This is a genomic window from Sphingopyxis indica, from assembly GCF_032879645.1.
In the GTDB taxonomy this organism is placed as follows: domain Bacteria; phylum Pseudomonadota; class Alphaproteobacteria; order Sphingomonadales; family Sphingomonadaceae; genus Sphingopyxis; species Sphingopyxis indica.
On the sequence record NZ_CP076394.1, the window covers coordinates 1,167,112 to 1,224,782 of the forward strand.

Consider the following 57,671-nt stretch of genomic DNA (forward strand, 5'->3'; position numbering starts at 1 on the left):
TCGGGTCGCGCAGCTTTTCGAATCCGGCCTTGGCACCATCGGCAAAGACCCAGTTGGGAACGGTGATCTCCAGCCCGGTGCCGCCTGCGGTATAGGGATAAAGGTCGGCGGCGATGTCGACGCCGCGCGCGCGCGCCTCGGCGATGCGGTCGAGCGCCTTGGGCATCAACCGGCCCGCGAGCGGGCGATAGGCAGCCTTCAGGTGGAAGACTTCGACTTTCGCGCCGCTGCGTTCGCCGATCGAAATCGCCTCGTCGATCGCTTCCACCAGCTTCGCGCTCTCGTCGCGCATGTGGGTGGCATAGAAGCCGCCGCACTTGCCTGCCTCGGACGCGAGCGCGACGATCTCGTCGGTCGACTGGAAACTGTTCGGCGGATAGATGAGCGCCGACGACACGCCGAACGCGCCATTGCGCATCGCCACGGCGGTTTCGGCCTTCATCGCCTCGAGCTGCGCCGCGGTCGGCGTCCCCGCGCCGTCGCCCATGATCTTCACGCGCGGCTGCGCGACATTGTAATAGCTGCCGAAATTGATCGCGATGCCGGTCCTTTCGAGCCCGTCGAAATAGGCACCGATCGCGTCCGCTTCGACCGGCGTGCCGCCTTCGCCGCCGATCGCGGTGGTCACGCCCATGCGGACCTTGTTCTCGGCCGCGCCGCTGGTGCGCAGCACGTCGCCCGACTGGTCCATCATGTCGATGAAGCCGGGCGCGACATAGCGGCCCTTCGCGTCGATCTCTTCGCGCCCCTTGCCGGTGATCTCGCCGATGCGCACGATGCGTCCGTCGTCGATTGCCACATCGCCCGACACCCAGGGATTGCCGGCGCCGTCGAGTAGCCGGCCGTCGCGGATGACGAGGTCGTACGAAGGGGGTGGGGCGGCCGCGCCGAGTAACAGCATTGCGGTGAGGGGAATGAGGGTCTTCATGGCCGGATCTCCCGATCGACTGTTCGATTTTGCGGTCCGGACGCACCGCGCCCGGACCGCGGCCCACTACCAGTTGGCGCCGAGGCTGATCAGCTTGAAGGCCAGCGCCGTCCACAGCATGAAGAAGGCGGCGAGCACCAGCAGCACGCTCCACAGACGTGCGAACCAGCCGCGCTTGCCCTTGAACGCCAGATAGGCATTCCAGATGGTCAGGCCCAGGAAGCCGGGGAAGACCAATATGCCCAGGATCTGCGCGAACCAGATCAGCCCGACCGGCGTCACGAATTTCTCGATCAGCGTCACGCAGGCGACCCAGCATCCAAGGATCACGAAGACCAGCCAGGCAAACAGGCGGACGGCGCGATAGGTCGAACGGTCGCCGCCGGTCAGCGCGAGCTCCTGGCCGTAGCGGCGGCGGTTGATCGCTCCCACTGGCCAGGCAAGCGCGGTCAGCAGGATCACGGCGAGGCTCGCGATCACCACGGGTATCAGCCACGCCGTATCCTTATATGCCGGCACGGGGTCCCAAACCATGATCGGGGCATAGTCGCCATAGAAGATGCGCACGACCTTGCCGTTCTCGACTTTCGCGGCGAAGGTTGCCTTGTCATAGAGCGATTGCCAGATGAACGGCTTGACCTCGACCCATTTGCGGTCGCCGCCACCAATCGTCTTGAACGGGGTCACCAGATTGCCGTTCTCGTCGACCCCGATCTTTACCTGCGAGGCGAACCCCAGCATCGCGCCCCAATTATCGACCGGTGCGCGGCTCGTCGCATAGGTGCCGGCGACCATCGCGGCATGCTGTTTCGCGGTGGGAAGCGCCTTGGGCACCGATCGCGGCGCGGGGAAATAGCGGTCGGCGAACTCCTGGACCAGCGCTTCGCGGATCGGACCGACCGCGCCGTCCTTGCCGGCGCTGTTCATCGAGACATAGATGCCCGTGTTCTTCGACGGGAAGAGCACGAGGTCCGAGTGGAACCACATCGTGTCGCCGCCGTGCGCGATTGCGCCGAGGCCGTTGATCTTCTGCTCGTAGAAGCCGTGCATCATACGCGGCAGGCCGGGTAGCGGCTCGTTCGCCGGCGAATGCATCAGCGCCGCGGTTTCGGGCTTGAGCAGCGGGCCGCCGTCGTCGAGATGCGCGATCATGAATTTCGCCATATCGCCGCCGCTGATCGACGAGCTGCCGGCGGGCGCAATCGCCACATATTCGAACGGCTCTTCCTTGCCGGACCCAGCCTTGTAACCCTTGGCCATATAGGGTTGCAGCCTCTCGGGCAGCGGCTGGCGGAAGGTCGCATATTTCATGCCCAGGCGGTCGAAGATGTTGCGGTCGATATAGTCGTCATAGGACATGCCCGACACGCGCTGGACGACGTAGCCCGCGAGCGCCGTCGCATAGTTGGAATAGGCCGGGGTCGAACCGGGCGCATAGACGCGCGCGGGCACCCAGCGCTTGAGCGCGGTTTCGAGCGTCGGCGCCGGCCCCTTGTCCACGATCAGGTCGCGCCCGGCTTCCTCGAAACCCGGGGTGTGCGTCATGATGTTGGTCATCGTGATCGGCTTGCCCTCGAACGGGGGAATCCTGAAGTCGAGATATTGGTTGATGTCGGCGTCGAGGTCGATCTTGCCCGCCTCGACCTGCTGCATCACCGCGGTCCAGGTGAACAGCTTCGACACCGAGCCGGGGCGGAACAGGGTGGTGGCCGGATCGACCGGCTTGCGCTTGGCGACATCGGCATAGCCAAAGCCGCGCTGGGTCAGCACCTTGCCGTCCTTGACGATGACGACGACCGCGCCGGCGACGTCACCGCGCGCGAGGGCATAGGGCATGAAGCCATCGAGCCAGGTGTCGGCATCGGACCGGGTCAGGGCGCGGGCGCCCTCGGTCGTGGCCGCCGCGGGTGCGGCAACCGGCGCCGCGTCGGCGACGGGCGAAAGCGACGGCCCCGGCGCGGTCGCCTGCTGCGCCGCAGAGGCCCCGCCGACGAGGGTCAGCACCCCCACGGCGAGCGTTTTCCACCATTTCATATCTATCCCCCTTCTCTTGCTCGTTTGTTTCGCAAATGGAGATGCGGCCGGCTCAGTGCGGCAGATCGCTCCTGATGGCCTGACCCGGAAAACGGTGGGCGGTCACCTTGCCCGCGCGCGCCATGACCTGACCGCCGACGAGCACATAGGCGATGCCGGTCGATGCCTGCATAGGCTGGTCGAAGGTCGCGCGGTCGCGGATCGTGGCCGGGTCGAAGACGGTGATGTCGGCGTCGGCGCCCGCTTGGAGCCGCCCCTTGCGCGCCATCTGCGGCGACACCGCTTCGAGCCGCCGCGCCGGCATGATCGTCATCTTGGCGAGCGCGGCAGGAAGGTCGAGCAGTTGGCGCTCGCGCACATATTGGCCAAGGACGCGCGAAAAAGTGCCCGCGCCGCGCGGATGCTCGCCGGCGGTGATCCACGGCATACCATCGGACGCGATCGACACGATCGGATCGGTGATCGCCCGGTCGACGACCTCCTGCGGAATAATGTGGATGACCACGGCAGCGTCCGGCTGTTCCTTGCGGAAGCGGTCGAAGCTTTCCTTGGTCAACCGTTCGCCGGTGGCAGGCCACTGAACGTCGCCATAGGTCGCTCCGTTGCGTTCCTGCCAGCCATCGGCAAAGAAATTGGACCCGATCGCGGTGCTGCCCGCGGTGTAGGGATAGGCTTCGGTCGTGACGTCGACCCCGTGCGCTCGCGCGCCCTTGATCAGTTCGAGGATCGCCGGCGTGTCGCGCAGCCCGGTCGATGCGACGTGAACGATTTGCAGCGAGGCGCCGGTGGCCGCCGCATCGGCGAGCACCTCCTGCGCCACCGCGATCGGCACCCCACTCCCCTGGTCGGGCGGGCGCGAGCGAACGTGGACGAAAACCGGCGCTTTCGTCTTCGCCGCGGCCTCGAACACCCGGAATATTTCGCGGCGTCCGGCCCCCGGCACATATTCGAGCCCGATGCCATAGCCGAGCGCGCCAGATGCCACCTCGCGGTCGAGGATCGCCGTGATCTGCGCTTCCTGTTCGGGCGTCGCGCCCTTGACCAGCATAGCGGGATCGGCGGTCAGCCGGCCTTCGACATCCGGCCCGCAGCGCTTGTCGGACATGACCTCGAGCCGCGCACAGATGTGCGAGGCCGACGCGCCGAAGTTGATCAACGCCTTGCCCTCCATCCGGCGATAGAGCGCCGCAACCGGAGCGGTCCCGATTTCCATGTCGATCGCGGTGGTGACACCGTCGAGAAGCTGGAAACGTTCGGCAACCGGGTCCTGCCCGTGCGCGTGCAGGTCGATGAACCCCGGGGCAACGACGAGCCCCTTGACGTCGATCCGCCGCTTCCCCTCGAGCCGCGACGCCGAAATGGCGGCGATCGAACCGCCGTTGATTCCGATGTCGGCGATCTCGTCGCGGCCGCTCGCCGGATCAATGACCCGGCCGCCGGCGATGACGAGATCATAGCTGTTGCCGGCCGAGGCCGGACCGGGGACGAGCGCGAGTGCGATCGCCCCACAGGCCGTGGCGGCCCCCCATTTCAAGCGCCGCCGCATCGCTTAGAACTTCGCCTTGGCGCCGATCGAGAAATAACGCCCGATCTGGTCATAGTTGGGATTGTTATAGACGATCAGCGGCGGATCGCGGTCGAACAGATTGTTCACATTTGCAAAGAAGGTGAAGTCTTCGGTCGCTTTGAATTGCAGGCCAAGGTCGATGTATGTCCGGCTCGCAATGTCGTTGTTCTCGATCGGCTGGCCGTTCGGGCCGATCTGGGTGCTGTAGATGCCCCCGTCGACATAGCGGGCGCGAAGATCGACGCCGAAGTCCCCGGTCTGATAGCTGACGCTGCCTGTGACACGCCATTTCGGCGTTCCGAAGGCGGTTTCGCCGCCGACGATCCCGGCGCGGTCGGTCGTCTGCACCCCATCGTCGATCAGCAGTTCGAACACATGGGTCGCGAGCGCGCGCAGCGACAGCGTCCCGGGGCCGACCTGCTTGCGGTACGATGCCTCGATGTCGAGGCCGCGCGTCTTATATTCGGCAAGGTTGCGATAGGTGCGCGAGATCGACGCGATCGAACCATCGCCGGCGCGGACGATCAACCCGCCGCACGTCGGATCGCCGGGCGTCGCCGCATAGCAGGTGTTGAGCACATCCTGCGCGAGCAGCGTCACGATGACATTCGTGATCTCGATCTCATAATAGTCGACCGAAAGCTGCAGCCCCGGCGCAAAGCCCGGCGAATAAGAGCCGCCGAGCGTCAGCGTGTGCGAGACTTCGGGGGTCAGGTCGGGATTGCCGCCGACATAGCTGACGACATTGGCCTGCACCGCGTTGCCGCGATAGGGGTCGGCGACGTTGCCGATATTGGTGCCGCGCGACGTGAAATATTCGCTGATGCTGGGCGAACGGATGTCGCGCGAATAGACGGCGCGTAACAGCAGGTCGTCGACGAGGCGCAGCGTGCTGCCCGTCTTCCACGACCAGATGCCGCCGCTGGTGCTGTAATCCGAATAGCGCGCGGCGCCGTTGACCTCCAGCTTCGCCGCCCCTTCGATATCGAGCAGCGGCACGTTGATTTCGCCGAACACTTCCTTGACATCGAATTTGCCGTTGGTGGCCGAATAATTCAGCGTCGCGAGCGCGCCGGCCTCCGACAGCGGATCGACATAGTTGGTGGTATATTTCTCCCACCGGAAGTCGGTGCCGAAGGCGACGTCGACCGGACCCGCCCAGGTCGAGAAGGCTTGGCCCTGGATTGATGCGCCGGCCGCGTCGAGCTTCGAGGTGGTGATCGCCTGCCCCGCGCCGAAGGCATAGTCGATCGCTTCGGGCGAGATATTGCCGTTGCCGAACAGGTTGATCGCAACGCAGGCCGCGTCGTCGTTGGCGGGATCGGCGTCGGCGTTGATGCGGCATGTCGGCACGCCGCTGACGAGGACCGAATCCACCGCGGAGTTGAAGCGCGCCGGGATGCGCTGGTTATAGAGCGACTGGTTGTTCCTTAGCTCGCCATGGTCGTAATAGGCGTTGTAGCTCCAGCCGCCGCCGAGGTCGCCGTCGAGCCCGATCGCGCCTTCGAGATTGCGGCGGACATAGTGATAACCCAGGTAATGCGTCGGACCGACATCGTCGAGGATGCGGCCGAGGATGAAGGGATAGGTCACGCCGGCGTCGGCGAGCTGATCGCGGGCGGTCGGTGTCAGAAACGCATTGTCCTGCGAGATCACCACGATCGGCGTCTCGGGAAAGAAGCCGAAGTCCGACCACATGCGGTTGTAGCTGCCCTGCACCCACAGCGTCGCGGCGTCGCTGAATTCATAGCTTGCCCGTGCGAAAACATTGGCGCGCTTGTAGGGCGAGGTCACCGCGACATAGTCGTAGATGTTCTGACCGCCGCCGCCGACCGTGAACTGGCCCGCGGTTTCGCTGCCCAGCGGGAACGGGCCCACCGAACCGTCGGGATTGAAGACGAGATTATAAGGCGCGGCGGTGAGGGCGAGGATCGAGCCGCCATTGTTGATGATCGTGTAGTTGACGTCGCGGGTCAGGACGAGCTGACCGTCGGCGCGCGGGAAGATGCCGCCTTCCATATTGGGCCGGCTCTTGCGGTCGAACGCGCCCTTGTCCTGCAGAAAATCGGCGCCGATCATGAAATGGCCGCGACTGTCGGCGAAGTCGGTGCCCCACGCAAGATTGGCGCCATAGCGCTGCGCATCGCCGCGCGACGAGATGCCGCCGTCGATGCCGCCCTGCAGCCCGGTCAGATCATCCTTCAGGATGATGTTGACGACGCCAGCGACGGCGCCGGAACCCCATGCCGCCGATGCGCCGCCGGTGACGACGTCGACGCGCTCGATCAGCGCTTGCGGCACCGTATTGAGATCGGCGGCGCCGTTGAAGCGATGGCCGTTGAGCAGCGTCAGGGTGCGCGACGCACCGAGGCTGCGCAGATCCGCTTGCGCCGTCCCGCTGCTGGTGTTGCCGGTCGAAGTCGCGGGCGTCTGCGTGCCGCGAAACGAGGGCATGTCGTTGAGCACTTCGCCGATGCTCGGCCGGTTGCCCTGGCGCAGCTCGGCCTCGCCGATCACCGTCGTCGGCGTGGGCGCGTCGAAGCCCGAGCGTTGAATGCGCGAGCCCGACACGATGATTTCGTCATCGGCGCGTGTCGCGGGCTCGTCGGATGCCTGCGCGCCGGCTGGCGCGGCGGCCACGAACAGCGAGAGCGCGCTTCCCGCAAACAATAGCATATGACTCGGCTTCATGGTCTTCCCCTTTAACGAGAGGCACGGGGGTCGCCTTTTTCCTTCACGCGCCTCCCTGATGGCGCCGGCGATATGGCCCGTCCCGATTCAACCCGAAGGGATAGGATCATGCCTAAAGGGAAAATTCAATCCTAATCAGGATAAAAATGTCATTTTGATGATGAGTGCGTGAAATCTGCGCGACATGTCCGGGGGTTACGGCTGCACCGGTTTTACCAGGTGATAGGCGACATGGGGCTGCGACGCGAAGCCGATGCGCGGATCGCTGGCATCGCCATAGAAGAGCATCTGATCATAAGGCCCGCCCTCGCGCGCGCCGGTGGCCTGTTCGTACAGGTTCGGGCCGATCTGCTCCCATACGGTCTTGGGGCCATGCCCTTCGACGAGAATCCGGTGCTCGTCGATCGCGGACAGCTTGAGATCGCCTTCCGGATCGGCGGGCCGGCTATAGTCGCGGCGGTTCGAGCGATAGGCACCCAGCGGCGGCGTTTGGCTCGCCTGGGTCCAGCGCTGCGCGGGTTGTTGCGGGAACAGGCGGCCGATGATCGCGTCGCTCAATTCGGTCCGCGCACCATAGCTGCCCTCGCCGCCGGTGTAGGAGACGAAAAAGCCCAAATCGGCCTCGGGCGCGAGCAGAAGATAGGAGTGGAAATCCATGGTGTTGCCGCCGTGGCCGACGAGCCGCGGTCCTTTTTCGCGGGCGACCATGAAGCCGTGCGCCATGCCGGGAAGGCCGGGCGCGTTCGCGACCGAATCGCTTTCCAGCAGCGCGACCGATTCGGGTGTCAGGATGCGCTTTCCGTCGAGCGCGCCGCCGCCGAGCATGGCGAGCATGAAGCGCGCCATGTCGGGCGCGGTCGATGCCGCCGATCCGGCGGGCATGATCTTGTCATAGCGTTCATAGGGCTTGGCCTCGAAGCGGCCGTCGACGAATTTATAGCCGAGCGCCATATTAGCCGCATTCTCGCCGGTCAGCGGCTCGACGAAAGTCGTATGCGTCATGCCGAGCGGCTGGAAAATATGCTTCGTCACATAATCGGGGAACGCCTCTCCCGACACGCGCTCGACGATATAGCCCGCAAGCGCGGCGCCATAATTGGAATAGGATATCTCGGTACCGGGCGCCCACAGCCGCTCCGGGATATGTGTCTTCAGGAAGGATTGATAGGTTTCGGGCTTCGCCCAGTCCTTCTCATCGTAGCGCAGATCGCTCATCCCCGGTGTGTGCGACAAGAGATCTCGCACGCGGATCGGCTGGCCTTCGAAGGGCGGGATGGTGAAGTCGATATAGCGGTTGACGTCGGCATCGAGGTCGACCTTCCCGGCCTCGACCTGCTGCATCAGGCCGGTCCAGGTAATCAGCTTCGATACCGATCCCGGACGAAAGAGCGTTTTTTGTCCATTGACCGGGATGCCGCGATCGACATCGGCAAAGCCATAGCCGCGGGTAAAGAGGACCTTGCCGCCCTTCACGACGGTGACGACCGCGCCGGCAACCTCGCGCGTCGCGAGCTGTTGCGCCAGTACGCCGTCGACGAAATCCTCCAATCCGGCGGTGCGTCCGGTCTCGATCTCCGCGCTGGCCGCCGGCGGCTGCGGTGCAGCGTGGACCGGAAGGGCGGGTAGTGTGGCCGCCGCAAAAAGGGCGGTGGCGAGGCGGGGCGACAAGTGCGAATTGGGAAAAATTTTCATAATAGGCACCATTTCTCTTTACAGGACGAATCCATCATTCACAATCGGCTGGTGAAATCAACCGAGATAGGGGTGGCTCATGCAGAAAAATTCGCAATTATCTCGCCGCGCGATGCTGACGCGGACGGCGGCGCTGGCTGCAACGGCGTTTCCGATGGTCAACTTCGGGCTCTATCAGGCGCACGCCGCCTCCCCCCGCCGCTTTGCCAAGCGCGTCGTCGATCTGGTCAAAGAGGCGACGGTCATCGACATGCTGGCACCGCTGACCCTCGATTTTCGGCCCGAAGTCTTCGCCGAGCCGATCAGCGAGACGTGGGCGGCCGATTTCCGTGCGAGCGGTATCACCGGCTTTCACAATTCGGTCGGCATCGGCGGCCCGGACGCCTATGAAAGCACGCTCAGCTTCCTGCTCGCCTGGTCGGGTTTCACTGCGCGCAATCCGCATGTGTTCGAAGGGGTGGGTAGGGCCGAGGACCTTGATCGCGCTAAGGCCGACGGCAAATGCGCGGTGATCCTCGGGTTGCAGAACAGCGACCATTTCCGCACCGCCGACGATGTGAAGACTTTTTACCAGCTCGGCCAGCGCGTGTCGCAGCTCACCTATAACAGCCAGAATTTCATTGGCTCGGGCTGCACCGACCGCATCGACGGGGGGCTGTCCGATTATGGCGTCCAGATCGTCGCCGAGATGAACAAGGTGGGCATGCTCGTCGATACCTCGCACTGCGGCGACCGGACGACGCTCGACGCGATCGCCGCCGCCGAGGGACCGATCGCGATCACCCACAGCAATGTCCGCGCGCTCAACAATCACCCGCGCACCAAGACCGACGAAGCGATCAAGGCGCTCGGCGCGAAGGGCGGGGTGATGGGCATCACCGGCGTCCGAAACTTCCTGACCGCGAAGGAGCCGACCACGGTCGCGAACATCGTCGATCAGATCGACCATGTCGGCAAGCTGATCGGCTTCGACAAGGTCGGCATCGGGTCCGACGCCGACCTGTATGGCTATGACGATATGGAGCCCAAGGCTTATGCCCAGCTCAAGGCGGCCTATAAGGGCAGCTATGCGTTTCGCGACAAGATCGATACCGATGGCTTCGACGATCCGCTCAAATTCTTCAGCCTGACCGAGGAGATGGTGCGGCGCGGCTATTCGGACGACCAGATCCACGGCGTGCTCGGCGGCAATTTCCGTCGCTTGCTCGGCGCGGTCTGGAAATAGAGTGGGGGAACGGGGGATGCAGGCGATGAAATTCTCGCTGGCCATCGCCGGGGCGCTGCTCGCGTCGGTCGCGGTGCCGGCGTGGGCGGTCGCGGCGGGCGAGATCCCGGGCTTGCAGGTCGCGGTCTGCAAGGACGGCAAGCCGCTGGTCGTAAAGGGCTATGGCGCGGGCAATCTCGAGCTCGGCCACACCGCGCTCGACGACGAGCGTGCGATCGTGCCAGGCCGCGTCGCCGGCTATGAAGGCGATCCCGGCGGATATCGCAATGCGGCGCGGATGGTCGCGCGGCGGATCGAGCGGATCACGCTCGAACTGCCGCCTCTTCCCGCCAAAGACCCGAAGAACGAAAAATAAGGAGAAACCCTGCCATGACCCGCCCGCTGCATCGCCTCGCCCGCTCGTTGGTGCTTGTAACCGCGATCGCCACCCTGTCAGCGACCTCGGTGGTGGCTCAGCCTGCGGCATTGGCAGACGTGCTGATCCGCGGCGGGTCGATCTATGACGGCAGCGGCGGCGACCCCTATGTCGGCGATGTGCTGATCAAGGGCGACCGGATCGTCGCGGTCACCCACGGCGCGTCGGGCGCCCGGGCGGAGACGATCGTCGACGCCAAGGGACTCGCGGTCGCGCCGGGCTTCATCAATATGCTCAGCTGGGCGACCGAATCTTTGCTGCTCGACGGGCGCGGCATGTCGGACATCAAGCAGGGCGTGACGCTCGAGGTGATGGGCGAGGGCTGGTCGATGGGACCGATGAACCCCGCGATGAAGGCGCTCGCCATCCAGCGACAGGGCGATTTCAAATATGACATCCCCTGGACGACGCTCGGCAATTATCTCGACTATCTGACCGAAAAGGGGATTTCGCCGAACGTCGCCTCCTTCGTCGGCGCGGGCACGGTGCGCGTCCATGTGCTGGGCGAAGGCGACGTCGATCCCGACGCGGCGCAGCTCGGAAAAATGCGCGCGCTCGTTCATCAGGCGATGCAGGAAGGTGCGATGGGGGTCGGCTCGTCGCTGATCTATGCCCCCAATGCCTATGCCGAGACCCCCGAACTCGTCGCGCTCGCGACCGAAGCCGCGCGATGCGGCGGCATGTATATCAGCCACATGCGGTCCGAGGGCGACCATATCGAGGAGGCGGTCGACGAGCTGATCGAGATCAGCCGCAAGAGCGGCGCGCCCGCCGAAATTTATCACCTCAAATTTGCCGGCAAGGCAAACTGGGGCAAATATGATCCGATCATCGCCAGGGTCGAAGCCGCGCGCAAGGCGGGGCAGCGCATCACCGCCGACATGTACACCTACACCGCCGGTGCGACCGGGCTCGATGCGGCGATGCCGACCTGGGTGCAGGCGGGCGGCTACGAGAAATGGGCCGAGCGGCTGAAAGACCCGAAGATCCGAGCGCGGGTGGTCGCCGAGATGAAGGCGCCGGGCAAGGATTGGGAGAATCTCTACAACGCCGCGGGGACGCCCGACAATCTGCTGCTGCTCGCGTTCAAGAACCCCGAGCTTCGCCAATATACCGGCAAGACGCTCGGCGAGGTCGCGAAGCTGCGCGGCACCTCGCCCGAGGAAACCGCGATCGACCTGGTGATCGAGGACGGCAGCCGCGTCGGCACCGCCTATTTTCTGATGAGCGAGGACAATGTCCGCAAGGCCGTCGACCTGCCGTGGATGTCCTTCGGGTCCGACGAGGAAGCCGCTGCGCCCGAAGGGCTGTTCCTCAATGCCAAGCATCATCCGCGCGCCTATGGCAATGTCGCGCGGCTCCTCGGCAAATATGTCCGCGACGAAAAGGCGACGAGCCTGCAGAGCGCGATCCGCCGCTTGACCAGCCTTCCCGCCGGCAACCTTGGCATCCGCGACCGCGGCACGCTCGCGCCGGGCTATTTCGCCGATGTCGTGCTGTTCGACCCGGCGACGGTTCAGGATCACGCGACTTTCGAAGAGCCCGATCGCTATGCCACCGGCGTGCGCGACCTGTTCGTCAACGGCGTGCAGGTTCTGAAGGGCGGCGAGCACACCGGCGCGACACCCGGAAAAGTCGTGCGCGGTCCGGGCTGGACCGGCTGGCCGGGCGGCGGAGCCTGCGCCGCCGATCCTGCCAAGCCATAGAGTCCGTCCCGTTTAGATCGACGTGCATTAGATCGGCACGAACGGCGAGACGGGTCGGATTTATGGTTCGCCGCTACGGTGAGAAACCTTTCCAGCCGGACCGGTGAATCCGGGCGCCGAGGAAGGTCCGTCCAGCTACGAAGTCGTTCCTTTTACACGATGAATTGATCTGACCTGATCCAGAGCCCCGGCCGGGTTCAGGGTTTCACCCGATTGCTGGCCGACCGCTGCACTCCATTATGGGCGGCGTGTTCCAACGTGCTGAGCGCGCGCCGCAACAGGAGGTCGCATGATGCAGCGCAAGACGATGCGTCGGTCGCTTCTTTCGTGCAGCGCGCTGGCGGAGCCGAACCGGACTCCGGGTGCGGCCGCGCTGCTGGCGGGCCTGCTGCTGTTCGCCGCCGCACCCGTCCATGCCCAGACGGCGCCCGCGCCGCCGCTGCCGAGCGGCGGCGTGTTCGTCAGCGGCAAGGGGACGATCGGCGACGCGGCCGGCAAGACGCTCTCGATCGAGCAGTCCTCTGCGCGCGGCGTTATCGACTGGCGCAGCTTTTCGATCGACCTCGACCATAAGGTGACGATCGACAACGGATCGGGTGCGACGCTCAACCGCGTGATGGGCGGCTTGATGTCGCAGATCAACGGATCGCTGAGCGCGACCGGGTCGGTCTATCTGATCAACCCGCACGGCGTCGTGGTCGGCGCCGAGGGGACGGTCGTCACCGGCGGCGACTTCGTCGCCTCGACGCGCGCCGTCGATCCCGACCGGTTCATGGCGGGCGGCGATCTGACCTTCCGCGGAAGTTCGGCGGGCGACATCGTCAATGCGGGTCGCATCGAGTCGCTCGAAGGCAGCGTCGCGCTGTTCGCGCGGTCGGTGACCAACAGCGGCGCGATCCGCGCGCCGAAAGGGCGCGTCACCGCGGCGGTGGCGAACGAAATCCTGCTGACCACCACCGACGGCAAGGCTGATCGGGTCTATGTCTCACCGGGATCGGGCGGCGGCGACATCACCCAGGCGGGGCAGATCGAGGCAGCGGCGGTCGCGCTGCGCGCGGCGAAGGGCAATATCTTCGCGCTCGCGGGCAATCGCGACGGGCTGGTTCAGGCGACGGGGACCGCCGTGATCGACGGCGAACTGTGGCTGACAGCGCCCGAGGGCAGGGTCGAAGTCGCGGGCAAGCTCGCCGCGACCAACGCCGACGGCAGCGGCGGACGCGTCACCGTCAACGGCCGCGATGTCGCGCTGGCATCGAGCGCCGTCATTTCGGCGACGGGCACACGCGGCGGCGAAGTGCTGATCGGCACGAGCGGCTATGCGACCGGCGCCGATCTGGCGGACCGCACGACGATCGCCAGCGGCGCGGCGATTGCGGCCGGCGGCCCCGGCGGCGGCGGACGGATCGAAACTTCGGGCCGGACGTTCGACCTCGGCGCAGCGACGATCGCGGCGGGCGCGGGCGGCGCGTGGCTGCTCGACCCCGACGACATATTGATCGACAGCGCCGCCGCGGCGACGATCGCCGGCTCGCTCGATGCGGGCACCGACGTCACGCAGCAGACCACCGCCGGCGGCACCGGCGGGGTCGGCGACATCACCGTCGCCGCGCCGATCGTCTGGACGAACGCGGCGGGCGATCTGACGCTCGACGCCTTTCGCAACATCGCGGTCGAGGCGGAGATTTCGGGCGGCGGCAACGTCACGCTCACCGCCCAGGGCGACATTGCGATCGACGCGGCGGTGTCGGGCGCGCAGCTTCTGGCCCAGGCCGTGGGCACGACGGCGATCGGCGCGGCGGGATCGCTCGCGGGCACCGGCGACGTCACGATCGAAACCGGCATCTTCACCAATCAGGGCGGTGCCGGCGCGGTCAGTTCGTCGGGGGGCGTGTGGTTGATCGCCTCCGACGATGCGGCGAACGACAGCGACGGCGGACTGACCCCCGACTGGTATCAATATGATTATGACAATGCCGGCGGAGCGCCCGCCGCGGGCAACGGCCGCGCCTATCGCACCGCGCCCAGCGCCAGCTTCACGCTCGGGCCGGTGGTCAAGGATTATGACGGCACCACCGACGCGCTGCTCGACGACAGCAACGTCAATGTCAGCGGGCTGATCAACGGCGACGATTTCACGCTCGACGGCAGCTATGCGACGAAGGATGCCGGCACCGGGATCGACGTGACCGCGACCAATTTCGAGGCGAACCGCGGCGGCATTCCGGTGTTCGGCTATGACGTCACGACGCCGAGCGTCACCGATGCGGTGGGCACGATCAACCGCGCGACGCTGACCGCGGCGATCGTCGGCACGCCGACCAAGACCTATAATGCGACCACCGCGGTCGCGCTGACCTCGGCGAATTTTCAGCTGACCGGGCTCGCCGCAGGCGAGACGATCACCGTCAATAGCGCCGCGACATCGGCCTATGACAGCGCCGATGCAGGCAGCCGCACGGTCGATGCGACGCTGCAAACCTCCAGCTTCACCGCCGGGTCGGGCACATTGCTCACCAACTATATCCTGCCGACGAGCGCGAGCGGCGGCGGGCTGATCAACCCCGCGACCCTGATCATCAACGGTATCACCGCGAACGACAAGGTTTACGACGGCACCACCGACGCGACGCTGAACACCGGGGGGGCGTCGATCTTCGGCGTGGTCGGGGGCGACACGGTGACGCTCGATGCCAGCGGCGCGACGGGCAGCTTCGCGACCGAAAATGTCGGGACGGCGATCGCGGTGACCGCGAGCGGATTCGTGTTGTCGGGCGCCGACGCCGCCAACTATGTCGCGGGCCAGCCGTCCGATCTCGCCGCGAACATCACCCCCGCCTCGCTGGTCGTCTCGGGCCTCGTCGCGAACGACAAAATCTATGACGGCACCACGACGGCGGCACTCAATTCCGCGGGCGTGCAATTTACCGGTCTGATCGCGGGCGACGATGTGGCCTTGGGCGGCGCCGATCCCGAAGTGAATTTCGCAACGAAGAATGCCGGCACCGACATTTCGGTGACGATCAGCGGTGCAACGCTGACCGGCGCGGACGCGGGCAATTACAATCTGTCCTATTCGGGCGCGCTGGTCGCCGACATATTGCAGCGCCAGTTGACGATCGACGTCTCGGCGATGCCGACCAAAGTCTATGACGGGACGACCAATGCGGTGGTTCCCGGCGGCGGCGTGACGCTCGACAATGTCGTCGCGGGCGAGAGCGTGACCATCTCGCAGGCGGCGGGGATCGACTATGCGTCGAAGAATGTCGGCATCTGGGACATCACCGGCACACTGACGCCCGCCGACTATCAGGCGGGGCCGGGCACCTTGCTCGCCAACTATGTGCTGCCGACCTCGGTGACGGTGCAGGGCGAAATCACCCCGGCGCCGCTGACGATCGTGATCGTCAACGACCCGACCAAGCCCTATGACGGCAATGCCAATGCCTCGCTCGGGCCGAACAATTTCGCCGTCGACGGGTTCGTCGCGGGCGAAGGCGCCACGGTGACGCAGACGAGCGGCCAATATGCCTCGTCCGATGCCGGCACCTGGACGGTGAGCGCTTCGCTCGACGAGGGCGATTTCGATACCGACCCCGGAACGATGATGTCGAACTACATCATCCCCACGCCCGTCTATGGCCCCGGAACGATCACGCGCATCCCGCTGGGACCGGGCGTGGTGACGGTCGACATTACCGGCAACCCCTCGAAAACCTATGACGGCACCACGGTCGCGACGCTGACCCCCGACGACTATACGCTGGGCGGTTTCATTCCGGGCGAAGGCGCGACGATCACCGAGACGGTCGGCGAATATGATTCGAAGGATGCGGGCTCGCGCGCCGTGCTCGTCCTGCTCGATCCGACCGATTTCGACCCCGATCCGGGCACCAACCTCGACAATTATACGCTTCCGACACAGGCGACGGGGATCGGCACCATCTTCCAGAAGGCGCTGACCACGGCGATCATCGGCAATCCGACGAAGGTCTATAATGGCACGACGCGTGCGGTGGCCGGGCCGGCGAACTACAGCATCACGGGCGTGATCGCAGGCGAGAGCATCACCGTCGCGCCGGGTGTGGTCGCCAACTATGGCAGCGCCGACGCGGGCACGCGTATCGTCACCGCCAATTTCACTGCCAATTCGAACTTCGTCGCGGGCACCGGCACCTTGCTGTCGAACTATATGCTGCCGACCAGCGCGACCGGGCCGGGAACGATCACCCCCGCGCCGCTGCTCGTGCTCGGGGTCAGCGCGCAGAACAAGGTCTATGACCAGACCACCCTCGCGACGCTGACGGGGTCGGCTAGCCTGTTCGGGGTCGTCGCGGGCGACACGGTCGTGCTCGAAGGCGGTTCGGCCGCGGGCGCCTTCGCGACGCCCGATGTCGGAAACGGCATTGCCGTCACGGTGACCGGCTATGATATTTCGGGCACCGACGCGGGCAATTACCAGCTGTTCCAGCCCGATGGCCTCAGCGCCAACATCACGCCGCGCGGGCTGACCATCGTCGACCTCCTCGCGCTCGACAAATTCTACGACGGCACGACCGCCGCGGCGCTCGACCTCGGCAGCGCGAGCCTGTCGGGCGTGCTCGCGGGCGACGACGTCGATCTCGACGACAGCGGATCGAGCGCGCAGTTCCTGCAAAAGAATGTCGGCACCGACCTGCGCGTGCTGGCGGACGGTTTTGCGCTGTCGGGTGCGCAGGCGGGCAATTATTCGCTGTCGCAGCCGGGCGGGCTCACCGCCGACATCAATCCGCTGGCGCTGACCGGCGCGATCGTCGGCAATCCGACCAAGACCTATGACGGGACGACCAGCGTCTCGCTGACCGCCGCGAATTATTCGCTCGGCGGCTTCATCGCGGGCGAAGGCGGGTCGATCACCCAGTCGGCGGGCGCCGCCTATGACAGCCCCGACGCCGGCGCGCGGACGGTGACCGCGAATCTGGCGGTGTCGGACTTCGTCGCCGATCCGGGCACGCTTCTGTCGAACTATGTGCTGCCGACGTCGATCTCGGGCGCGGGGACGATCAATCAGGCGCAGCTGATCGCCGCGATCGTCGGCAATCCGACCAAAGTCTATGACAGCACGACGGCGGCGACGCTGACCAGCGCCAATTATCAGCTCCAGGGCTTCGTCGCGGGCGAAAGCGCGACGGTCACCGAGACGGTCGGCGCCTATGACCAGAAGAATGTCGGCAGCCGCACCGTCACTGCGGCGCTGGGCGCGGGCGATTTCGCCGCCGGGGGCGGCACCAACCTTTCCAACTATGTGCTTCCGACGAGCGCGAGCGGCGCGGGCACGATCACCCCCGCCGAAGTGCAGGTCGTCGGCATCCTCGCGAACGACAAGGTCTATGACGGCACCACCGCGGCGACGCTCGACAGCAGTGGCGGCGGCCTGACCGGCGTATTCGGCGGCGACACGGTGACGCTCGTTTCGGGCGGGGCGAGCGGTACTTTCGCGACGAAGAATGTCGGCACCGACATTCCGGTGACCGCGACGGGCTATGCGATTTCGGGTGCCGACGCGGGTAATTACACGGTGCTGCAACCCTTCGGGCTGATGGCCGACATCACCGAGGCGACGTTGCAGATCGCGTCGGTGACCAAGGTCTATAATGCCGATTTCGACGTGCCGACGGTCGGCAGCGCCTACACGCTGTCGGGCGTGGTTGCGGGCGATACGGTGAGTGTCGACGCGTCGGGCATCACCGGCGCCTATGCCGACAAGAATGTCGGCAGCAATATCCTCGTCGACCTCCAGAATGTTGCGATCACCGGGGCGGATGCGGGCAATTACACGATCGCGGCGACGGTGACCGACGGGCCGATCGGCATCATCACCCCGGCGACGCTCAACATCCTCGGCGTGCTCGCGCTCGACAAGACCTACGACCAGAGCTCGGTCGCGGCGCTCGACAACAGCGGCGCCGCGCTCGACGGCGTGCTGACCGGGCCGCTCGGCACCGACGACGTCACCCTGTCGGTGGCGGGAAGCAGCGGCACCTTCGTCGACGGGTCGGGCAACCCGACCGCCAACGCCGGCACCTGGACCGTCGAGACTGCCGGATACACGGTCTCGGGCGCCGATGCGGGCAATTACAATCTCGTCCAGCCGCAGGGGCTGACCGCGACGATCGACCCGCTCGAGATTTTCCTCGCCTCGGTGACCAAGGTTTACGATGGCACCACTGCGCTGCCGACCGCATCGAATGGCTATAGCTTCACCGGGGTGCTGAGCGGAGACACGGTGATCGCCCAGACCGCGGGCGTGACCGGGCAGTATGACGACAGCAAGAATGTCGGCACGTCGAAGCCCGTGACGGTGAACAATCTGACGCTCACCGGCGCGCAGGGCGGCAATTATTTCATCAGCTCGAGCATCACCGACACGATCGGCACGATCACGCAGGCGACGCTCACCGCCTCGATCATCGGCAATCCGACCAAGACCTATGACGGCGACGCCACAGCGACGCTGACATCGGCGAACTACCAGCTTTCGGGCTTCGTGCTCAGCGAGGGCGCGACGGTGACGCAGACTGCCGGCACCTATGATTCGCCGAACGTCGATGCGGCCAGCGTCACCGCCGACATCACCGGCTTCATCGTCGCCGATGGCGGCACCGACCTTGCCAATTACGTCCTGCCGACGAGCGCGAGCGGCGCGGGGACGATCGACCCCCGGTTGCTGACCGTGTCGGGCGTGCTCGCGAACGACAAGGTCTATGACGGCACCACCGCCGCGACGCTGAACAGCGCCGGCGCGTCGCTCAACAATGTCGTGTCCGGCGATACGGTGTCGCTCAACAGCAGCGGCGCGACGGGGATCTTCGCGCAGGCCGACGTCGGCACGAACATCGCGGTCACCGCGTCGGGCTATACGCTCGATAACAATCCGTTCGGCAATTATGTGCTCCAGCAGCCGCAGGGGCTCAGCGCCGACATCACCGCCGCGCTGCTGACGCTGACCGAGGTCAGCCGCGTCTATAACGGCCTCACGACGCTGCCGGCCGACGCGGCCGCCTATACGCTGAGCGGGATCGTTGCGGGCGATGCGGTGACGGTCGATGCCGCGGCGGCGGCAGCAAGCGGCAGCTATGCCGACAAGAATGTGGGCACGGGCATTCTCGTCACGATCGGCAATCTCGGGCTCACCGGCGCGGACGCGGGCAATTATTCGATCGTTTCGTCGATCACCGACGAGGCGATCGGGACGATCACTCCGGCGATGCTGACCGCCACGATCATCGGCGATCCCACCAAGACCTATGACGGCAACACCGCCGCGACACTGACCAGCGCCAATTATCAGCTCAGCGGTTTCGTGCTCAGCGAGGGCGCGACCGTCGGCCAGACCGCGGGCCTGTATAATTCGGCCAATGTCGTCGAGGCGAACAGCGTCACCGCGACGCTCGGCGCGGGCGATTTCACCGCCGATTCCGGCACCGACCTCAACAATTATATCCTGCCGACGAGCGCCACCGGCGCGGGGACGATCGACCCGGCGGCGCTGACCGCGGCGATCGTCGGCGATCCGACCAAGACCTATGACGGGACGACCGCCGCGACGCTGACCGGCGCGAACTACAGCCTGACCGGCTTCGTCGCCGGCGAGGGCGCGAGCGTGACGGAGACCGCGGGCGTCTATGACAGTGCCAACGCCGGCAGCCGCACGGTCACCGCGACGCTGACCGGCGGGGACTTTACCGCCAATGGCGGTACGTTGCTGTCCAACTATGTGCTGCCGACGAGCGCGAGCGGCGCGGGAACGATCGACCAGGCGCTGCTCACCGCGGCGATCATTGGCGATCCGACCAAGACCTATGACGGAAACAGCGCCGCGACGCTGACCAGCGCCAATTATCAGCTGACGGGTTTCGTTGCGGGCGAAGGCGCGACGGTGACCGAGACGGCGGGCCTCTATGACAGCGCCAATGCGGGCAGCCGCACGGTGACCGCGACGCTGACCGGCGGCGACTTCACCGCCGACAGCGGCACCCTGCTCGCCAATTATGTGCTCCCCACCACCGCCAGCGGCGCCGGCACGATCGACCAGGCGGCGCTGACGATCGCGATCATCGGCGACCCGACGAAGACCTATGACGGAAACAGCGCCGCGACGCTGACCAGCGCCAATTACAGCCTGACGGGCTTCGTTGCGGGCGAAGGCGCGACGGTGACCGAGACGATGGGCCTCTACGACAGCGCCAATGCGGGCAGTCGGACGGTGACCGCGACGCTGACGGGCGGCGACTTCACCGCCAATGGCGGAACGCTGCTCAGCAACTATATCCTTCCGACGAGCGCCAGCGGCGCGGGGACGATCGACCAGGCGCTGCTCACCGCGGCGATCATCGGCGATCCGACCAAGACCTATGACGGAACGACGGCGGCGACGCTCACCAGCGGCAATTATCAGCTTTCCGGCTTCGTCGCGGGCGAGGGCGCGACGGTGACCGAGACCGCCGGGCTCTACGACAGCGCCAATGCCGGGTCGCGCACCGTGACCGCGGCGCTCGGGGCCGGCGACTTCACCGCGGACAGCGGCACGCTGCTCGCCAACTATGTGCTGCCGACGAGCGCGAGCGGCGCGGGGACGATCGACCAGGCCGTGCTCACCGCCAGCATTGTCGGCATCCCGACCAAAGTCTATGACGCCAACAGCGCGATCACGCTGGCGCCCGGCGACTATCAGCTGACCGGCTTCGTCAGCGGCGAAGGCGCGACGATCACCCAGACCGCGGGCCTGTTCGACGATCCCAACGCCGGCATCCGTCAGATCACCGCGATGCTCGCGGCGGGCGATTTCGCTGCCGACAGCGGGACTTTGCTCGCCAACTATGTGCTGCCGACCGAGGCGACGGGGGCCGGCCTGATCGAACGCGCGCAGCTCACCGCGGCGATCATCGGCAACCCGACGAAGACCTATGACGGGACGACCGTGGCGACGCTCGGCAGCGCCAATTACAGCCTCGGCGGCTTCGTCGCCGGTCAGGGCGCGACGGTAACCGAGACGATGGGGCTCTACGACAGCGCCAATGCCGGAAGCCGCACGGTGACCGCGAGCCTTGGCAGCGCCGATTTCACCGCCGACAGCGGCACCTTGCTCACCAACTATATCCTTCCGACCAGCGCAACCGGCGCGGGAACGATCACGCAGGCGACCCTGACAGCAGCGATCATCGGCAATCCGACCAAGACCTATGACGGGACGGCCGCCGCGACGCTCACCGGCGCCAACTATCAGCTCAGCGGCTTCGTCGCGGGCGAGGGCGCGACGGTGACCGAGACGATGGGGCTCTACGACAGCGCCAATGCCGGAAGCCGGACAGTGACAGCGACGCTGGGGGCGGGCGACTTCACCGCCGACAGCGGCACCTTGCTCGCCAACTATGTCCTGCCGACGAGTGCCAGCGGCGCGGGGACGATCGCGCAGGCGCTGCTCACTGCGGCGATCATCGGCAACCCGACCAAAACCTATGACGGCACCACGGCCGCGATGCTGACGAGCGCCAACTATCAGCTCTCCGGCTTCGTCGCGGGCGAAGGCGCGACGGTGACCGAGACGGCGGGTCTCTATGGCAGCGCCAACGCCGGCGTCCGCACGGTCACGGCAACGCTGACCGGCAGTGATTTCACGGCGACCGGCGGCACCTTGCTCAGCAACTATGTCCTGCCGACGAGCGCGAGCGGGCTCGGGACGATCGACCAGGCGCAGCTGACCGCCGCGATCATCGGCAACCCGACCAAGACCTATGACGGCACGACCGCCGCGACGCTGACGAGCGCCAACTATCAGCTCAGCGGCTTCGTCGCGGGCGAAGGCGCGAGCGTGACCGAGACGACGGGCCTCTACGGCAGCGCCAACGCCGGCGTCCGCACGGTCACGGCAACGCTGACCGGCAGTGATTTCACGGCGACCGGGGGCACCGTGCTCAGCAACTATGTCCTGCCGACGAGCGCGAGCGGGCTCGGGACGATCGACCGGGCGCAACTGACCGCCGCGATCGTCGGCAATCCGACGAAGACCTATGACGGCACGACCGCCGCGACGCTCGGCAGCGCCAATTACAGCCTCACCGGCTTCGTGGCGGGCGAGAGCGCGACCGTGACCGAGACGGCGGGCACCTATGCCTCGGCCAATGCCGGGCCGCGGCTTGTCACAGCGACGCTCGACAGCGGCGATTTCGCCGCGGGCAGCGGCACGTTGCTCAGCAACTATATCCTGCCGACGAGCGCCACCGGGCTGGGCACGATTGCGCAGGCCTTGCTCACCGCGGCGATCATTGGCAATCCGACCAAGACCTATGACGGCACCACTGCTGCGACGCTGACCTCGACCAATTATCAGCTCAGCGGCTTCGCCGCGGGCGAGGGCGCGACGGTGACCGAGACGATGGGGCTATACGGCAGCGCCAATGCGGGCACCCGCACCGTGACCGCGGCTCTCGGTTCGGGCGATTTCACCGCCGACAGCGGGACGCTGCTTTCAAACTATGTCCTGCCGACGAGCGCGAGCGGACTCGGCACGATCGCGCAGGCGCTGCTCACCGCTTCGATCATCGGCGATCCGACCAAGACCTATGACGGAACGACGGCGGCGACGCTCACCAGCGGCAATTATCAGCTTTCCGGCTTCATCGCCGGCGAGGGCGCGAGCGTCACGCAGACTGCCGGAACCTATGACAGCGCCAACGCCGGTGCGCGCACGGTGACCGCGCTGCTCGGCTCGGGCGATTTCGCCGCCGACAGCGGCACCTTGCTGTCGAACTATGCGCTGCCGACGAGCGCGAGCGGGGCGGGGACGATCGACCAGGCGCTGCTCACCGCGGCGATCATCGGCAACCCCACCAAGGCTTATGACGGCACGACCGCCGCGACGCTGACCAGCGCCAATTTCGGCCTGACGGGTTTCGCCGCAGGCGAGGGCGCGACCGTCACCCGGACGGCGGGCACCTATGCCTCCGCCAACGCCGGACCGCGCCTGGTGACCGCCTCGCTGGCGGCCGGGGACTTCACGGCGGACAGCGGGACCTTGCTGGCGAACTATATCCTGCCGACGAGCGCGAGCGGACTCGGCACGATCGACCGCGCGCTGCTTACCGCGGCGATCATCGGCAACCCGACCAAGACCTATGACGGCAACACCGCTGCTACGCTGACCAGCGCCAACTACAGCCTGTCGGGCTTCGTCGCGGGCGAGGGCGCGACGGTGACCGAGACCATGGGCCTTTATGACAGCGCGAACGCCGGCGGCCGCACGGTGACGGCGGCCCTCGACACGGGCGACTTCACGGCCGACAGCGGAACGCTGCTCGCCAACTATATCCTGCCGGCGACCGCCAGCGGTGCGGGGACGATCGACCAGGCGCTGCTTACCGCGAGCATCGTCGGCAATCCGACCAAGGCCTATGACGGCACAACCGCCGCAATCCTGACCTCGGCCAATTATCAGCTGTCGGGCTTCGTTGCCGGAGAGAGCGCGACTGTCACCGAAACCGCGGGTCTCTATGACGATCCCAATGCGGGAAGCCGCATGGTCAGCGCTGCGCTCGGCGCGGACGACTTCGCGGCGGGCAGCGGCACTTTGCTCAGCAATTATGTGCTGCCGACGAGTGCCAGCGGCACGGGGACGATCGAACGCGCGCTGCTCATCGCGGCGATCATCGGCAATCCGACGAAGACCTATGACGCGACCGCCGGTGCCACGCTGACGAGCGCCAATTATCAACTCGCCGGCTTCGCCGCGGGCGAAGGTGCGACCGTCACCGAAACCGCGGGCCTCTACGACAGCGCCAACGCGGGCAGCCGCACGGTGACCGCGACGCTCGACGCCGGCGATTTCGCCGCCGACAGCGGCACGCTGTTTTCCAACTATATCCTGCCGACCAGCGCGTCGGGGATGGGGACGATCGACCCTGCGTTGCTGACGGCCGCGATCATCGGCGATCCGACGAAAATCTATGACGGCAACGCCGTCGCGACGCTCACCAGCGCCAACTACAGCCTTACCGGTTTCATCGCAGGGGAAGGCGCCAGCGTCACGCAGACGGTGGGCGCCTATGATTCGGCCCATGCCGGGGACCGGACCGTGACCGCCAGCCTTTCGGCGGGCGACTTCGCGGCGGACAGCGGCACGCTGCTTTCGAACTATGTCCTGCCGACCGAGGCCGCGGGACTGGGCACGATCGACCCAGCCCAGCTGGCAGTGAGCATCACCGGCTTCCCGACCAAGCCCTATGACGGTAATGATTTGGCGTTCCTGACGCCGCCCGACTACACGATCACGGGCTTCGCGCCGGGCGAAGGGGCGACGATCACCCAGGCGCAGGGCAACTACGCCAATTCGGATGCGGGCATCTGGCAGGTGCAGGCGACGATCGACGCGTCGCAATATCGGCCGGGCAGCGGCACCGACCTTTCCAACTATATTCTTCCGACCCTTGCGGTCGGGCCCGGCGCAATCCTGCCGAACACCACCCCCAGGGATCTTGGATATATTATGGGCAAGCCGCATTTCTACATTCCCTATCCGTCGCTCAACGGGCTCAATCAGGGCTACACCAACACGCTCGCGGGGCTCCCGACGATCATCGCCCTCGGCGGCGAGGGGCTGGATGCCGACGGATATTGGCTCCGCACGGGTCAGCCGGTGATCAATTCGATCGAGGGCGTGCTGCAACAGGGCTATCGCACCAAGCGCCTGCGATTCGCCTTTCCGGTGCCCGCCGCGTCGCAGCAGGCGCCGGCTCGTCCATGATCCGCTGCATCGCCCTTTCGTCGTCCGGCGTCCTGGCGCTTGCGCTATTCGCCGGCCTCGCCTGTCCGACCGCCGCATCGGCGCAGGATTTCGAGCGCGTCCTGCCCAAAGCGCCGCCGCCGCAGCCCGTCGAGGATGCCGTCGAACCCGCGACGCCGCCGACCGCGAGCGACGACCAGACGGTGCTCGTGCCGAACCTGCAAGGGGTTGTGTTCGAACCCGGCAGCGACCTGACCGACGCAGCCGCAGGCGCTGCGCCGGCGGGCACCGGCGCCGTCTCCGCTCAGGGCCTGCCGCCGCTCGAAACCCCCGAATTCGCAGCGCAGGTCCAGCCCTATGTCGGCAAGCCGCTGACCCGCGCGGGGCTGGAGGCCATCGCCCAGCTCGCGCGCGACGCCTATCGCGATGCCGACCGTCCCTTCGTCGAAGTCTCGGTGCCGCAGCAGAATATCGCCTCGGGCGTGGTGCGCCTGCTCGTCACCGAATATCGTGTCGGCGACATCAGCGTCACCGGCAACCGGCATTTCTCGACCGAGCTGATCCGCGGCATGGCCGACCTCGAACCCGGCGATACGCTGACCCTGCCGACGGTGCGCGAGGCGCTCCACGACTATAACCAGAACCCGTTCCTGACGGTCAACGCGGTGACCAGCCCTGGGTCGGAGACGGGGCTGACCGATGTGCGGCTCGAGGCGCAGGACCGGCTGCCGCTGCGCGTCTATGGCGGCTACGACAATCAGGGCGCGCGCACGCTGGGGCGCAACGAATGGTTCGTCGGCTTCAACTGGGGCAATGTCTTCGGATCGGGGCAGACCTTTTCCTATCAGTTCACCCGCAGCTTCACCGGCGGCTATACCTCGCATTCGGCGAGCGACGTGATCCCGCTCAACCCGACCGACAGCCTGCTCATCTATGGCGCCTATGCGATCCAGAAACCCGACCTCGGCAACATCTTCACCAGCAAGGGGCATTCGGGGTTGGTGAGCGCGCGCTGGGCGCACGACCTCAACGACACGACGGGCGGGCGGCAGACGCTGCGCATGGGGGTCGACTTCATCCGCACCGACAATAATCTCGATTTTCTGGGCATCCGCATCCTCGATTCCTCGGTCGATGTCGTCCAGTTCCCCTTCATCTATTCGGGCAGCTTCCCCGACGAGCATGGCGAGACCGCGGTCGAAGCGTCGCTGACCTTCTCGCCGGGCAATATCACCGCGCATAACGACGATGCGTCGCTGCAGATGCTCGTCCCCTATGCCGACGCAACCTATATGTATGTCCGCGCATCGGCGACGCGGACCAATTTCTTCGAAGGCGAGAACAGCCTGATCGTCCGCGGATTGTTCCAGATGGCCTCGGCGAACCTGCCGTTCAGCGAACAGCTCGCCGGCGGCGGCTTCGGCGCGGTGCGCGGCTATGAACCCAATGCGGCGCTCGGCAGCAACGGTCTGCTCCTGTCGTCGGAAGTCCGCTCGGCGCCGTTCAGCCTGCTCGGACTGAAGGGTGAGTTCGAGGATTATATGCAGATCGGCCTGTTCCTCGAATATGCGCGGCTGTGGCAGGTCAAGGATTTCCCTGACATTCCCGGTGCGACCGACCTAGCCAGCGTCGGCGTCGCGCTCAACTATCAGATCGGTCGCCACGCCAGCGTCCAGCTCAACGTCGGGCAGCAATTATTTGCGCTTCCGGGCGAGCGGCACGGTGACACGCGCGGCGCGATCGTCGCGACGATCAGCTATTAGAGCAAATTGCGCGAAATCTGAATCATCCGCATCCCCGAGCCCTTCGACTGCCCTAGCGGGCGCTCAGGATGAACTTCGGCCTTTGGCCGAAGACGAGGGGCTCGTTCGAGCGGAGCGAGAACCGCAGCGTCGCCGCCTCGACTTCGCTCGGCAGAGCCCCTCGTCTTCGCTCGGGGAAACGGTGCAGATTTCCGGCATGATGCTCTAACGCGCCGCGGCGTCAGTTGCGCCCGGCGACCATCCCGCGCGCGATTACCTGTGCCTGAATCTCGGCCGCGCCCTCGAAGATATTGAGGATGCGCGCATCGCACAGGATGCGGCTGATCTCATATTCGAGCGCATAGCCGTTGCCGCCGTGGATTTGCAGTGCGGCATCGGCGTTCGACCAGGCGGCGCGCGCGCCGAGCAGCTTGGCCATCCCCGCCTCGATGTCGCAGCGCTTGCCGCCGTCCTTGGCGCGCGCGGCGGCGTAGGAGAGCTCGCGCGCGGTGACGAAATCGACGAGGCTCATCGCGAGTTTGTCGGCGACGCGCGGGAAACGGACGATCGCCCGCCCGAACTGCCTGCGGTTCAGGGCGTAATCGAGCCCCAGTTCGAGCGCGCGGCGCGCGACCCCGACCGCGCGCGCGGCGGTCTGGATGCGCGCGCCCTCGAAGGTTCGCATCAACTGCTTGAAGCCCTGCCCCTCCTCACCGCCGAGCAGCGCGTCGGCGGGGGCCGTCATCGCGTCGAACTGCAACGCATATTCGCGCATCCCGCGATAGCCGAGCACCGCAATCTCGCTGCCGCTCATACCGGCGGCGGGGAAGGGAGTGGCGTCGGTCCCGCGCGGTTTGGGGACGAGCAGCATCGAAAGGCCGGCATAGCCTTTGGCATCGGGCAGGGTGCGCGCAAGGAGGGTCATCAGGTCCGACCGGCTCGCATGGGTGATCCACGTCTTCGCGCCGTCGATCTCCCAATGGTCGCCGTTGCGACGAGCGCGCGTCTGGAGCGAGCCAAGGTCGGAGCCGACGTCGGGTTCGGTGAACACTGCGGTCGGCAGAACCTCACCGTTCGCGATCTTCGGCAGCCATTCGGCCTTCTGCGCGTCGGTGCCGCCCATCGCGATCAGCTCGCCTGCGATCTCCGACCGCGTGCCGAGCGACCCCGCGCCGATCCAGCCGCGCGACAGTTCTTCGGTGACGATGCACATCACCAGCTTGCCGAGGCCGAGGCCGCCATATTCCTCCGGGATGCACACGCCGAAAGTCCCCAGCTCGGCCATCGCCGCCACCGTCGCGTCGGGGATCAGCGCGTTGGCGAGGTGCCAACCGTGCGCGTGCGGGAGGATCGCGGCGTCGGTGAAGCGGCGATATTGCGCGCGGATCGCGTCGAGATCGGCGTCATACAGCGTCTCGCTCGGCCACTGGCCATCGGCGAGCGCCGCGGCGACCCCGACGCGAGTCTCTGCATGATCGGCGTCGAGAAGGTCGGCGCAGGTATCAGCCAGCGTGCGCGCGGCGCCACTGATCCCGAGGTCGGCGGGGCGGAAAATCTCATTCTGCCCCATCGGCAGGCCGCCGACGAACTGGCCGATACCTTCGGCAAAGGCAAGCGTCGCGATCTTCGCGTCGAGCGGATTGGCGCCTTGCCCGGCGTCGAGCCAGTCGAGCACCGCCTCGAGCGCCGCGACCGTCGTCGCGACCCATGCAAAGCCGTGCGCCGCGCGCTGCTCGCGGTCGATCGGGTTGGCAGACAGCCGCTCGGCAAGCGCGGCTTGCGCGACACTTCGATAGGCCTGTGCGGCGGTCAAGGCGGCGCGCATCGTCAGATCTTGTCCCCTTTCCCATCGTCGCCCCGGACTTGATCCGGGGTCCATTCCGACGCCGGCGTCATGGACCTCGGATCAAGTCCGGGGTGACGAGTAGGAGAGGCTCGTTTCAATTGGATCGCCTATTGCTGCCCGGTCGCCTGCTCAAACCGCGCGCTCGAAGATCGCGGCGATGCCCTGACCGCCACCGATGCACATGGTTTCAAGGCCATAGCGACCGTCCCTGCGCACCAGCTCGCGTGTCAGATTGGCGAGGATGCGCCCGCCGGTCGCGCCGATCGGATGGCCGAGCGAGATGCCCGAGCCGTTGACGTTGAGGATGTCGCCCCGGCTGTCGTCGTCGGACCAGCCCCACCCCTTGAGCACCGCGAGCACCTGCGGCGCGAAGGCCTCGTTGAGCTCGACGAGGTCGATGTCGTCCCAGGCGAGGCCATTGCGTGCGAACAGCCGTTCGACCGCGGGCACCGGCCCGATGCCCATGCGGCTCGGGTCGCAGCCCGCGGCCGCCGAGCTATGATACCAGGCGATCGGCTCGAGCCCGAGTTCTTCGAGCTTGTCCTCGGCGACGACGAGGCACGCCGCCGCGGCGTCATTCTGCTGGCTCGCATTGCCCGCCGTGACCACGCCGCCCTCGAGCGCGCGCAGCTTGCCGAGCGATTCCATCGTCGCGTCGGCGCGATAGCCCTCGTCATGGGCAAAGAGGATGGGGTCGCCCTTGCGCTGCGGGACGCTGACCGGGACGAGTTCGTCGTCGAACAGCCCCTTTTCCCACGCGGCGGCGGCGCGCTGGTGGCTGCGCACCGCATAGGCGTCGGCCGCCTCGCGGGTGATGCCATAATCCTTCGCGAGATTTTCGGCGGTCTCGATCATCCCCGAAATGACGCCGAAGCGTTCGATCGGCTGCGACATCAGCCGCCCGCGCGTCAGCCGGTCGTGCAGCGTCAGATTGCCCGCACGCACGCCCTTGCGAATGTCGGTCGAATAATGCTCGACATTCGACATGGATTCGACCCCGCCCGCGACGACGACATCGGACATGCCCGTCTGCACCATCATCGCGGCGTTGACCACGGCTTGCAGCCCCGACCCGCAGCGGCGGTCGAGCTGGTAGCCGGGGACCTCGAGCGGCAGGCCGGCGGCGAGCCACGACCAGTGGCCGATCGCGGGCGCCTCGCCATTGCCGTAACCTTGCGAGAAGACGACGTCGTCGACGCGCGCCGGGTCGATCTTCGTGCGCTCGACCAAGGCTTTCAGGATCACCGCGCCCAGCTCACCCGCGGTGAGCGGCGACAGGGTGCCGCCGAACTTGCCGACGGCGGTGCGGATCGGGGCGACGATGGCGGCGCGGCGCAGGGTCATATCGGGTCTCCAACATTTGTCAGGTCATAAGCTTGTGGACCCCCGCCTTCGCGGGGGCACACGGAGAGAAGAAGGGCAATTTATCCGGCACCGACGACCCCCGCGTCGATCAGGCGGGCGATCTCGCGCGAGGAAAGCGCAAGCCTTTCGCTGAGCACTTCCTCGCTATGCTGGCCGTTGCGGGGGGCGGGAAGGGGCGCTTGACGCTCCATCTGCGGCACGGTGGCAAAGGCCCCCGCGGCGGGATAGGCGAAGCCGCTCGGATTGCCGGCGGCGCCGAAGATCGGATTGCTCGCGACGAGCGCCGGATCGCGCGCGGCGTCGAGCATCGTGCGATAGGGCGAATGGACGATCCCGCCCGCGTCGAAGGCGGCGGCGAGATCGGCGTGGTCGCGCGCCGCAATCGCGCGCTCGAACAGCGGATAGAGCGCGTCGCGGTGCTGAAAGCGCAACCCGTCGTCCGTTGCAAAGCTGACGCCGCGTGTCGCCTCGACCGCCGCGACCGCGTCGCCGAGCTTCAGCGCCGCGATCAGGTTGGTCCACTGGCGCGGGGTCACGACGACGATCATCGTGCGCACCCCGTCGCGCGTCGTGAAATCGCGGCCGAACAGCCCATAGACCGCATTGCCGAGGCGCGGCCGGTTTTCACCCGAATAGAGCATTTCGGCGATGCCGCCCATATTGGCGACGGTGCCGATCGCGACGTCCGAAAGCGGCAGGCGCACCTCGCCGCCTTCGCCGGTCGCGGTGCGGCGCTGGATCGCGGCGAGCAGCGCAAAGGCGGCATAGGCGCCGGTGAGCAGGTCCCACGCGGGGAGGACATGGTTGACCGGCTCGGGGCCGGGTCCGGTGAGCATCGGATAGCCGACCGCATTGTTCACCGTATAGTCGAGCGCGGGCGATCCGTCGGGCCAGCCCATCACGCGCACGGTGATCAGGTCGGGGCATTCCTTTGCCAATGTCTCGTGCGACAGGAAGCCATCGACCGGGAAATTGGTCACGAACTGCCCCGTCGCGCGCACGAGCGCCTGCAATAGCTCGCGCCCCTCGGGCCGGCCAAGGTCGAGCGCGACCGACTTTTTCGCGCGGTTGAGATTTTCCCAATAGAGCGAGTCATTCTCCGCCGTCACCGGCCAGCGCCGGAAATCGGGGCCGCCGCCGATCTGGTCGACGCGGATCACCTCGGCGCCGAACTGCGCGAGGTAGAGGCCGGCGGTGGGCGAGGCGACGAAGGACGACGCTTCGATGACGGAGAGGCCGGAGAGGAGCTTATACATGGGCGCCGCCTCGCCGAACGAGGAGGATGAGATCAAGCCCCTCCCCTTCAGGGGAGGGGTTGGGGGTGGGGCTTATCGGCCTTGCGCAACGCTTCGAGGCCCCACCCCAACCCCTCCCCTGAAGGGGAGAGGCTTTGAAACTGTTGCCCTTAGACACCTGCATGAAACTCGCGCAGCATATGCTTCGCGATCTGGAGTTGCAGGATCTGCGTCGTGCCTTCGTAGATGCGATAGATGCGCGCGTCGCGGAAGAAACGCTCGGCGTCATATTCGGCAAGATAGCCCGCGCCGCCATAGACCTGAACGCAGGCGTCGACGACGCGGCCGCACATTTCGCTGGCAAATACCTTGAACGCCGCGGCTTTGCGCAGGACATTCTCGCCCGCGTCGGCGCGGCGCGTGACGTCGGCCATCATGCATTCGGCGGCGTAGATGTCGATCTCGCTCTGCGCGAGCATCTGCTGGATGAGCTGGAAGTTGGCGATCGGTTCGCCGAACGCCTTGCGCTCGGTCGCGTAGCGCACGGCGCTGTCGAGCGCCCGGCGCGCATAGGCGGTCGCGGCGGCGCCGACCGACATGCGGCCATTGTCGAGGCTCATCATCGCATAGGCGAAACCCTTGCCGAGCTCGCCGCCGAGCAGCGCCTCGCCGCCGACGCGGACGTCGTCCATCACGATGTCGGCGATGTGGCTCCCCGCCTGGCCCATCTTCTTGTCCGGCTTGCCGACCGAGACGCCGGGCGCGTCCATCGGCACGACGAAGGCCGAGACATGCGCGTTTTTCGGCAGATTTTCCTTGCTCGTCCGCGCCATGATCAGCCCGACCTTCGCGAACGGCGAATTGGTGATATAGCGCTTGGTGCCGTTGAGCACCCAGCCGTTGTCGGTCTGCGTCGCGCTGGTCTGGAGCCCGGCCGAATCCGATCCCGACCCGGGTTCGGTCAGCCCGAAGCAGGCGATCTCGCCCGCGGCGACACGCGGCAGCCACTCGGCCTTCTGCGCTTCTGTGCCGCCATTTTTGAGCGCCGAGGTGAACATGCCGATGTTGATCGAGATGATCGAGCGGAAGGCCGGCATCGCATAGCTGAGCCTATGGATTGTTTTGATATATTGGCTGACGTTCATCCCGGCGCCGCCATATTCCTCGGGGATCGTCAGCCCGAACAGGCCCATGTCGCGCATTTCGGCCAATATGTCAGCCGGAATTTCGTCGCTTTCGATGATGCCCTTTTCGGCCGGAAGCAGCCGTTCGCGCACATAGCGTTCGAGCTGCTCGATGAACTGGTCGAAGACGTCGGCGTCCATGCCGGGGTTGCTCATGGCCTGTTCCTCAGATGGGGTCGTAGGGGAAGACGTGCGCCGACACCTCGTCGGCGCGTGCGAAGCTGGGGCGGAAGGCGGGGATCAGCTCGTCGGCGATCGCCTCGGCGCTCCAGCCTTCGAGTTTCGTCATCGAGCGGATCGGGCGCGGCTTGGAAAAGAGCAGGATTTCGTTCTTGCGCACGCTGAAGATCTGGTTGGTGACGTCCTTCGAAAGGTCGGACGCCAGATAGGCGACGAGTGGCGCGATCTTGTCCGCCGACATCTGCTGGAGCCGCTTGACGCGCTCTTGCTCGGCAGGGGTCGTCGCCGGGATCGAGCTGGTCATGCGGCTCCATGCGAAGGGCGCGATGCAGTTCGAGCGCACTCCGACGCGCGCCATATCGAGCGCGATCGACTGCGACAGCGCGACGACGCCCAGCTTGGCGGCCGAATAATTGGCCTGGCCGATGTTGCCGATCAGGCCGCTGGTCGAGGTGAAATGGACGAAGCTCCCCGACTGCTGCTCTCGAAAATAGGGCGTTGCAGCCTTCGAGACGTTGAAGACGCCAGTCAGATTGACCTCGATGACGCTCTTCCAGTCCTCATAGCTCATCTTGTGCCAGATGGTGTCGCGCAGGATGCCGGCGTTGTTGACCACTGCGTCGATGCGGCCGAATTTCGCGACCGCATCCTCGACGATCGAGGTCGCTTCCTTCGGATCGGCGACATTGCCGAAATTGGCGGCCGCCCGGCCGCCCGCCGCGGCAATCTCATCGGCGGTCGTCTGCGCCGGCGCCGCATCGCCGCCGTCGCCCGCTTGCGCGACGCCGGGGTCGTTGACAACGACCGCTGCGCCTTGCGCCGCGCAATGCAGCGCCAGCTCGCGCCCGATCCCGCGCCCCGCGCCGGTGATCGCAACGACCTTGCCGTCCAGACATTTGCCCATGGGCACTCTCCCGTCGAATCAACCGATAGCGCGATAGGGCGGCTGCCGCATCATTTCAACATTCAGAATTGATCTTTCATATATATGAAAATAGAGCAGATGAATGACTGGCCCCGTCCGCTCCGTGTCCCAGGCTTTCGCGATCCTCCGCCTGCTCGGCGTTTCGGGCGTGCTGTCGCTGTCCGAAATCGGCCGTATCGTCGGCCTCAGCCCGTCGAGCTGCCTCAATCTTCTCAAGACCTTGGTGAACGAAGGCGCGATTGAGCGTGATCCTGTATCCAGGAAATACCGGCTCGCGACAGGGTGGCAGGCGGCCACATTCCTTCGCGAAGACGCCGCCGCCCGGCTGGCCGAGCGCGCGCAGCCGCTGATGGCGCGCTTTGCACAGGATAATGAGGCGGCGGTCGGGCTGTGGCGGGTCGTGTCGCGCGAACGGATGCAACTCGTGGCGCACGCCGAAAGCGATGCCGGGATGCGGCTCAGCCTTGCCGACGATCAGCGCCAGCCGCTCGGCGGCGGCGCTGCGGGGCGCGCTCTGGCGGCGGTGCAGGGCGTCGATGCGAGCGAGCTACGCCGCCGCTTCGCACCCGTGCGCTGGCAGGCCGAATTGCCGTTCGAAACATATGAAAGCCAGGTGCGCGACGCGCGCGCGCGCGGTTTTGCGATCGACGACGGCTTTGCGCATCGCGGCGTCGTTACCGCGGCGACGGGGATCGCCGAGCGCGCGCCGGGCTTTTGCCTTTCGGCCTCGATCGTCGCGGGGTCGCGGAGCGCGGCGGAGGTCGAAACGCTCGGCGCGGGCCTCGTCGAGCTTCGCGCCGCGCTCGTCGCCGACCGCTAGCGCGTCAGAGTTCGATGGCGATCTTGACGCTAGCGAGCGGGACGCCCGCCGCCTGGGCGATGCGCCGCTTCGACGCGTCGATCTCTTCGCGCAGGCTGCCGAGGTCGCCGGCGTCGGCGCTTCCCGGCGTTGGCGGCACGGCGGCATCGCCGTTCGTGATGTCGTCGGCGGGCACGTCGAGCGCAGCGGCGAGCGCGTCGAGATTCTTGCGACGCGGCACCGATTTCCCGGCTTCCCACGCCCAGATGCTCGGCTTGCTGAGCCCGGCCTTGCGCGCGAGCGCCGACAGGCTGAGTCCCTGCGCCTCGCGCAGCCCCCTGATCCGCAGGCCCAGCGCGATGCCCGACCGCAGCGCGAGGCGCGAGGGATCGAATTCGGACGGCAGCGGATTGCGCAGGCGCGTGGCGCTCAACACCGACTGGCCGAGCGGCGCGTCGAAGCGGCAGCCGAACAACCGCTCGCTATTCCACACCACCGTCGCGACCACCTGTTCGGCTTCGGGAAGCGCGATCCTGAACCGGCGGCCGACGGCCAGCGCAGCGTCGGTTTCGATCAACATGCCCGAAGCGGAGAGGTTGTGGACGAGGACCGAATAGCCGGACCCGCTTTCGTCGCCGCCCTCGGCGACAAGGTTGAGGGTGAAGCGCTCCGACGACCGGCGTGCTTGCCCGTCGGCTGTTTCCTGCATTGTTCCGCGCATAACCATGGCCGGACCATCATCGGTGCAACCCGTTTCCGACCGGTTAACGCCCGCCGGGCGGGCGGCCTCATTTCCGGCCGGGCGTTTCCATGAAATGACGGCCCCGGCATAGACAACCACATATTGCTTGCCGTTCGCTTCATAGGTCATCGGGGTCGTCTGCCCGCCCGCGGGGAGCACGTCGCCCCTCGTCTTCGCTCGGGGAGGCCGTGTGGATTTACCGCTCGATGCCTGATCTCAGCCGAGGATGGCGGGGAGGTCGAGGCCCTTTTCGCGCGCGCAGTCGAGTGCGATCTCATAGCCGGCGTCGGCGTGGCGCATCACCCCCGACGCGGGGTCGTTCCACAGCACGCGCTCGAGCCGCTTCGCCGCCTCGCCGGTGCCGTCGGCGACGATCACCATGCCGGCGTGCTGCGAATAGCCCATGCCGACCCCGCCGCCGTGGTGCAGCGACACCCAGGTCGCGCCGCTCGCGGTGTTGAGGAGCGCGTTGAGCAGCGGCCAGTCGGACACGGCGTCGCTGCCGTCGCGCATCGCCTCGGTCTCGCGATTGGGCGAAGCGACCGATCCCGAGTCGAGATGGTCGCGGCCGATGACGACCGGCGCCTTGAGTTCGCCCTTCGCCACCATCTCGTTGAAGGCGAGGCCGAGCCGGTGGCGGTCGCCGAGCCCGACCCAGCAGATGCGCGCGGGCAGCCCCTGGAACTTGATCTTCTCGCGCGCCATGTCGAGCCAGCGGTGGAGATGCGCATTGTCGGGCAGCAGCTCCTTCACCTTGGCGTCGGTGCGATAGATGTCCTCGGGGTCGCCCGACAGCGCCGCCCAGCGGAAGGGACCGATGCCGCGGCAGAAGAGCGGGCGGATATAGGCGGGAACGAAGCCCGGAAAATCGAACGCATTGTCGACGCCTTCGTCCTTCGCGACCTGCCGGATGTTGTTGCCATAGTCGGTGGTCGGCACGCCCGCGGCCTGGAAGTCGAGCATCGCGCGAACATGCACCGCCATTGAGGATTTCGCCGCCTTCGCCACCGCTGCGGGATCGCTCTCGCGCTTCTCCATCCAGTCGGCGACGCTCCAACCGATCGGCAGATAGCCGTTCACCGGATCGTGCGCGCTCGTCTGGTCGGTGAGGAGGTCGGGGCGGATGCCGCGGGCGTAGAGTTCGGGCAGTATTTCCGCGGCGTTGCCGAGCAGGCCGACCGACACCGGCGCCTTGTCGGCGCAGCTTTGCTCGATGATCGCCAGCGCCTCGTCGATCGACTGCGCGGCCTTGTCGAGATAGCCGGTGCGCAGGCGCATTTCGATGCGGCTCGGCTGGCATTCGATCGCGAGGCACGAGGCGCCCGCCATCACCGCCGCGAGCGGCTGCGCGCCGCCCATGCCGCCGAGGCCGGCGGTGAGCAGCCATTTGCCCGAAAGGTCGCCGCCATAATGCTGGCGCCCCATCTCGACGAAGGTTTCGTAGGTGCCCTGCACGATGCCCTGCGTGCCGATGTAGATCCACGAGCCCGCAGTCATCTGACCGTACATCGCGAGCCCGCGCTTATCGAGCTCGCCGAAATGTTCCCAATTCGCCCAATTGGGCACGAGATTGCTGTTCGCGATGAGCACGCGCGGCGCGTCGGCGTGGGTGCGGAAGACGCCGACGGGCTTGCCCGACTGGACGAGCAGCGTTTCGTCGTCCTCGAGCCGCTTCAGCGTCTCGACGATCTTGTCATAGCTTTCCCAGTCGCGCGCGGCGCGGCCGATGCCGCCATAGACGACCAGTTCCTCGGGCCGCTCGGCGACGTCGGGATGAAGATTGTTCATCAGCATCCTGAGCGGCGCTTCGGTGAGCCAGCTTTTCGCGTTGAGCCCTGCGCCGGTCGGCGCCTTGACGACGCGGCTGTTGTCGAGACGGGTCATGGCTTTCCTTTCGCAAAGTCGAGCGCGGCAGCGATCACCTGGTGCAGCACGGGGGCGATCGCGGGGGTGGGGTCGAGGGGGCTCGGCCAATGATGTTCGTCGAGGGCCGCGGGCTCGGCCATATAGCCGCGCATCGCGAGTTCCATCTGGATCGCGTGGACGCCGGTTTCGGGGCGGCCGTAGTGGCGCGTCGTCCAGCCGCCGCGGAAGCGGCCGTTGACGACATGGCTGTGTCCGCTTGCGGCGCAGATCGCGGCGACCGCGGCTTCAAGCTCGGGCGCGCAGGTCGCGCCGCCATCGGTGCCGATATTGAACTGCGGCAATTCGCCGTCGAACAGGCGCGGCACGCGGCTGCGGATCGAATGGGCGTCGTAGAGGACGACGCGGCCATGCTGCGCCCTCAACCGCGCGATCTCGGCGGCGAGCGCGGCGTGATAGGGGGTGTGAAAGGCGCGGCGACGCTGTTCGATCTCGCCTTCGCTCGGTGTGCCTTCGACATAGAGCGGGTCGCCGTCGAAGGTCGTCGTCGGGCACAGCTCGGTCGTGGCTTGTCCGGGATAGAGCGAGGCGCCCGACGGGTCGCGGTTCATGTCGATGACGCTGCGCGAAATGTCGGTCGCGATCGTCGTCGCGCCGAGGTCGCGGACGAAAGCATAGAGCGGCTCGATCCACCAGTCGGTGTCGAGCCGCGCGCGCCATGGCGAGACAAAGGCGTCCTCGCGGCCGGCGAGCCCGGTGCCGCCGTGCGGGAAGGCGACGATCAGCGGCGCGTCGCCGCGATGGGTGCGCAGCCAGTCCATCAGGCGATTCCCGGCAGCGCCAGCCCCGCCGCCTCCGCCACCGCGCCGCGCCGGACGAGCGCGTTCGCCGCCTCCATGTCGGGGTGGAAATGGCGGTCGTGGTCGAGCATCGGCACCTCGGCACGCAGCAGGGCGCGCACCGCTTCGAGCGCCGCCGAGGAGCTCAATCCCGCGTGGAAGTCGCAGCCCTGCGCCGCGGCGAGCAGTTCGATACCGATCACCGCGCTGGCATTCTCGGCCATTGCGAGCAGGCGCCGCGCGCCGTGCGCCGCCATCGACACATGATCCTCCTGATTCGCCGAAGTCGGGATCGAATCGACGCTGGCCGGATAGGCGCGCTGCTTGTTCTCGCTGACCAGCGCCGCGGCGGTGACCTGCGGGATCATGAAGCCCGAATTGAGCCCCGGCTGCGGGGTCAGGAAGGCGGGGAGGCCCGAAAGCGCCGGGTCGACGAGCATCGCGATGCGGCGCTCGGCGATCGAGCCGATCTCGCAGATCGCGAGTGCGATCATGTCGGCGGCGAAGGCGACCGGTTCGGCGTGGAAATTGCCGCCCGACAGCGCTTCGTCGCTTTCGGCGAAGATGAGCGGGTTGTCCGAAACGCCGTTCGCCTCGATTTCGAGCGTCGCCGCCGCCTGGCGCAGCAGGTCGAGCGCGGCGCCCATCACCTGCGGCTGACAGCGCAGGCAATAAGGGTCCTGCACGCGCGGGTCGTCGTCGCGGTGCGAGGCGCGGATCGCCGAGCCCGCCATCAGGCCGCGCAGCGCCGCCGCGACCTCGATCTGGCCGCGGTGGCGGCGCAATTCGTGGATGCGTGCGTCGAACGGGGTGTCGGAGCCCTTCGCCGCCTCGGTCGACAGCGCACCGGTGACGAGCGCGGCGTTGAAGACGGTCTCGGTCTCGAACAGCGCCGCGAGCGCATTGGCGGCCGAAAATTGCGTGCCGTTAAGCAGCGCGAGCCCTTCCTTCGCCGCGAGTTCGAGCGGCGCGAGCCCGGTGCGGTTCAGCGCGTCGGCGGCGGGCAGGCGCTCGCCCGCGACCTCGATTTCGCCGACCCCGATCATCGCCGCCGCCATGTGCGACAGCGGCGCGAGGTCGCCGCTCGCGCCGACCGATCCCTGCGACGGCACCACGGGGGTCAGCCCCTGCGCCAGCATCGCTTCGAGCAGCGCGACGGTTTCGGGGCGGACGCCCGAGGCGCCTTGCGCGAGGCTTGCGAGCTTCAATGCCATCATCAGCCGGACGACGGGAACGGGCGACGGCTCGCCGGTGCCCGCGGCGTGGCTGAGCACGATGTTGCGCTGGAGCGTCGCGAGGTCGGCGTCGCCGATCCGCACGCTCGCGAGCTTCCCGAAGCCGGTGTTGATGCCATAGACGGGGGCGCCATGCGCGAGGATGCGCTGCACGGCCTCGGCACTTTCGGCGATACGCGGCGCGCAGGCGGGGTCGAGCCGCGGCGCGGCGCCGCGATAGATGGCGCGCCAATGGCCGAGCGAAACGGCGCCGGGGTTCAGGATCATGCCGGTCATCGACCACTCCGGATGCGGGCATGGAGCGGGTTCAGCCCCATGCGATAGACGAGATCTGCGGGCTGCTCGATGTCCCAGATCGCAAGGTCGCACGCCTTGCCGGCTTCGAGCGTGCCGATGCTGCTCGAGAGGCCCAGCGCAGCGGCGGCGTTTCGCGTCACGCCGATCAGGCATTCGGCGACGGTCAGCCGGAACAAGGTCGCGCCCATGTTCATTGCCAGCAGGATCGAAGTCAGCGGCGAAGTGCCGGGATTGCAGTCGGTGGCGAGCGCGATCGGGACGCGCGCTGCGCGCAGCGCGGCGATCGGCGGCAGCTGCGTTTCGCGGGTGAAATAATAGGCGCCGGGGAGCAGCGTCGCGACCGTCCCCGCCCTCGCCATCGCGGCGATCCCCTCGGCGTCGAGATATTCGAGATGGTCGGCCGACAGCGCGCCGTAGCGCGCCGCGAGCGCCGCGCCATGCTGGTTCGACAATTGCTCGGCATGGAGCTTGACCGGCAGGCCGGCGCGCTTTGCGGCCTCAAAGACATGTTCGGTCTGTGCGGCGCTGAAGCCGATGCTCTCGCAAAAGGCATCGACCGCGTCGGCGAGGCCGAGCCGGGCGACCTCGGGCAGCATCGCGTCCGCGACATGCGCGACATAGGCGTCGGCGTCGCCCGCATATTCGGGCGGCAGCGCATGGGCGCCGAGGAAGGTCGCGGCGATGCGCACGTCGCGCGCCTCGCCCAGCCGCCGCGCGGCGCGCAGCATCCGGATTTCGCTGGGCGTATCGAGGCCATAGCCCGACTTGATCTCGACCGTGGTGACGCCCTCGGCGATCAGCGCGTCGAGGCGAGGGAGGGCGGAGGCGACCAGCTCGTCCTCGCTCGCCGCGCGCGTCGCCTTCATCGTGGAGAGGATACCGCCGCCGGCGCGGGCAATATCCTCATAGGAGGCGCCCTCGAGCCGCAGCTCGAACTCGCGCGCGCGATTGCCCGCGTGGATCAGATGCGTGTGGCAGTCGATCAGGCCGGGGGTGATCCAGCGGCCGTCGCAGTCGACGATCTCGGCGGCGTCGAGCGCGGGGGCGCCGGCTTCGGGGCCGGCATAGACGATCCGGCCGTCCTGCGCCGCGACCACGCCCGCCTCGACGATCCCCGGACCGTCGGCAGCCATCGTTGCGAGCCGCGCCTTGCGCCATAATGTGTCGCACCGCATCACGCGCGAATCTCCCTTCGCCGGAATCATTGCATCCTTCGCCAATAATGTATAGACATAATTGCCGCATCACGAAAGGCCGCCGATGACCGATCGCGCTCCCGCCGCCCACAGTCTGCATTTCCGCCGCGCGCTGCTGCCCGGCGGGTGGGAGGAGAATGTCCGCATCGGGATCGCCGACGGGCTGGTGACGACGATCGTGCAGGGTGCCGAGGCGCAACCGGGCGACGAACGCCACGCGATCGGCCTGCCCGGGATGCCGAACCTGCACAGCCACGCCTTTCAGCGCGGCATGGCGGGGCTTGCCGAGGTGCGCGGGCCGGGCGATGACAGCTTCTGGACGTGGCGCGAGCTGATGTATCGCTTCGTCGACTGCGTCGATCCCGAGGGGTTGCGCGCGATCGCGGCGCTCGCCTACGCCGAAATGCTCGAAAGCGGCTTCACCCGCGTCGGCGAGTTCCATTATCTGCACCACGATCCGGCGGGCGCCCCCTATGCCGATCCGGCCGAGATGAGCCGCGCGATCGTCGCCGCGGCTGCCGGGACCGGAATCGCGCTCACCCATTTGCCGGTTTTTTATGCGCATGGCGGCTTCGGCGGCGCCCCGGCGAGCGATGCACAGCGGCGCTTCCTGCACGATGTCGACGGCTTCGCGCGCCTGCTCGAAGCCGCACGAGCGGCGGCGGCGGAACTGCCCGACGCGGTGGTCGGCATCGCGCCGCACAGCCTGCGCGCGGTGACCGGCGCCGAACTCGCCGCGCTGCTCGAACTCGCCGGCGCGGCGCCGGTGCATATCCACATCGCCGAACAGGTGAAGGAGGTCGACGACTGCCTCGCATGGAGCGGCCGGCGCCCGGTCGAATGGCTGCTCGCCCATGCCGAGGTCGATGCGCGCTGGTGCCTCGTTCACGCGACGCACATGACCGCGGAGGAAAGCATGGCGCTCGCGGCGACGGGGGCGGTTGCGGGACTGTGCCCGATCACCGAAGCCAATCTCGGCGACGGGATATTTCCCATGCCGGCCTGGCGCGAGGCGGGTGGGCGCTTTGGCGTCGGCTCCGATTCGAACGTGCTCATCGACATGACCGAGGAACTGCGCTGGCTCGAATATGGCCAGCGGCTCGCGGGCCGCGCGCGCAACAGGCTCGCCGCGGCGCCCGACCGCTCGACCGGGCAGGATCTGTTCGACGCCGCGCTTGCGGGCGGCGCGCAGGCGCTCGGGGTCGAAGGGGGGCTCGCGGTCGGGCATTCCGCCGATATCGTCAGCCTCGACGAAAATCATGTCTCGCTCTTCGGCCGCTCGGGACCGTGGCTCACCGATTCCTTCCTCTTCGCGGCGGGGCGGGGGGCGATCGACCGTGTCTGGCGGCGCGGCACCGAAGTCGTGCGCGGCGGCCGCCATGTCGCGCGCGCGGCGATCGAGGCCGATTATCGCCGCGCGCTCGCAAGGCTTTTTGCATGAGCCTGCCGCTGCACGAGCGCATCCGCAGCGAGATGGAGGCGGCGATCCTGTCGGGCGCACTGCGCCCCGGCGCGCGCCTGCCGACCGAGCAGGAACTGATGCGCGACTATGGCTGCGCGCGAATGACGGTTAGCAAGGCGTTGTCGGCACTCGCCTCGGCAGGGCTGATCGAGCGGCGCAAGCGTGCGGGGTCGTTCGTCGCGCGCCCGCGCGTCCATTCGATGATGCTCGACATCCCCGACCTCGAACAGGAAGTGACGGAGCGCGGCCAGCGCTATCGTTTCGAACTCCTCGGCCGCAGGACGGCGCCGCCCGATCCGGCCGATGCCGAGGAGGTCCAGCTTGCGGGACGCGGCGAATTGCTGGTCATCGACGGCGTCCATTTCGCCGACGACATGCCGCTTGCCAGCGAACGGCGCCTCGTCAGCCTGTGGTCGGTGCCCGAAATCGCGGTCGAGGATTTCGCCGAAATATCACCCGGCGCGTGGCTGCTCGGCCATGTGCCCTGGACCGAGGCCGAGACGCGCATCGCCGCGGTCGCTGCCGACCGGACCGTCGCCGCGCGGCTGGAAATCGAAACCGGAAGCGCCTGCCTGTTCATCGAGCGGCGGACGTGGCGCGGCGACGAGGGGATCACGCTGGTGCGACAGCATTTCGTAGGCTCCGCCTATGACCTGATCGCCCGCTTCGGATCGGCGCGGAGCATGGGCGGCGTGTGAACGGCGCAGCGCCGCCCGTTCGACGTTCATCGGCGGTGCAGCCGACCGGAACCATGATAGCGGGACCGCGTTTCGATCATCGAACAAGCGACGAAATGGAGTTTCGCGATGAAATATCTTCTTGGGGTGGCGCTGATGACTGCCCTTGTGGTCCCGGTTTCCTCGGCGCAGGCCGACCCGCCGCCGTGGGCGCCCGCGCATGGCAAGCGTGCGAAAGACCGCGCCATATATGACAGCTACGGTCGCTATTATGAGCCGCGCCGGATCGGTTATGACGACTATGTGTGGCGCGGTCGCGACGGCCAATATTATTGCCGGCGCGACAATGGCACCACCGGGTTGATCGTCGGCGCGGCGGTCGGCGCGCTCGCGGGGCGCGAACTCGATGGCGGTCGCGACCGCACGCTCGGCACTATCCTCGGCGCAGTGGGTGGTGGCTTGCTGGGGCAGGCGATTGATCGCGGCGATCTGCAATGCCGCTAGGGCCGGGGCCCGATTGCCCGCGCCCTTTCGAAGGCGACGACCCTTCAGACTCCGCAATTCCGCCGAAGATTCGGGTCTGAGACGATCGAGCGATAGACCTGCGCGACGCTTTCCGACGCGGCTTCCCACGAATAAGCGGCGCTGGCGCTGTGCGCTCTTAGCCCCATCGCCCGGCGGACGTGGACATCGAGCAGCCGCGTGATCGCTTCGACATAGGCGGGCACCGCATCGGGCGGACACAAGAGTCCGGTGTCGCCGTCGACGAGCAGCGCGCGGGCGCTCGGCGCGTCGGCGCTGACCACCGGAAGGCCCGACGCCATCGCTTCGAGCACGACATTGCCGAACGTCTCGGTCGTGCTGGGCGTGAGCATGATGTCGGCGCTCGCGACCGCGCGCGCGAGGTCGGGTCCATCGAGATGCCCGGTCATCACCGCCCCGGGAAGCGCGGCGAAGGCGCCGGCCGCGGGTCCGGCGCCGACGATGATCGGCGTGACGGGCACGCGGCACTGCAGCTCGCGCAGAACCGAAATGAAGGTTTTCACGCCTTTTTCGAGCACCAGCCGGCCGAAGAAGAGGATCGCGATCCGGTCGTCGCCGATCCCGCGCGCGCGGCGCCAGTCGAGATCGCGGCGGGTCGGCGCGAACCGGTCGCGATCGACCCCGCGGCTCCACACGCTGGCCCTGTCGTCGCCGCGCAGCGCTTTCATGTCGCGGGCAAGGCCCGGCGTCGGGACAAGAACATGGTCGCTGCGGCGATAGAAGCGCCGGATATGCGCTTCGACCAGCGGGCGCCCCCACCCCAGTCCGTAATAGTCGAGATAGGATTCGAAGCGGGTGTGCAGGCTGGCGACCGTCGGAATGCCGCGCCGCAGAGCGAAGGTCTGCGCGCGCGTCCCGAGGATGTCGGGAGTCGCGACGTGGATGATGTCGGGGGCGAAGCGCAAAAGGTCGCGGCGGATCGACGCCGGCAGGCCAAGCGCGAGCTGAAATTCGCTGCGCAGCGGCAAGGCGATCGACGGCACCGCGATCAGCGTCCCGGCCGGCTTGAATGCCGGGGTGTCGGTCACCGGGGAATAGATGCGGACCTCGCAGTCCGCGTTTCGCTCGAGATAGGCGACGAGTGCGTTCAGCGCCTGGTTCGCGCCTTCGCGCAAATAGTTGTAATTTCCCGAAAACAAGGCGATCCGCATGTCAGACCTGCCGGAAATTGACGACGGCGTTCAGCACGAACATCGCAAGGCCCGCGAACAGGGATACGATCACCCGGGCGACGAGATAGTGGATCGGGGTCCACTGCAGCAGCGCGGCGAAAAGGATGACGGTAATCGCCAGCCCAAGGCCGGCGTTGATGAGGAAGATCAGATAGCCGGTGTGGATCTTGCGATCGGTCCCGCGAAAGATCCAGCTCCGCCCGAGCGCATAGTGCAGGCTGTTCGAAACCAGAAATCCGATCGCGGCGGCGGGGACGGCCTTCATGCCGAAATGTTGGACGAGCACCCAGAGCAGGCCGAGGCCGATCAGGAAGACGAAGCTGCTCACGATGCTGTTGCGCACGAGCATCCGTCCGACGCGGCGGGTGAGCAGCCGTGCGGCGAGCCCGGGCCGGGCTGCGTCCGAAGCGAGGCGTGGAAAGTCGGGCTCCCCGTGCGCCGAACGGCCCGTCATGCGGCGGCGCGCGATCGCGGCGCCATTCTGTCGCCGTCCGGCTCGTGCGCGTCGGGCCAGTCGGTGCGGTGCGCGATCCAGGGGTTCAGGAACAGCGCCGGAAGCTTGATGAACAGAAGTTCGGAATGGATGAAGCCGTCGATGGCGCGTTCCCACCAGCGCGGCGTCCGCTTGCCATGGTCGCGCAGCCAGCCTTCATAGGGCGCCCAATGGCTTGGCTCGTCCTTGCGGATGATCTGGAAAATCCGGGTCAGGATCGGGTCGCCGCCAACGAATCGGTTGGCGAGCAGCGTTTCGACCTGACGGAATCCGCGGCGCTCGGTCAGCGCAATCACGCGGCAAAGGCGTTCGAACAATTCGTCGCGGTCGATGACCTCTTGCGTATCCAGCCGGTCGATCGGCGTTCGAAAAATGATCTCGACGAAGCGGTCGATATGCCCGAAGGTGCGATCGACATCGAGCGGCATCCACCCCTTTTGCTCGAACCAGCGCCGGAACATCATATAATGTTTGCGCTCGTCCCGGCGATGATCCTCGATTGCCGCGATCAACGCCCCGTCGCCGGGCGAACGCACCCGGACCGCCTCTATCACCCGGTCGATCGCGGTATAGCCGCGATGCTCGTTATAGACGTAGATCGATCCGAGAACGAGCAGATAGCGTTCGCGAAACCAGTCAAGCATATCCATCTCCCGCTCGACGGGCAGAATATCACTCCCGGCGGCGGTCGTCGAATGCCATGTCGCGGAGGGGCCCGATGGCGGGGGCCGTCGAGGGTCGCGCGTCAAGACGCGTCAATGATCGCTTCGATATGAGCCTGCCCGCTATTTGTCCGGGGATTGTCGTGATCGGCCGCCCCGTTTGATGGCTTAGGGTCCAGATCCTTTCATAACGGGTTCGAGGCGTCGCTTCGGGATTTGACCGATCTCCGCCTTCGCGGGGACAGGCTTTCTCCATGGCGTCGTCGAAAAGTCTGGAAATATCGACATGCTTCTACGCTTATTCTTCTCGCCAGCTTAACCCGAGGGAGAATGACCATGCCCTATGTGACGACGAACGACGGCATCGAAATCTTCTATAAGGATTGGGGGCCGAAGGACGCGCAGCCGATCCACTTCCACCACGGCTGGCCGCTCAGCTCCGACGACTGGGACAACCAGATGCTGTTCTTTCTGGACAAAGGCTTCCGCGTCGTTGCGCACGACCGCCGCGGCCATGGGCGCTCGGCCCAGGTCAGCGACGGACACGATATGGACCATTATGCCGCCGACGCCTCGGCGGTCGCCGAGCATCTCGACCTCAGGAACGCGATTCATGTCGGTCACTCGACCGGCGGCGGGCAGGTTGCGCGCTATGTTGCGAGATACGGGCAGCCGCAGGGCCGCGTCGCCAAGGCGGTGCTGGTCAGCGCCGTGCCGCCCCTGATGGTCAAGACCCCCGGCAATCCCGACGGCACGCCGATCGAAGTGTTCGACGGCTTCCGTGCCGCGCTTGCCGCCAACCGTGCGCAATTCTTCCTCGATGTGCCGGCCGGCCCCTTTTATGGTTATAATCGCGACGGCGCCGAGCCCTCCGAAGGCGTGATCAGGAACTGGTGGCGTCAGGGCATGATGGGAAGCGCCAAGGCGCACTATGAAGGCATCAAGGCCTTCTCCGAAACCGACCAGACCGAAGATCTGAAGGCGATCACCGTGCCGACGCTGGTGTTGCAGGGCGACGACGATCAGGTCGTGCCGTACAAATGCGCTGCGATCATGCAGGACAAGCTGCTGCAGAACAGCGAACTCATCATCTATCCCGGCTTCTCGCACGGGATGCTGACGGTCAATGCCGGCGTCGTCAACGCCGATATCCTGAAGTTCATCCGGGGGTAGCAGCCGCGCGCGCCGAACGGACGAAGAGAATGATCGGGATCGCCGCGGCCGGCCAATCGGGATGTTCGCGGCGTGCGCGGTCGTTTCTTTCAGGCCGAGGCGGAGAAGGCTGGCCGATAGCCCGGGTAACGACCTCGCCATCGAACAGCGCGATGTCGCCGAATTGCGTAAACAGCGCGTCGTTCTGGTTGGGCGGAAAATGGAAAAGATGTAATCGTCAGGCTTGAAGTCGATCCGGTCAGCATTTCCTGATTGATCGGGGCGCCGGTCGAACAAGGTGGATTTGAGGCCGACTTCATCGGCGGTCAGCGTCTCCTCGTCGAACGGTTGCGCCTGCAGCGCGGCCTCGGCGTGTCTTTTCCGGTAGTTCCGACAAAGCCATCTTGATCAGCCTCGCCACTTGCTTGCTCTCCAAGACGCGGTCGAGCGCAATCTGGTGCAGGAGGTGTTTCGGCGCCTCTCGCGAATAGGCGAGCCCGACACGATCCGCAGCGGCGTGGCGATGCGGCGGCCGAAATAGGCACTGAGCGGCTTGCTGTAGGCAGAGATGAGTGAGCGAAGCGCCTGAAGGCGCCCCTCGCAGACAATTTCTCTTGGGAATCTTGCCCTTCCCACCGCGAATTTCACATCAATGGAGAAATGTATTGATCCGGGACACTATAGAAAAATGCTCCGATATCGGAGCGATGTATCGACTCATATTGATTACTCCTCCAAAAGACATAGACTCAAACAGTAAATATCGGAGCATTCTATAAATTAGATGGAATCTCTGAGACGCTACGCAATACGCAATTGTGGAGTGTATTGCGGCAAGAGGTCGTGCGATTTTTTTCGAACCAGGGAGCTTGATCATGGAAGCGGAGATTTTCGACAAGGCAACTGGTGAGTCGCACAGTGTCGCGCTCGATTCCATCGATCTCGATTCACCCAGCGTCGTGCGGCTGCAGTTGAGCCGAGCCGACGTCCAGAGCCTCGTGCGGCAGGGGAATGACCTTGTTATCGAGCTGCGCTCCGGAGAAACGATCCGCATCGTCGATTTCTACACCACTACGTCCGACGGGGAGGATAGCGACCTCGTCCTCCAGGAGCCCGATGGCAGCAACTGGCTCGCCAGCCCCGGCGACGGGCCGCAATTCTATGAACTGACCGACTGGGGTGAGCTTATTCCGGCATCTTCGGTCGCCGCCGAAGCAGGAGGCGCCGGAGCAGGCGTTCTGCTTCCGGTGCTCGGCCTGCTCGGTATCGGCGGCATTGCCGCCGCGGCTGGCGGCGGAGGCGGGGGAGGCGACGATTCCGATGCTGATGCGGATGCCGACGCCGACGCCGACGCCGACGCCGACGCCGACGCAGATGCCGATGCTGATGCCGATGCTGATGCCGATGCTGATGCCGATGCTGATGCCGATGCTGATGCCGATGCTGATGCCGATGCTGATGCTGATGCTGATGCTGATGCTGACGCAGATGCCGATGCAGATGCAGATGCAGATGCCGACGCTGATGTCGATCCCCCCGCCGCTCCCACGGCCGACGTCGACGATGCGACCGGTACTACGGTGACCGGCACGGGCGAGCCCGATGCGACGGTGACGGTCTACGGTCCCGACGGAACGACCGTTCTCGGCACCGGCACGGTCCAGCCCGACGGCAGTTACAGCGTCACCATACCGGCGCAAGTCGACGGCGAGGAACTGACCGTTACGCTGACGGACGCGGCCGGAAATGTTTCGGAGCCGACGACGGCCCTGGCGCCCGACCTCACCGCACCTGACGCACCGACCGCCGACGTCGATGATGCGACGGGCGCGATGGTGACGGGGGCGGGTGAACCGGGAGCGACGGTGACCGTCTATGGTCCCGACGGCACCACGGTGCTGGGCACCGGCACGGTGCAGCCCGATGGCAGCTACAGCGTCACGATCCCCGCGCAGACCGCCGGCGAAGAGCTAACGGTCACGCAAACCGATGCCGCGGGCAATGAATCGGCGCCGACGACGACGCTGGCGCCGGACTTCGCCGACGTGACGGCACCCGATGCGCCGACCGCGGATGTCGACGACGCAACCGGCGCGACGGTGACCGGCACGGGCGAGCCCGGCGCGACGGTCCACGTCTATGCTCCAGACGGGACGACGGTGCTCGGCTCGGGCGTTGTGCAGCCCGACGGCAGTTACAGCGTGGCGATCCCGGCACAGACGAACAGCGAAGAGCTGACGGTGACGCAGACCGATCCCTCGGGCAATGAGTCGCTGCCGACGACCGCCGTGGCTCCCGACCTGACCGCGCCCGATGCGCCGACCGCGGATGTTGATGACGCCACGGGAACGACAGTCACAGGCACCGGCGAGCCCGATGCGACGGTGACGGTCTATGGTCCGGACGGAACGACCGTTCTCGGCACCGGCACGGTGCAACCCGACGGAAGCTACAGCGTCACCATACCGGCACAGACTAACGGCGAGACGCTCACGGTCACGCTCACCGACGCCGCGGGCAATGAATCGCCGCCGACCGCTGCCGAAGCGCCTGACCTCACGGCGCCCGACGCGCCGACCGCCGACGTTGATGATGCGACGGGCACGACGGTGACGGGGGCGGGTGAGCCGGGAGCGACGGTGACCGTCTATGGTCCCGACGGCACCACGGTGCTGGGCACCGGCACGGTGCAGCCCGACGGCAGCTACAGCGTCACGATCCCCGCGCAGACCGCCGGCGAAGAGCTAACGGTCACGCAAACCGATGCCGCGGGCAATGAATCGGCGCCGACGACGACGCTGGCGCCGGACTTCGCCGACGTGACGGCGCCCGATGCGCCGACCGCGGATGTCGACGACGCAACCGGCGCGACGGTGACCGGCACGGGCGAGCCCGGCGCGACGGTCCACGTCTATGCTCCAGACGGGACGACGGTGCTCGGCTCGGGCGTTGTGCAGCCCGACGGCAGTTACAGCGTGGCGATCCCGGCGCAGACGAACAGCGAAGAGCTGACGGTGACGCAGACCGATCCCTCGGGCAATGAGTCGCTGCCGACGACCGCCGTGGCTCCCGACCTGACCGCGCCCGATGCGCCGACGGCCGACGTCGACGACGCGACGGGCGCGACTGTGACCGGCACGGGCGAGCCCGATGCGACGGTGACGGTCTATGGTCCGGACGGAACGACCGTTCTCGGCACCGGCACGGTGCAACCCGACGGAAGCTACAGCGTCACCATACCGGCACAGACTAACGGCGAGACGCTCACGGTCACGCTCACCGACGCGGCAGGCAATGTATCGGGGCCGACCGCCGCCGATGCTCCCGATCAGTTCGTTGCGTTCGACAATCTCGATAGTGCGGCGCTCGATCTCGTGCCCGCCACCACGGATGTCGACCTGGGCAGCGCGAATTATCTGGCGCTGCTCGCGCTCGCCGACGTCGATCTTTCGCTCGACGTCGCCGGGCTGCAGCTGCTCGGGATCGATGCGGTCACCTTCACCGTCGAGGACGGACACGAGCTCGATGCACTGTTCGAATATGGCGGTCTGCTCGATATCGGGGTTGCCGCCGACTATCAGGTCGTCGTGCAGCAGCTGATCGACGGCAATTGGGTCGGTGTCGATGGCGACGGATCGGCGACGCTGCTCGATCTCGGCCTGCTCGCCGGCGACCTGTCGGTGACCCAGGGGCTGGGAGCGGGCGAATATCGCGCTTTCGTCACCTTCGACGGGCTGGCGGGCGCCGGCGTGCTCGGTACTCTCGACGTCAGCGGGGTCGACAGCGATTATACCGATATCGCCGATGTGGTTGCGGTGACCGCCGAAGGTAATGTCATCACTGACGCCAATGCGGCGAGCGAGACCGATATCGCCGCCGCCGGTACGGTGGTGAGCAGCGTGACCGTCAACGGCGTCACGACCGATGTCACCGCCGACGCGACGGTGGTCGCCGGCGAGCATGGCACACTGGTGATCGATCTCGACGGCAGCTATGTCTATACGCCCGACGCGGACGCCGCGAACATCGGCGCCGCGGAGAGCTTTACCTACACGATCCAACGACCCGACGGCGCGCAGGAAAGCGCGACCTTGGTGATCGAGATCGGCAGCCCCGACGCCGCGCTGACATGGGGTGCGCCGGGTGACGATGCGTCCACTGGCCTGGCCGCCGCGACCGATTCTGCTACAGCGGCGGTCCTTTTTGTGAATACGGTCGATACGGTCGAAACGCCGCTCTTCACCTTGAACAACGGCATTATCGGCACCGAAAGCGACAGTGCGAACTTCACCGTCGCCGCCGACACCGAGTCGGACGCGACCGTGAATATCGCGGTGAGCAGTCTGGTGACGCTATTCCCGAGCTATACGGTGACGCTGACTGACACCGATACGGGAACGGTCATCGACACGCAGAATGTCACCGCGGTCGCCGACCTGCTCGGGCTCGTCAGCGCGTCGGCGACCTTCAGCGATCTGGCCCCGGGCAATTATAGCATCACAGTGGAGGCGGCCGGGCTCGGCACGGGCTTCGACTCCGATGTGGTCCTTTCGGAACAGGTGACGAACCTGACCGAGTTCCAGGTCGATGCCGTTGCAGCCGCCGATGGCAATCTGCTCGACAACGACGTCGCCGGATCGCCGTTCACGGCGGTGCTGGTGGACAGCGGCAGCGGCTTCACCGAGATCGGCGACACGCCGGTGACGCTGACGGGCAGCTATGGCACGCTGACGATCGACGAGGCGGGCAATTATCATTACGAGCCCGATCCGGCGTTGGCCTATTCGGCGACCGACCTGACCGAGAGCTTCGCCTATCAGATCCAGCATCCCAATGGCGAAACGGCGCAGGCCGAGCTGACCGTGACGGTCGACGCGATCGACCCCGGCGGCGTCTTGCCGGTCGCGGCGGCGAGCGCCTTTGGTGACGTCGTGATGCTTGCGGACTTCAGCGCCTCGACCATGATGACGGATGACAGCGGTTCGCCGCCCGAAGCGTTGGTCTATGACCTGTTCGAAGGGCAGGGCGATCTGGTTGAAGTCCTAGATAGCTACTTAGCAAACGAAGAAAGTTCGCTGTCCAGTAACGGGACAGGAAATTTCTCTATCGCGTCCAGTACGTCCGAAATTGTGCCGACAGTCGATGATCCGACATCCTATCTATCCGTCAATCAGGATGACGATCTGAGTTCGAATATGCACACGATTATTTAATCCTTCGCCGGTCAAATCGGTTTCCAACGGTCTTGCTCGACGACAAAAGTCGCGGGCGGACCGCAGGGGGGGACCGAACGGCGGAGGACGAATGCCGACCCGAACGCGGCCTGCTCACGGACGATTTCCCGACCTGGCACGGATTGTGCCATCCATCTTCCTGATGCCCTTGCTGCTTGGCGCTGCCGCTCCCGAGGGTGACAGCATCAGCTGGGAAGCTGCCGTGCGTGAAGCCGTCAACTGGCATCCGTCGGTCACCGAAGCCATCGCGCGTCTCAACGAACAGGCACAGGAGGTCGACGTCGCCAAAGCGGGCTATCGCCCCCAGATCAGCGGTGGCATCGGCACGGAATACGACAATCTGCGCTCCAGCCGGTGGCAACCGCGCGCCAATCTGTCCGCATCGCAGATGCTCTTTGATTTCGGGAAGGTCAAAAGTGCGGTCGCGATCGCCGACGCCGGAACGCGCGTCAGCCGCGCCGACCTGCTGCTCGCGGTCGATGGGCTCGTGCGCGACACCAGCTATGCGATCATCGAGATTCAGCGCGACATCGCGCTGCGGCAGGTGGCGGTCGATCAGCTTGCCAGCATCCGCGACATCAACGAATTGGTGCACCATCGCTACCGGCTGGGCGCGACAACCAAATCCGACGCGCTCCAGGCGCAGGCGCGCGTCCAGGCCGCCGAAGTCGCGCTTCAGGAAATCGAGGCCGAACAGGCGCGGTGGGAAAGCAATCTCGCCTATCTGCTCGGCCGCGCGGCGGCACCCCGCGTGTCGCTCGATCCGCCGGTCGGCCTCCACGGCGCATGCGATCGCGGCGATCCCGACTGGGCGATGGTGCCCGCCGTCATGCAGGCGCGCGCGGAGCGCGACGAGGCGCTGGCGGCGCTCGACCGCAGCCGCGCCGATCGCCTGCCGACCGTATCGGTCGGGGCGAACGGGGGCAGCGATCTGTTCGATCCCTTTTCGCACCGCGCCGAATACAGCTTCGGCCTCAATGTTTCGACGCCGCTCTACAGCGGCGGCGCACGCCGCGCACGCGAACGCGGTGCGGACTATGCGCTGCGCGCGGCCGACGCGGCCGAAGCGCGCGCTCGAAACGAGGTCGGCCGCCAGCTCGCCGAGGCGCATCGTCAGGTCGCGAGCCTGCGTAGCGTCGTAGAGACGCTCGCCGCGCGCCGCGACAGCATGACCGAGACCGGCCGGCTCTACCGGCTGCAATATCTCGACATGGGGACGCGCACCCTCGTCGACCTGCTCAACGCCGAACAGGAGCTTCATCAGGTCCGCTTCGACCTCGCCAACACGCGGTTCGACATCCGCCGGCTCGAGGTCAGCTGCCTGTTCCACGCCGGCGTCCAGCGCGACGTCTATGAACTAAGCGGCATGACGATAAAGGGGGTGACGCTGTGACCATCGAGGTAACCGCGCCGGCGCGTCCTTTTCAGGCCGATGCATGGGTCGAAGCGCTCCGCATCGTCGCCCATCATTATCGCCTTCCCGGCCCCGCCGAAAATTCGAAGCTCGCAAGTCTCTGGCACGAAGGGCGCGACGAGGCCGGGCGGATCGCGCTGATCGCGCGCGGCGCCGGGCTTCGCCTGCGCTTCCTGCCGGTCGCGGCCGCCAGTCTGACGCCCGAACGGATGCCGATGATCGTCGAACTCGGTGGCGGCCGCCTCGCGGTCGTGCGTTCGGTCGATGCCGAAGGCCGGGCGACGCTCGTCGCGGCGGGCGCCGAAGGACTGGAAAACGAGATCCCCGTCGACGAACTCTGCGCCTCGGCGGTCCGGCTGGTCGCCGCCCGCCCGGCGCGTGCGCTGCGCGACGCGCGCGTCGACACCTATATCCGCCCCTATGAAGAGCATTGGTTGCGCCGCATCATCTTTCGCGATGCCCGATCCTATTCGCACGTCCTGATCGCGTCGGTCGTCGCGAACACGCTGGCGCTCGCCGGGGTGCTTTTTTCGATGCAAACCTATGACCGCGTGATTCCGGCGCAATCCTTTCCCACACTTTATATTCTCTTCTTCGGCGTATTACTCGCGATCGGCTTCGATTTTCTTTTTCGTCGCCTCAGGATGCGGATCATCGACATTCTCGGCAAGCGGGCCGACCTTCGCATGTCCGACCAGGTGTTCGGCCACGCGCTCCGGGTACGCAACCGCGACCGGCCGACGTCGACGGGCGCGTTCATCGCGCAGCTTCGCGACCTCGAACAGGTGCGCGAGCTGCTGACCTCGACCACCGTCGCCGCGATCGCCGACATTCCCTTCTTCCTGCTTTTCCTGGCGATCTTCTGGCTCATCGCCGGCCCGCTCGCGGCGGTGCCGCTCGGCGCGCTCGTCCTCCTGCTCCTTCCCGGGCTGCTCGCGCAGCGCCGCCTGCGCGCCTATGCCAATGAGGCGATGCGCGAATCGTCGCTGCGCAACGCGATGCTGGTCGAGGCGGTTCAGGGCCTCGAAGACATCAAGACGCTCCAGGCCGAATCGCGCTTTCAGCAGCAATGGAATCATTTCAACGCGGCGTCGGCCGAGGCGCAGCTCAAATTGCGCGGCCTGACCAACAGCCTCACGACCTGGACGCACAATGTCCAGAACGGCGTCTATGCGACGACGATCTTCGTCGGCGCGCCGCTCGTCATGGAGGGCGAGATCACTACGGGCGTGCTCGTCGCGGCGTCGATCCTCGGCTCGCGAATGATCGCGCCCATCTCGCACGTCGCGCAGGTGCTGAACCGGTTGCAGCAGGCGCGGGTGGGGATCAACAGCCTCGATCAGATCATGGCGCTGCCCGTCGACGATCCCGACGACGAACACCGCATCCAGCTGCCGGCAATCGCGGGGGGATATACCTTTCATTCGGCGGTGTTCCGCTATGCCGATCCCAATTCGCCGCCGGCGCTCTCGATCGCCAACCTACGGATCGATCCGGGCGAAAAGATCGCGATCCTCGGCCGAAACGGCGCCGGCAAATCGACGCTGCTGCAGGGCTGTTCGGGGCTGCTGCACCCGATATCGGGCGAAATATTGCTCGACGGCTTCGCCCTGCATCAGATCGACCCCGCCGACGTGCGGCGCGACGTCGGCCTGCTCGGCCAGGGCAGCCGCCTCTTTCACGGCACGATCCGCGAAAATCTGACGCTCGGCCGGCCGCAGGCGACCTGCGACGAGATCATGGCGGTGCTCGCGATGGTCGGCGCCGACGATTTCATCCGCCGCTCGCGCGCGGGGCTCGAACAGATGATCCTCGAGGGTGGCTTGGGCCTTTCGGGCGGGCAGATTCAGGCGCTGCTGCTCGCACGCCTGCTCGTTCGCGAGCCCAATGTCGTGCTGCTCGACGAACCGACGGCGTCGATGGACGAGGCGACCGAGCGGCTGTTCATCGAGCGCTTCAAGGCCTGGAGCCGGTCCCGGACGGTGCTCATCGCGACGCACCGGATGCGCGTGCTCGACCTCGTCGACCGCATCATCGTCATCCACAATGGCGCGGTCGCACTCGACGACGCCAAGGCGGCGGCGCTGCGAACGATGCAGGGCAGGGGCAAGGCGGCATGAGCGAAGCGGTCGCCACCGAAGACTGGCTCGCCGAGGATGCCGACAAGGGGCTTCGGTCCGCGACCCGGCCGGTCTGGCTACTCGCCGCGCTCTTCGTCGCCGGGCTCGTCTGGGCTTGGTTCGCCGAGCTCGACGAGGTCGCGACGGGCGGCGGGCGCGTCGTCCCGACGTCGCGCGAACAGGTGATCCAGTCGCTTGAGGGCGGCATCCTCTCGAAACTGTTCGTGCGTCAGGACATGATCGTCGAACCCGGGCAGATATTGGCGCAGCTCGACCCGACGCAGGCGGGCTCGACGGTCGAGGAGAGCGCGGCCAAATATCGCGCCGCGCTCGCAGCCTCGGCGCGGCTGCGCGCCGAGGTCAACCAGACCGCGCTCAGCTTTCCCTCCGAACTCGACGAATTTCCCGACCTGAAAGCCGAGGAACAGCGGCTCTACGAAGCGCGGCGGAGCAGCCTTGCCGCGTCGCTCGGGCTGCTCGATGAATCGATCGCGCTCATCCGCAGGGAACTCGCGATCGGCGAATCGCTGATCGAGGTTGGCGCGGCGAGCAATGTCGAGGTGCTGCGACTCAAGCGCCAGCTCGCCGATCTTCAGCTGAAGAAGGCCGACCTGCGCTCGCAATATATCGTCGAGGCGCGGCAGGAACTCGCGCATGCCGACGAAGAGGTAAAGGCGCTGGCCCCGGTCGTGCGCGGGCGCTCCGATACGCTCCAACGGCTGACGCTACGTTCGCCGGTGCGCGGCATCGTCAAGAGTATCGAAGTATCGACGAAAGGCGGGGTGATCCCGCCGAACGGCCGGATCATGGAAATCATCCCGCTCGATGACCAGTTGATGATCGAGGCGCGCATGGCGCCTCGCGACATCGCCTTCATCCATCCGGGCCAGCGCGCCACGGTGAAGATCACCGCCTATGACTATTCGATCTATGGCGGGCTCGACGGCATCGTCACGACCATTTCGCCCGACACCATCCGCGACGAGGTGCAGCCCGAAGTCTTCTATTATCGCGTCTTCGTCCGCACCAAGGCCGACGCGCTCGTCAACAAGCAGGGCAAGCGCTTTCCGATCGTTCCGGGGATGATCGCCACGGTCGATATTCACACCGGCAAGAAAACGGTGCTGCAATATCTGGTCAAGCCGCTCAACCGCGCCGGGGAGGCGCTGCGCGAGAGGTGAGCGCGGCGTTCGCCTCCCGGCTCGCAGCATTGCGCGCAGCGTTGGGTGATATTTCGCCCGTCGTCACGGGGGGAGCGAAACGTGTCATCGTCTTTCTGTCTTGGACCGATGGCACGCAGCGGGCGACCGTCCGCACCGTCGCGGGCGCCGATGCCGACGACGCATGGCGCCGCGTCGAAGCCGAGCTGACGGCGGAAGGCGCGGATGCGCGCTGGCTGCGCGTCGAATGGGTCGATGCTGTCGAGCGCACGACATGGGGCGCGCTGCGCGAGCGGCTGAAAGATATCAAACGCAATTATTTCCGCCTCGGCATTTCGCTCGACGCGGCGTTCGGGCAGGCGTTTCTCGAAACCGAACTCAACGCCAATGCGATGCTCTATGGCGGCCCGCGCGAAGCAGCGGCGGCCATCAACGAGCGCAATTTCCGCCTCTATGCCGAGCGTCGCCTTGGCGCCTGCGACATCTCCTTTGCCGACGACCGCCGCATCTGGCTGTTCACGACGCGCGGCGCCTTCGTCGGCGAGGATGATGTCGTCCACGAAATTCGCGGCAAGGGCCTCGAAGCCGGGCGGCGGACCCTGCCACCGCTCGACGCCGCCGCGACCTTGGGGCTGATCGAGCGCGGGAGCCGTTATCTGGCGTCGCAGGTCGGCGATGACGGCCGTTTCGCCTATGGCTGGCATCCCTGTTTCGACCGCCCGATCGCCGCCTATAACGCCCTGCGCCACGCGAGCACGCTCTATGCGATGCTCGAGGCGTGGGAGGTCACGCGCGACCCTGCACTGAAGGCCGCGATCGACCGCGCGCTTGAGTATCTGACATCGCATCTGATCCGCGCGGGGCCGCTCCCCGGCGGCGAGGCGGCAGCGTTCCTCGTCGACGCCGGCGACGAGATCAAGCTCGGCGGCAACGCGGTCGCGATCCTCGCCCTGGCCAAATATCGCCAACTCACCGGCGACCATCGGCACGCGGGCCTCTGCGACGGTCTCGCCCGCACGATCGTCTATATGCAGAATCCGGTCAGCGGCCGCTTCGTCCATGTGCTCAACTATCCGGCGCTCGACGTGAAACAGTCGATACGGATCATCTATTACGACGGCG

Annotated in this window: 33 protein-coding genes (2 of these 33 only partly in view); 15 read left to right on the forward strand and 18 right to left on the reverse strand. The window is 66.5% G+C overall.

Annotation, left to right across the window (positions count from 1 at the left end; translation table 11 throughout):
- The 5 genes from KNJ79_RS05680 to KNJ79_RS05700 form a co-directional block, all read right to left on the reverse strand.
- On the reverse strand, positions 1–928 hold the 5' portion of the coding sequence (locus KNJ79_RS05680; RefSeq protein ID WP_317153158.1) for an N-acyl-D-amino-acid deacylase family protein. 683 nt of this gene lie to the left of the window's left edge; the window shows 928 of its 1,611 coding nt (coding positions 1–928); it begins with the start codon at positions 926–928; the stop codon falls past the left edge of the window.
- 66 nt (positions 929–994) lie between these two features.
- The gene (locus tag KNJ79_RS05685) at positions 995–2,962 is read right to left on the reverse strand and encodes a serine hydrolase domain-containing protein (RefSeq protein ID WP_317153159.1); all 1,968 of its coding nucleotides are present in this window, start codon (positions 2,960–2,962) and stop codon (positions 995–997) included.
- 52 nt (positions 2,963–3,014) lie between these two features.
- The gene (locus KNJ79_RS05690) at positions 3,015–4,508 is read right to left on the reverse strand and encodes an amidohydrolase family protein (RefSeq protein WP_317153160.1); all 1,494 of its coding nucleotides are present in this window, start codon (positions 4,506–4,508) and stop codon (positions 3,015–3,017) included.
- 3 nt (positions 4,509–4,511) lie between these two features.
- Positions 4,512–7,220 carry a TonB-dependent receptor domain-containing protein gene (locus KNJ79_RS05695; RefSeq protein WP_317153161.1) on the reverse strand — a complete coding sequence of 903 codons (2,709 nt, stop codon included), beginning with the start codon at positions 7,218–7,220 and terminating at the stop codon, positions 4,512–4,514.
- 195 nt (positions 7,221–7,415) lie between these two features.
- Positions 7,416–8,912, reverse strand: coding sequence for a serine hydrolase domain-containing protein (locus KNJ79_RS05700; RefSeq protein ID WP_317153162.1), 1,497 nt, complete (start codon positions 8,910–8,912; stop codon positions 7,416–7,418).
- Between the two features lie 112 nt (positions 8,913–9,024).
- Here KNJ79_RS05700 and KNJ79_RS05705 point away from each other — a divergent pair, with 112 nt between their 5' ends.
- From KNJ79_RS05705 to KNJ79_RS05725, 5 genes are all read left to right on the forward strand, one after another.
- Complete coding sequence (locus KNJ79_RS05705; RefSeq protein WP_317153163.1) at positions 9,025–10,137, forward strand: dipeptidase; 1,113 nt, start codon at positions 9,025–9,027, stop codon at positions 10,135–10,137.
- 25 nt (positions 10,138–10,162) lie between these two features.
- A complete protein-coding gene (locus KNJ79_RS05710) occupies positions 10,163–10,492 on the forward strand; it encodes a hypothetical protein (protein WP_317153164.1) in 330 nt (109 codons plus the stop codon).
- 14 nt (positions 10,493–10,506) lie between these two features.
- On the forward strand, positions 10,507–12,258 hold the full coding sequence (locus KNJ79_RS05715) for an N-acyl-D-amino-acid deacylase family protein (RefSeq protein WP_317153165.1): 1,752 nt from the start codon (positions 10,507–10,509) through the stop codon (positions 12,256–12,258).
- Positions 12,259–12,547: 289 nt separating this feature from the next.
- Positions 12,548–25,033 (forward strand): YDG domain-containing protein, encoded by a 12,486-nt coding sequence (locus KNJ79_RS05720; protein ID WP_317153166.1) that lies wholly within the window; start codon positions 12,548–12,550, stop codon positions 25,031–25,033.
- Complete coding sequence (locus tag KNJ79_RS05725; RefSeq protein ID WP_317153167.1) at positions 25,030–26,775, forward strand: ShlB/FhaC/HecB family hemolysin secretion/activation protein; 1,746 nt, start codon at positions 25,030–25,032, stop codon at positions 26,773–26,775. Before KNJ79_RS05720 ends, KNJ79_RS05725 begins: the two co-directional genes overlap by 4 nt.
- A gap of 220 nt (positions 26,776–26,995) precedes the next feature.
- On the opposite strand, the gene KNJ79_RS05730 is transcribed toward KNJ79_RS05725, so the two are convergent.
- The 5 genes from KNJ79_RS05730 to KNJ79_RS05750 form a co-directional block, all read right to left on the reverse strand.
- A complete protein-coding gene (locus KNJ79_RS05730; RefSeq protein WP_317153168.1) occupies positions 26,996–28,579 on the reverse strand; it encodes an acyl-CoA dehydrogenase family protein in 1,584 nt (527 codons plus the stop codon).
- Between the two features lie 150 nt (positions 28,580–28,729).
- Positions 28,730–29,944: an acetyl-CoA C-acetyltransferase gene (locus KNJ79_RS05735; protein ID WP_317153169.1), complete on the reverse strand. Its 1,215-nt coding sequence runs from the start codon at positions 29,942–29,944 to the stop codon at positions 28,730–28,732.
- A gap of 80 nt (positions 29,945–30,024) precedes the next feature.
- Positions 30,025–31,221, reverse strand: a complete 1,197-nt coding sequence (locus KNJ79_RS05740) for a CoA transferase (protein ID WP_317153170.1) — start codon at positions 31,219–31,221, stop codon at positions 30,025–30,027.
- 149 nt (positions 31,222–31,370) lie between these two features.
- Positions 31,371–32,540 carry an acyl-CoA dehydrogenase family protein gene (locus tag KNJ79_RS05745; RefSeq protein ID WP_317153171.1) on the reverse strand — a complete coding sequence of 390 codons (1,170 nt, stop codon included), beginning with the start codon at positions 32,538–32,540 and terminating at the stop codon, positions 31,371–31,373.
- 10 nt (positions 32,541–32,550) lie between these two features.
- On the reverse strand, positions 32,551–33,468 hold the full coding sequence (locus KNJ79_RS05750) for an SDR family NAD(P)-dependent oxidoreductase (RefSeq protein WP_317153172.1): 918 nt from the start codon (positions 33,466–33,468) through the stop codon (positions 32,551–32,553).
- A gap of 103 nt (positions 33,469–33,571) precedes the next feature.
- On the opposite strand from KNJ79_RS05750, the gene KNJ79_RS05755 reads away from it, so the two are divergent.
- Positions 33,572–34,309: a helix-turn-helix domain-containing protein gene (locus tag KNJ79_RS05755; protein WP_089215592.1), complete on the forward strand. Its 738-nt coding sequence runs from the start codon at positions 33,572–33,574 to the stop codon at positions 34,307–34,309.
- A gap of 4 nt (positions 34,310–34,313) precedes the next feature.
- Here KNJ79_RS05755 and KNJ79_RS05760 read toward each other — a convergent pair whose 3' ends face one another.
- The 5 genes from KNJ79_RS05760 to hutI are packed head-to-tail and all read right to left on the reverse strand — an operon-like array spanning position 34,314 to position 40,439.
- On the reverse strand, positions 34,314–35,189 hold the full coding sequence (locus KNJ79_RS05760) for a helix-turn-helix domain-containing protein (protein ID WP_317153173.1): 876 nt from the start codon (positions 35,187–35,189) through the stop codon (positions 34,314–34,316).
- A gap of 57 nt (positions 35,190–35,246) precedes the next feature.
- Positions 35,247–36,914 carry a urocanate hydratase gene (gene hutU / locus KNJ79_RS05765; RefSeq protein ID WP_317153174.1) on the reverse strand — a complete coding sequence of 556 codons (1,668 nt, stop codon included), beginning with the start codon at positions 36,912–36,914 and terminating at the stop codon, positions 35,247–35,249.
- A complete protein-coding gene (gene hutG / locus KNJ79_RS05770; RefSeq protein WP_317153175.1) occupies positions 36,911–37,714 on the reverse strand; it encodes an N-formylglutamate deformylase in 804 nt (267 codons plus the stop codon). The genes hutU and hutG overlap by 4 nt, the downstream gene beginning before the upstream one ends.
- The gene (gene hutH / locus KNJ79_RS05775) at positions 37,714–39,243 is read right to left on the reverse strand and encodes a histidine ammonia-lyase (protein ID WP_317153176.1); all 1,530 of its coding nucleotides are present in this window, start codon (positions 39,241–39,243) and stop codon (positions 37,714–37,716) included. The genes hutG and hutH overlap by 1 nt, the downstream gene beginning before the upstream one ends.
- Positions 39,240–40,439, reverse strand: coding sequence for an imidazolonepropionase (hutI, locus tag KNJ79_RS05780; protein ID WP_317153867.1), 1,200 nt, complete (start codon positions 40,437–40,439; stop codon positions 39,240–39,242). Before hutI ends, hutH begins: the two co-directional genes overlap by 4 nt.
- A gap of 85 nt (positions 40,440–40,524) precedes the next feature.
- On the opposite strand from hutI, the gene KNJ79_RS05785 reads away from it, so the two are divergent.
- The 3 genes from KNJ79_RS05785 to KNJ79_RS05795 all read left to right on the forward strand — a co-directional run bounded on the left by KNJ79_RS05785 (position 40,525) and on the right by KNJ79_RS05795 (position 43,103).
- A complete protein-coding gene (locus tag KNJ79_RS05785) occupies positions 40,525–41,901 on the forward strand; it encodes a formimidoylglutamate deiminase (protein WP_317153177.1) in 1,377 nt (458 codons plus the stop codon).
- Positions 41,898–42,620, forward strand: a complete 723-nt coding sequence (hutC, locus tag KNJ79_RS05790) for a histidine utilization repressor (protein ID WP_317153178.1) — start codon at positions 41,898–41,900, stop codon at positions 42,618–42,620. The genes KNJ79_RS05785 and hutC overlap by 4 nt, the downstream gene beginning before the upstream one ends.
- 108 nt (positions 42,621–42,728) lie before the next feature.
- Positions 42,729–43,103, forward strand: a complete 375-nt coding sequence (locus KNJ79_RS05795; protein ID WP_317153179.1) for a glycine zipper 2TM domain-containing protein — start codon at positions 42,729–42,731, stop codon at positions 43,101–43,103.
- Positions 43,104–43,147: 44 nt separating this feature from the next.
- Here the strand turns inward: KNJ79_RS05795 and KNJ79_RS05800 are convergent, their stop codons facing one another.
- The 3 genes from KNJ79_RS05800 to KNJ79_RS05810 are packed head-to-tail and all read right to left on the reverse strand — an operon-like array spanning position 43,148 to position 45,451.
- Entirely contained in the window at positions 43,148–44,293 is a 1,146-nt protein-coding gene (locus KNJ79_RS05800) for a glycosyltransferase family 4 protein (protein ID WP_317153180.1), read from the reverse strand.
- Position 44,294: 1 nt separating this feature from the next.
- On the reverse strand, positions 44,295–44,768 hold the full coding sequence (locus KNJ79_RS05805) for a GtrA family protein (protein ID WP_317153181.1): 474 nt from the start codon (positions 44,766–44,768) through the stop codon (positions 44,295–44,297).
- On the reverse strand, positions 44,765–45,451 hold the full coding sequence (locus KNJ79_RS05810; protein ID WP_317153182.1) for a ferritin-like domain-containing protein: 687 nt from the start codon (positions 45,449–45,451) through the stop codon (positions 44,765–44,767). Before KNJ79_RS05810 ends, KNJ79_RS05805 begins: the two co-directional genes overlap by 4 nt.
- Before the next feature lie 354 nt (positions 45,452–45,805).
- On the opposite strand from KNJ79_RS05810, the gene KNJ79_RS05815 reads away from it, so the two are divergent.
- The 6 genes from KNJ79_RS05815 to KNJ79_RS05840 form a co-directional block, all read left to right on the forward strand.
- Complete coding sequence (locus KNJ79_RS05815) at positions 45,806–46,642, forward strand: alpha/beta fold hydrolase (RefSeq protein WP_089215731.1); 837 nt, start codon at positions 45,806–45,808, stop codon at positions 46,640–46,642.
- An 854-nt stretch (positions 46,643–47,496) separates the two neighbouring features.
- A complete protein-coding gene (locus tag KNJ79_RS05820; protein ID WP_317153183.1) occupies positions 47,497–51,834 on the forward strand; it encodes a BapA/Bap/LapF family large adhesin in 4,338 nt (1,445 codons plus the stop codon).
- 163 nt (positions 51,835–51,997) lie between these two features.
- Positions 51,998–53,248 (forward strand): TolC family protein, encoded by a 1,251-nt coding sequence (locus KNJ79_RS05825; RefSeq protein WP_317153184.1) that lies wholly within the window; start codon positions 51,998–52,000, stop codon positions 53,246–53,248.
- Positions 53,245–55,389 (forward strand): type I secretion system permease/ATPase, encoded by a 2,145-nt coding sequence (locus KNJ79_RS05830; protein WP_317153185.1) that lies wholly within the window; start codon positions 53,245–53,247, stop codon positions 55,387–55,389. The genes KNJ79_RS05825 and KNJ79_RS05830 overlap by 4 nt, the downstream gene beginning before the upstream one ends.
- Complete coding sequence (locus KNJ79_RS05835) at positions 55,386–56,570, forward strand: HlyD family type I secretion periplasmic adaptor subunit (protein WP_317153186.1); 1,185 nt, start codon at positions 55,386–55,388, stop codon at positions 56,568–56,570. Before KNJ79_RS05830 ends, KNJ79_RS05835 begins: the two co-directional genes overlap by 4 nt.
- Positions 56,571–56,611: 41 nt before the next feature.
- A protein-coding gene (locus tag KNJ79_RS05840; protein WP_317153187.1) for a Mur ligase family protein crosses the window boundary here: on the forward strand, positions 56,612–57,671 show its start. Its footprint extends 2,042 nt past the window's final position; only the first 1,060 of its 3,102 coding nucleotides appear in the window; the start codon lies at positions 56,612–56,614; its stop codon lies off the right edge, out of view.

Excerpts from the sequence above, each read along its gene's own strand:
- KNJ79_RS05685 (WP_317153159.1), bottom strand. The coding sequence starts at position 2,962 with ATGAAATGGTGGAAAACGCTCGCCGTGGGGGTGCTGACCCTCGTCGGC.
- KNJ79_RS05690 (WP_317153160.1), bottom strand. The coding sequence starts at position 4,508 with ATGCGGCGGCGCTTGAAATGGGGGGCCGCCACGGCCTGTGGGGCGATC.
- KNJ79_RS05695 (WP_317153161.1), bottom strand. The coding sequence starts at position 7,220 with ATGAAGCCGAGTCATATGCTATTGTTTGCGGGAAGCGCGCTCTCGCTG.
- KNJ79_RS05700 (WP_317153162.1), bottom strand. The coding sequence starts at position 8,912 with ATGAAAATTTTTCCCAATTCGCACTTGTCGCCCCGCCTCGCCACCGCC.
- KNJ79_RS05705 (WP_317153163.1), top strand. The coding sequence starts at position 9,025 with ATGCTGACGCGGACGGCGGCGCTGGCTGCAACGGCGTTTCCGATGGTC.
- KNJ79_RS05710 (WP_317153164.1), top strand. The coding sequence starts at position 10,163 with ATGAAATTCTCGCTGGCCATCGCCGGGGCGCTGCTCGCGTCGGTCGCG.
- KNJ79_RS05715 (WP_317153165.1), top strand. The coding sequence starts at position 10,507 with ATGACCCGCCCGCTGCATCGCCTCGCCCGCTCGTTGGTGCTTGTAACC.
- KNJ79_RS05720 (WP_317153166.1), top strand. The coding sequence starts at position 12,548 with ATGATGCAGCGCAAGACGATGCGTCGGTCGCTTCTTTCGTGCAGCGCG.
- KNJ79_RS05725 (WP_317153167.1), top strand. The coding sequence starts at position 25,030 with ATGATCCGCTGCATCGCCCTTTCGTCGTCCGGCGTCCTGGCGCTTGCG.
- KNJ79_RS05730 (WP_317153168.1), bottom strand. The coding sequence starts at position 28,579 with ATGCGCGCCGCCTTGACCGCCGCACAGGCCTATCGAAGTGTCGCGCAA.
- KNJ79_RS05735 (WP_317153169.1), bottom strand. The coding sequence starts at position 29,944 with ATGACCCTGCGCCGCGCCGCCATCGTCGCCCCGATCCGCACCGCCGTC.
- KNJ79_RS05740 (WP_317153170.1), bottom strand. The coding sequence starts at position 31,221 with ATGTATAAGCTCCTCTCCGGCCTCTCCGTCATCGAAGCGTCGTCCTTC.
- KNJ79_RS05745 (WP_317153171.1), bottom strand. The coding sequence starts at position 32,540 with ATGAGCAACCCCGGCATGGACGCCGACGTCTTCGACCAGTTCATCGAG.
- KNJ79_RS05750 (WP_317153172.1), bottom strand. The coding sequence starts at position 33,468 with ATGGGCAAATGTCTGGACGGCAAGGTCGTTGCGATCACCGGCGCGGGG.
- KNJ79_RS05755 (WP_089215592.1), top strand. The coding sequence starts at position 33,572 with ATGACTGGCCCCGTCCGCTCCGTGTCCCAGGCTTTCGCGATCCTCCGC.
- hutU (WP_317153174.1), bottom strand. The coding sequence starts at position 36,914 with ATGACCCGTCTCGACAACAGCCGCGTCGTCAAGGCGCCGACCGGCGCA.
- hutG (WP_317153175.1), bottom strand. The coding sequence starts at position 37,714 with ATGGACTGGCTGCGCACCCATCGCGGCGACGCGCCGCTGATCGTCGCC.
- hutH (WP_317153176.1), bottom strand. The coding sequence starts at position 39,243 with ATGACCGGCATGATCCTGAACCCCGGCGCCGTTTCGCTCGGCCATTGG.
- hutI (WP_317153867.1), bottom strand. The coding sequence starts at position 40,439 with ATGCGGTGCGACACATTATGGCGCAAGGCGCGGCTCGCAACGATGGCT.
- KNJ79_RS05785 (WP_317153177.1), top strand. The coding sequence starts at position 40,525 with ATGACCGATCGCGCTCCCGCCGCCCACAGTCTGCATTTCCGCCGCGCG.
- hutC (WP_317153178.1), top strand. The coding sequence starts at position 41,898 with ATGAGCCTGCCGCTGCACGAGCGCATCCGCAGCGAGATGGAGGCGGCG.
- KNJ79_RS05795 (WP_317153179.1), top strand. The coding sequence starts at position 42,729 with ATGAAATATCTTCTTGGGGTGGCGCTGATGACTGCCCTTGTGGTCCCG.
- KNJ79_RS05800 (WP_317153180.1), bottom strand. The coding sequence starts at position 44,293 with ATGCGGATCGCCTTGTTTTCGGGAAATTACAACTATTTGCGCGAAGGC.
- KNJ79_RS05805 (WP_317153181.1), bottom strand. The coding sequence starts at position 44,768 with ATGACGGGCCGTTCGGCGCACGGGGAGCCCGACTTTCCACGCCTCGCT.
- KNJ79_RS05810 (WP_317153182.1), bottom strand. The coding sequence starts at position 45,451 with ATGCTTGACTGGTTTCGCGAACGCTATCTGCTCGTTCTCGGATCGATC.
- KNJ79_RS05815 (WP_089215731.1), top strand. The coding sequence starts at position 45,806 with ATGCCCTATGTGACGACGAACGACGGCATCGAAATCTTCTATAAGGAT.
- KNJ79_RS05820 (WP_317153183.1), top strand. The coding sequence starts at position 47,497 with ATGGAAGCGGAGATTTTCGACAAGGCAACTGGTGAGTCGCACAGTGTC.
- KNJ79_RS05825 (WP_317153184.1), top strand. The coding sequence starts at position 51,998 with ATGCCCTTGCTGCTTGGCGCTGCCGCTCCCGAGGGTGACAGCATCAGC.
- KNJ79_RS05835 (WP_317153186.1), top strand. The coding sequence starts at position 55,386 with ATGAGCGAAGCGGTCGCCACCGAAGACTGGCTCGCCGAGGATGCCGAC.